Annotated in this window: 49 protein-coding genes (2 of these 49 running past the window's edge); 36 read left to right on the forward strand and 13 right to left on the reverse strand. The window is 71.4% G+C overall.

Going from position 1 to position 57,288, the window contains the following annotated elements; all coding sequences use genetic code 11:
- A protein-coding gene (locus ACIGXX_RS34080) for an aspartate/glutamate racemase family protein (RefSeq protein WP_351157682.1) crosses the window boundary here: on the reverse strand, positions 1-693 show its 5' portion. It extends 93 nt beyond the left edge of the window; the window shows 693 of its 786 coding nt (coding positions 1-693); its start codon is at positions 691-693; the stop codon falls past the left edge of the window.
- 58 nt (positions 694-751) lie between these two features.
- Between ACIGXX_RS34080 and ACIGXX_RS34085 the strand changes: the two genes are divergently transcribed.
- Positions 752-1,927 carry a glycosyltransferase gene (locus tag ACIGXX_RS34085; protein ID WP_351157685.1) on the forward strand — a complete coding sequence of 392 codons (1,176 nt, stop codon included), beginning with the start codon at positions 752-754 and terminating at the stop codon, positions 1,925-1,927.
- A 16-nt stretch (positions 1,928-1,943) separates the two neighbouring features.
- On the opposite strand, the gene ACIGXX_RS34090 is transcribed toward ACIGXX_RS34085, so the two are convergent.
- On the reverse strand, positions 1,944-3,251 hold the full coding sequence (locus ACIGXX_RS34090; protein WP_366463299.1) for a TerD family protein: 1,308 nt from the start codon (positions 3,249-3,251) through the stop codon (positions 1,944-1,946).
- A 305-nt stretch (positions 3,252-3,556) separates the two neighbouring features.
- Here ACIGXX_RS34090 and ACIGXX_RS34095 point away from each other — a divergent pair, with 305 nt between their 5' ends.
- The 4 genes from ACIGXX_RS34095 (at position 3,557) to ACIGXX_RS34110 (ending at position 8,198) form a co-directional block, all read left to right on the forward strand.
- Positions 3,557-3,985, forward strand: a complete 429-nt coding sequence (locus ACIGXX_RS34095; RefSeq protein WP_351157691.1) for a DUF6643 family protein — start codon at positions 3,557-3,559, stop codon at positions 3,983-3,985.
- A gap of 46 nt (positions 3,986-4,031) precedes the next feature.
- Complete coding sequence (locus ACIGXX_RS34100) at positions 4,032-4,856, forward strand: MOSC domain-containing protein (RefSeq protein ID WP_399981531.1); 825 nt, start codon at positions 4,032-4,034, stop codon at positions 4,854-4,856.
- 142 nt (positions 4,857-4,998) lie between these two features.
- Positions 4,999-5,604 (forward strand): hypothetical protein, encoded by a 606-nt coding sequence (locus ACIGXX_RS34105; RefSeq protein ID WP_399981534.1) that lies wholly within the window; start codon positions 4,999-5,001, stop codon positions 5,602-5,604.
- Positions 5,605-5,780: 176 nt separating this feature from the next.
- On the forward strand, positions 5,781-8,198 hold the full coding sequence (locus tag ACIGXX_RS34110) for a right-handed parallel beta-helix repeat-containing protein (RefSeq protein ID WP_351157698.1): 2,418 nt from the start codon (positions 5,781-5,783) through the stop codon (positions 8,196-8,198).
- On the opposite strand, the gene ACIGXX_RS34115 is transcribed toward ACIGXX_RS34110, so the two are convergent.
- Positions 8,158-10,533: a hypothetical protein gene (locus tag ACIGXX_RS34115; RefSeq protein WP_399981537.1), complete on the reverse strand. Its 2,376-nt coding sequence runs from the start codon at positions 10,531-10,533 to the stop codon at positions 8,158-8,160. The genes ACIGXX_RS34110 and ACIGXX_RS34115 overlap by 41 nt on opposite strands.
- 207 nt (positions 10,534-10,740) lie before the next feature.
- Here ACIGXX_RS34115 and ACIGXX_RS34120 point away from each other — a divergent pair, with 207 nt between their 5' ends.
- Positions 10,741-11,643, forward strand: coding sequence for a DeoR/GlpR family DNA-binding transcription regulator (locus ACIGXX_RS34120; RefSeq protein WP_351157700.1), 903 nt, complete (start codon positions 10,741-10,743; stop codon positions 11,641-11,643).
- A 63-nt stretch (positions 11,644-11,706) separates the two neighbouring features.
- Positions 11,707-12,186, forward strand: a complete 480-nt coding sequence (locus ACIGXX_RS34125; protein WP_399981541.1) for an SRPBCC family protein — start codon at positions 11,707-11,709, stop codon at positions 12,184-12,186.
- Between the two features lie 24 nt (positions 12,187-12,210).
- On the opposite strand, the gene ACIGXX_RS34130 is transcribed toward ACIGXX_RS34125, so the two are convergent.
- A complete protein-coding gene (locus ACIGXX_RS34130; protein ID WP_351158034.1) occupies positions 12,211-13,305 on the reverse strand; it encodes a PLP-dependent cysteine synthase family protein in 1,095 nt (364 codons plus the stop codon).
- 330 nt (positions 13,306-13,635) lie between these two features.
- On the opposite strand from ACIGXX_RS34130, the gene ACIGXX_RS34135 reads away from it, so the two are divergent.
- Both ACIGXX_RS34135 and ACIGXX_RS34140 read left to right on the forward strand, forming a co-directional pair.
- Positions 13,636-13,965: a hypothetical protein gene (locus tag ACIGXX_RS34135; protein WP_351157705.1), complete on the forward strand. Its 330-nt coding sequence runs from the start codon at positions 13,636-13,638 to the stop codon at positions 13,963-13,965.
- Between the two features lie 202 nt (positions 13,966-14,167).
- Positions 14,168-14,707: an ATP-binding protein gene (locus ACIGXX_RS34140; protein WP_399981545.1), complete on the forward strand. Its 540-nt coding sequence runs from the start codon at positions 14,168-14,170 to the stop codon at positions 14,705-14,707.
- Positions 14,708-14,745: 38 nt separating this feature from the next.
- Here ACIGXX_RS34140 and ACIGXX_RS34145 read toward each other — a convergent pair whose 3' ends face one another.
- Genes ACIGXX_RS34145 through ACIGXX_RS34155 form a run of 3 tightly spaced genes read right to left on the reverse strand, consistent with a single transcriptional unit; the run spans position 14,746 to position 18,457 of the window.
- Positions 14,746-17,307, reverse strand: coding sequence for an ABC transporter permease (locus ACIGXX_RS34145; RefSeq protein WP_399981709.1), 2,562 nt, complete (start codon positions 17,305-17,307; stop codon positions 14,746-14,748).
- A 5-nt stretch (positions 17,308-17,312) separates the two neighbouring features.
- On the reverse strand, positions 17,313-18,158 hold the full coding sequence (locus tag ACIGXX_RS34150; RefSeq protein ID WP_399981548.1) for an ABC transporter ATP-binding protein: 846 nt from the start codon (positions 18,156-18,158) through the stop codon (positions 17,313-17,315).
- Positions 18,155-18,457, reverse strand: a complete 303-nt coding sequence (locus ACIGXX_RS34155; protein ID WP_351157712.1) for an SHOCT domain-containing protein — start codon at positions 18,455-18,457, stop codon at positions 18,155-18,157. The genes ACIGXX_RS34150 and ACIGXX_RS34155 overlap by 4 nt, the downstream gene beginning before the upstream one ends.
- 382 nt (positions 18,458-18,839) lie before the next feature.
- Here ACIGXX_RS34155 and ACIGXX_RS34160 point away from each other — a divergent pair, with 382 nt between their 5' ends.
- From ACIGXX_RS34160 to ACIGXX_RS34175, 4 genes are all read left to right on the forward strand, one after another.
- Positions 18,840-19,415: a TetR/AcrR family transcriptional regulator gene (locus ACIGXX_RS34160; protein ID WP_361472220.1), complete on the forward strand. Its 576-nt coding sequence runs from the start codon at positions 18,840-18,842 to the stop codon at positions 19,413-19,415.
- Between the two features lie 65 nt (positions 19,416-19,480).
- Positions 19,481-19,900, forward strand: a complete 420-nt coding sequence (locus ACIGXX_RS34165) for a cupin domain-containing protein (RefSeq protein ID WP_361472217.1) — start codon at positions 19,481-19,483, stop codon at positions 19,898-19,900.
- Between the two features lie 22 nt (positions 19,901-19,922).
- Positions 19,923-20,525, forward strand: a complete 603-nt coding sequence (locus tag ACIGXX_RS34170; protein ID WP_399981553.1) for a DUF4865 family protein — start codon at positions 19,923-19,925, stop codon at positions 20,523-20,525.
- Positions 20,522-21,433, forward strand: a complete 912-nt coding sequence (locus ACIGXX_RS34175) for a phosphotriesterase (protein WP_399981556.1) — start codon at positions 20,522-20,524, stop codon at positions 21,431-21,433. The genes ACIGXX_RS34170 and ACIGXX_RS34175 overlap by 4 nt, the downstream gene beginning before the upstream one ends.
- A gap of 134 nt (positions 21,434-21,567) precedes the next feature.
- Here ACIGXX_RS34175 and ACIGXX_RS34180 read toward each other — a convergent pair whose 3' ends face one another.
- A complete protein-coding gene (locus ACIGXX_RS34180; RefSeq protein ID WP_399981560.1) occupies positions 21,568-21,876 on the reverse strand; it encodes a hypothetical protein in 309 nt (102 codons plus the stop codon).
- Between the two features lie 148 nt (positions 21,877-22,024).
- On the opposite strand from ACIGXX_RS34180, the gene ACIGXX_RS34185 reads away from it, so the two are divergent.
- Both ACIGXX_RS34185 and ACIGXX_RS34190 read left to right on the forward strand, forming a co-directional pair.
- Complete coding sequence (locus ACIGXX_RS34185) at positions 22,025-22,687, forward strand: TetR/AcrR family transcriptional regulator (protein ID WP_351157726.1); 663 nt, start codon at positions 22,025-22,027, stop codon at positions 22,685-22,687.
- Between the two features lie 199 nt (positions 22,688-22,886).
- The gene (locus tag ACIGXX_RS34190) at positions 22,887-24,101 is read left to right on the forward strand and encodes an MFS transporter (protein WP_399981564.1); all 1,215 of its coding nucleotides are present in this window, start codon (positions 22,887-22,889) and stop codon (positions 24,099-24,101) included.
- Here the strand turns inward: ACIGXX_RS34190 and ACIGXX_RS34195 are convergent.
- The gene (locus ACIGXX_RS34195) at positions 24,098-25,330 is read right to left on the reverse strand and encodes an ROK family protein (protein WP_351157730.1); all 1,233 of its coding nucleotides are present in this window, start codon (positions 25,328-25,330) and stop codon (positions 24,098-24,100) included. The two genes, ACIGXX_RS34190 and ACIGXX_RS34195, sit on opposite strands and share 4 nt — an antisense overlap.
- 176 nt (positions 25,331-25,506) lie before the next feature.
- Between ACIGXX_RS34195 and ACIGXX_RS34200 the strand changes: the two genes are divergently transcribed.
- Positions 25,507-26,697: an MFS transporter gene (locus ACIGXX_RS34200; protein WP_399981569.1), complete on the forward strand. Its 1,191-nt coding sequence runs from the start codon at positions 25,507-25,509 to the stop codon at positions 26,695-26,697.
- A 301-nt stretch (positions 26,698-26,998) separates the two neighbouring features.
- On the opposite strand, the gene ACIGXX_RS34205 is transcribed toward ACIGXX_RS34200, so the two are convergent.
- From ACIGXX_RS34205 to ACIGXX_RS34215, 3 genes are all read right to left on the reverse strand, one after another.
- A complete protein-coding gene (locus tag ACIGXX_RS34205; protein ID WP_351157735.1) occupies positions 26,999-27,277 on the reverse strand; it encodes a hypothetical protein in 279 nt (92 codons plus the stop codon).
- 279 nt (positions 27,278-27,556) lie between these two features.
- Complete coding sequence (locus ACIGXX_RS34210; protein WP_351157737.1) at positions 27,557-27,934, reverse strand: MerR family transcriptional regulator; 378 nt, start codon at positions 27,932-27,934, stop codon at positions 27,557-27,559.
- A gap of 22 nt (positions 27,935-27,956) precedes the next feature.
- Positions 27,957-28,976: an NADP-dependent oxidoreductase gene (locus ACIGXX_RS34215; protein ID WP_361472197.1), complete on the reverse strand. Its 1,020-nt coding sequence runs from the start codon at positions 28,974-28,976 to the stop codon at positions 27,957-27,959.
- 385 nt (positions 28,977-29,361) lie between these two features.
- Here ACIGXX_RS34215 and ACIGXX_RS34220 point away from each other — a divergent pair, with 385 nt between their 5' ends.
- Positions 29,362-30,594: a lipase gene (locus ACIGXX_RS34220; RefSeq protein WP_351157742.1), complete on the forward strand. Its 1,233-nt coding sequence runs from the start codon at positions 29,362-29,364 to the stop codon at positions 30,592-30,594.
- Positions 30,595-30,757: 163 nt separating this feature from the next.
- Here ACIGXX_RS34220 and ACIGXX_RS34225 read toward each other — a convergent pair whose 3' ends face one another.
- Positions 30,758-31,624 (reverse strand): phosphotransferase, encoded by an 867-nt coding sequence (locus ACIGXX_RS34225; protein ID WP_383826289.1) that lies wholly within the window; start codon positions 31,622-31,624, stop codon positions 30,758-30,760.
- 913 nt (positions 31,625-32,537) lie between these two features.
- Between ACIGXX_RS34225 and ACIGXX_RS34230 the strand changes: the two genes are divergently transcribed.
- The 19 genes from ACIGXX_RS34230 to ACIGXX_RS34320 form a co-directional block, all read left to right on the forward strand.
- Positions 32,538-34,016, forward strand: a complete 1,479-nt coding sequence (locus ACIGXX_RS34230; protein ID WP_351157743.1) for a sugar transferase — start codon at positions 32,538-32,540, stop codon at positions 34,014-34,016.
- Positions 34,017-34,089: 73 nt separating this feature from the next.
- Complete coding sequence (locus ACIGXX_RS34235) at positions 34,090-35,406, forward strand: nucleotide sugar dehydrogenase (RefSeq protein WP_351157746.1); 1,317 nt, start codon at positions 34,090-34,092, stop codon at positions 35,404-35,406.
- Complete coding sequence (locus ACIGXX_RS34240; protein ID WP_399981576.1) at positions 35,396-36,670, forward strand: glycosyltransferase family 4 protein; 1,275 nt, start codon at positions 35,396-35,398, stop codon at positions 36,668-36,670. Before ACIGXX_RS34235 ends, ACIGXX_RS34240 begins: the two co-directional genes overlap by 11 nt.
- On the forward strand, positions 36,667-38,037 hold the full coding sequence (locus ACIGXX_RS34245) for a Wzz/FepE/Etk N-terminal domain-containing protein (RefSeq protein WP_399981579.1): 1,371 nt from the start codon (positions 36,667-36,669) through the stop codon (positions 38,035-38,037). Before ACIGXX_RS34240 ends, ACIGXX_RS34245 begins: the two co-directional genes overlap by 4 nt.
- The gene (locus ACIGXX_RS34250; protein WP_383826168.1) at positions 38,034-39,539 is read left to right on the forward strand and encodes a Wzz/FepE/Etk N-terminal domain-containing protein; all 1,506 of its coding nucleotides are present in this window, start codon (positions 38,034-38,036) and stop codon (positions 39,537-39,539) included. The genes ACIGXX_RS34245 and ACIGXX_RS34250 overlap by 4 nt, the downstream gene beginning before the upstream one ends.
- 3 nt (positions 39,540-39,542) lie before the next feature.
- Positions 39,543-41,468: an asparagine synthase (glutamine-hydrolyzing) gene (asnB, locus tag ACIGXX_RS34255; RefSeq protein ID WP_399981584.1), complete on the forward strand. Its 1,926-nt coding sequence runs from the start codon at positions 39,543-39,545 to the stop codon at positions 41,466-41,468.
- 26 nt (positions 41,469-41,494) lie between these two features.
- On the forward strand, positions 41,495-43,696 hold the full coding sequence (locus tag ACIGXX_RS34260; RefSeq protein ID WP_351157759.1) for a bi-domain-containing oxidoreductase: 2,202 nt from the start codon (positions 41,495-41,497) through the stop codon (positions 43,694-43,696).
- Positions 43,693-45,651 (forward strand): alginate lyase family protein, encoded by a 1,959-nt coding sequence (locus tag ACIGXX_RS34265; RefSeq protein ID WP_399981588.1) that lies wholly within the window; start codon positions 43,693-43,695, stop codon positions 45,649-45,651. The genes ACIGXX_RS34260 and ACIGXX_RS34265 overlap by 4 nt, the downstream gene beginning before the upstream one ends.
- 8 nt (positions 45,652-45,659) lie before the next feature.
- Positions 45,660-47,198: a right-handed parallel beta-helix repeat-containing protein gene (locus ACIGXX_RS34270; RefSeq protein WP_383826177.1), complete on the forward strand. Its 1,539-nt coding sequence runs from the start codon at positions 45,660-45,662 to the stop codon at positions 47,196-47,198.
- Position 47,199: 1 nt separating this feature from the next.
- Positions 47,200-48,459: an O-antigen ligase domain-containing protein gene (locus tag ACIGXX_RS34275; protein ID WP_351157766.1), complete on the forward strand. Its 1,260-nt coding sequence runs from the start codon at positions 47,200-47,202 to the stop codon at positions 48,457-48,459.
- Between the two features lie 2 nt (positions 48,460-48,461).
- Complete coding sequence (locus ACIGXX_RS34280) at positions 48,462-49,703, forward strand: glycosyltransferase (protein WP_351157769.1); 1,242 nt, start codon at positions 48,462-48,464, stop codon at positions 49,701-49,703.
- On the forward strand, positions 49,700-50,935 hold the full coding sequence (locus ACIGXX_RS34285; protein WP_399981594.1) for a class I SAM-dependent methyltransferase: 1,236 nt from the start codon (positions 49,700-49,702) through the stop codon (positions 50,933-50,935). Before ACIGXX_RS34280 ends, ACIGXX_RS34285 begins: the two co-directional genes overlap by 4 nt.
- A complete protein-coding gene (locus tag ACIGXX_RS34290; RefSeq protein WP_361471163.1) occupies positions 50,932-51,726 on the forward strand; it encodes a sugar phosphate nucleotidyltransferase in 795 nt (264 codons plus the stop codon). Before ACIGXX_RS34285 ends, ACIGXX_RS34290 begins: the two co-directional genes overlap by 4 nt.
- Positions 51,723-52,403, forward strand: a complete 681-nt coding sequence (locus ACIGXX_RS34295) for a PIG-L deacetylase family protein (protein WP_399981599.1) — start codon at positions 51,723-51,725, stop codon at positions 52,401-52,403. Before ACIGXX_RS34290 ends, ACIGXX_RS34295 begins: the two co-directional genes overlap by 4 nt.
- A 3-nt stretch (positions 52,404-52,406) precedes the next feature.
- Positions 52,407-53,432, forward strand: coding sequence for an SDR family oxidoreductase (locus ACIGXX_RS34300; RefSeq protein ID WP_351157780.1), 1,026 nt, complete (start codon positions 52,407-52,409; stop codon positions 53,430-53,432).
- Positions 53,429-54,703, forward strand: a complete 1,275-nt coding sequence (locus tag ACIGXX_RS34305) for a DUF4910 domain-containing protein (RefSeq protein WP_399981604.1) — start codon at positions 53,429-53,431, stop codon at positions 54,701-54,703. The genes ACIGXX_RS34300 and ACIGXX_RS34305 overlap by 4 nt, the downstream gene beginning before the upstream one ends.
- A gap of 5 nt (positions 54,704-54,708) precedes the next feature.
- Positions 54,709-55,983: a hypothetical protein gene (locus ACIGXX_RS34310; protein WP_366463012.1), complete on the forward strand. Its 1,275-nt coding sequence runs from the start codon at positions 54,709-54,711 to the stop codon at positions 55,981-55,983.
- Positions 55,980-56,927, forward strand: coding sequence for a glycosyltransferase family 2 protein (locus ACIGXX_RS34315; RefSeq protein ID WP_383826191.1), 948 nt, complete (start codon positions 55,980-55,982; stop codon positions 56,925-56,927). Before ACIGXX_RS34310 ends, ACIGXX_RS34315 begins: the two co-directional genes overlap by 4 nt.
- Positions 56,924-57,288 carry the 5' end (the start) of a polysaccharide pyruvyl transferase family protein gene (locus ACIGXX_RS34320; protein ID WP_399981609.1) on the forward strand. It continues 898 nt past the right edge of the window, so 365 of the gene's 1,263 nt are visible here — the first part of the coding sequence; the start codon lies at positions 56,924-56,926; its stop codon lies off the right edge, out of view. The genes ACIGXX_RS34315 and ACIGXX_RS34320 overlap by 4 nt, the downstream gene beginning before the upstream one ends.

Below are 57,288 nucleotides of genomic sequence, written 5' to 3' on the forward strand. Positions count from 1 at the left end.
CGTCAGGCCGCCCCGGGTCCCGGTGTCCGGGCCGGGAAGCTCTCCTGTCCTGCGCAGCGCCTGGGCGGCAACCGCTCCGGCGGAGCCGTGCAGGACCAGGGGCGGCAGGCCGGGCTGCTGGAGGGCCGCGCGGATGCGCTCGCCGACCAGCTCGTAATGGGTGCAGCCCAGGACGACGGCCGTTACATCACGCGGGGTCAGGGCCGCGGCGGCGGCGACCGCCTTGTCGATGGCCGCCTCGTCGGCGTGCTGCACGGCGTCCGCGAGGCCTGGGCAGGGCACCTCGGTGACGGCGACACCGCCGGCGAACTCCTCGATGAGGCCGCGCTGGTAGGGGCTTCCGGTGGTGGCGGGGGTGGCCCAGATGGCGATGGGTCCGCCGCCCGCCGCGGCCGGCTTGATCGCCGGTACGGTCCCGATGACGGGCAGATCCGGCTCGAACCGGGCGCGCAGTGCGGGCAGCGCGGACACGGACGAGGTGTTGCAGGCGACGATCAGCGCCTGGGGGTGGTGCGCGGCGGCCGCCTCCGCGATGGCCAGCGAGCGCTGCGTGACGTCCTCGGCGGAGCGCGGTCCCCAGGGCAGTCCGTCGGGGTCCGAGGAGAGGACGAGATCGGCGTCCGGCCGCAGACGGCGTACCGCCACCGCGGCGGGAAGCAGGCCGATACCGGAGTCAATGAGCGCGATCTTCACCCGGTCACCATAGTCGATGGGCCTGCGACGCCCGGTGGCCTGGGGCAGACTTCGTCGGATGAGCGCCGTTGTGTGGACCGCCGCCGCATCGCTTGCCGCCTGGCTGTGGCTGCTGTTGGGCCAGGGCTTCTTCTGGCGCACGGACCTGCGGCTGCCTGCGCGCCGCGAACCGGACACCTGGCCCTCGGTGTGCGTCGTCGTCCCCGCGCGTGACGAGGCCGCCGTACTGCCCGAGAGCCTGCCCTCGCTGCTCGCCCAGGACTATCCGGGGCAGGCCGAGATCTTCCTTGTCGACGACGGGAGTTCGGACGGCACCGGCGCGCTGGCCCGCGCGCTGGCCGACCGGCACGGCGGCCTGCCGCTGACCGTCGGGTCACCGGGTGAGCCGCCGCCGGGCTGGACCGGCAAGCTCTGGGCCGTGCGGCACGGCATCGGCCTGGCACGCGCGCGTGCGCCTCGATATCTCCTCCTGACCGACGCGGACATCGCCCATGAGCCGGACAGCCTGCGGGAGTTGGTCGCGGCGGCGGAGACGGCCGGATTCGACCTCGTCTCGCAGATGGCGCGGCTGCGTGTGGCGAGCATGTGGGAGCGGCTGGTCGTCCCGGCGTTCGTGTACTTCTTCGCGCAGCTGTATCCCTTCCGCTGGATCGCCGAGAAGGGCTCGCGCACGGCCGCCGCCGCGGGCGGCTGTGTCCTGGTGAGCACGGTGGCCGCCGAGCGCGCGGGCATCCCCGACTCCATCCGGCACGCGGTGATCGACGACGTGACGCTGGCCAGGGCGGTGAAGCGCTCGGGCGGCCGGATCTGGCTGGGGCTCGCGGAGCGCGTGGACAGCGTGCGCCCCTACCCCGGGCTCGGCGACCTGTGGCGGATGGTCTCGCGCAGCGCCTATGCCCAGCTGCGGCACAACCCGCTGGTCCTGCTCGGTACGGTCCTGGGGCTCGCCCTGATCTATCTGGTGCCGCCGGTCGCGCTCTTCGCCGGCCTGGCCGCCGGCCGCACGGGGCTCGCCCTGCTCGGTGGGATCGCGTGGCTCGTGATGACGGGGACGTACATCCCGATGCTGCGCTACTACCGGCAGACGCTCTGGCTCGCTCCCCTGCTGCCGTTCACCGCGTTCCTCTACCTCCTGATGACGGTGGATTCGGCGGTGCAGCACTACCGGGGGCGCGGAGCCGCGTGGAAGGGGCGGACCTACGCCCGCCCCGATCCCACTCCCGACCGGCACTGATCACCGGCGAAGGCGGCTACTTCCTGCCGGGCGTCCAGTTCATGCCCCAGCCGTACGCGTAGTCGATGGTGCGCTGCGGGCTCACGCCGCGCTCGGGCACCAGGTAGCGGGCCTCGCGCTGGACGAAGAGGTCGCCGTTGTTGTTCGTGAGCAGCGCGAGCGCGCACACGGTCGAGGGCACCGTGCACTCGTCGAGCGAGAAGTCGATGGAGGCGCCGTGCTGCGGCTGCAGGGTCACGGTGGCGTTCAGGTCGGCGAAGCTGCGCGCGCCTTCGTAGATCGTCACGAAGATGACGATGCGCTTGAAGTCCTTGATGTGGTTGAGGTTGACCGTGAGGTTCTCGCCGCTGGCCACGGCGCCGGTGCGGTCGTCGCCGTCGAGCAGCAGGTACGGCGGCTGGTCCAGCGCTCCGAAGGCGTTGCCGAGCGCCTGGACGACGCCCTTGCGGCCGTCGGCCAGTTCGTAGAGGGCGCACAGGTCCAGGTCGAGGTCCGCGTGCATCGCCACGGCCCGGCCGAGCTTGCTGGCCCAGCCCTTGAACTGCTTGCGCACCTCCCAGTTGAGGTTCACGCGCATTGCGCCCGATGTGCCGCCCTGCTTCTTCAGCGAGACGGACGGCGCGTCCTTGGTGAGCGTGACCTTGGTCAGGCGCACGGGCTGGGCGGCGGCGGGCGCGGCTGCGGGCACCTGGGCGGGCGGCGGCGGGGCCTGGACGGGGGCCGCGGGGGTCACCGGGGCCGCGGGAGGCCGCACGGCGGCCGGGGCGGGCTGCGGCGCCTGCTGCGGCTCGTCCACCGAGATCCCGTAGTCCGTGGCCAGGCCCTCGAGTCCGCTGCTGTAGCCCTGCCCGACGGCGCGGAACTTCCAGGCGCCCTGGCGGCGGTAGAGCTCGCCGAGGACGAACGCCGTCTCCACGGTCGCGTCCTCGCTGTCGTAGCGGGCGATCTCGGCACCGCTGGCCGCGTCGACGACGCGGATGAACAGACCGGGGATCTGTCCGAAAGTGCCGCCGTCGGTCGATGCGGCGAGCACCACGGTCTCGATGGCGGGCTCCACGCGCGCGAAGTCCACCACGAGCGCGTCGATCACCCGCCCGCCCTCGGTCTTCTTGCCCTCGTGGCGCACTCCGCCCGAGGAGTGGACCGCCTGGTTGTAGAAGACGAAGTCGTCGTCCGAGCGGACCTTCCCGGAAGCGGCGAGCAGCAGCGCCGACGCGTCGGCGTCCGGTGCCCCGGTTCCTGAAGTCCACCCCAACTCGACGCGCACGGCAGGTGCCGGCACAGGAACATTCGATCCCTTAGGCATTGTCATGTCCGCCCCCATCGCAAGTCACATCGTACGTCGCCACGTCCGGCCAGGCCGCCGTCCCGTTCATGACCAACCTATTACCCGGACCCCGGGCAGGCCCATGTCCACCGCCGACACCCTGTCGCACGGCCTTCCCGTCAACCGTGCGTCAACCGCCGGTAACCCGTACGGAGCTTGGCTTTTACACGATCCCTACGCCCGAGTGCGACCGATTTTTCCTAAGTTCGCTCGCATTGGGGATGCGGAGTCACTACCGACACGTAAAACAACCCTCTTATCGGTCTCCCCAACCAGCACATCAAGGGCTTAACTTATGTGTCATGACCTCCCCCCGCTCCACCTATGGCGGCGGTTACTATTCCGCGCCGTCCTTCCCGGACACTCCGATCTACGACTCCCTTGTCGCCGAGCGGGGTACTCCTCAGATCGCCCCGATCCGGGTCCCCTCCGCGTACGACACGGGCAGTCACCTGCCCGCGCTCCCGGTAGCAGCCCTGCCCGCTCTGCCGGCGGCCCCGTCCCACCACAACCCCGCGTACGGCTACACCCAGCAGCCCGCGCCGCTGCAACAGGCGCCCGCGCCGTACATCCCGCAGCAGCCTTCGGCGCCGCGCGGATACCCGGGCCCGCAGCAACAGCAACAGCGTCCCCCGGCCGGAACGGGCTACGAGGCCATGCGCCCCGCGGCACCCCGCCCCGCCCCGGCGACGTACGAGGACCCGTACAACCGCCCCTACCGCGGCTACTGATTCGCCCGCATGCGCCCCTGTCAGTGGCTGCTGGCAGGATGACCGCATGCCGAATCCAGCGCTGCACTCGATCCACTACTACCCGCTCAAGGCGGTCGGGGGACACGCTCCGCGTGAGGCCGTCGTCGAGCCCTGGGGACTCGCGGGTGACCGGCGGTGGATGCTGGTGGACAGCGATGGACGGATCATCACGCAACGGCCGCATCCGAGGCTGGCGTTGGCCGCCGCCGAGCTCCTGCCCGGCGGCGGCATACGCACGTCCGCGCCCGGCCGGGAGCCGCTGACGGTCGCCGTGCCGCCCTCCGGCGAGACCGTCACGGTGGAGATCTGGAAGGACAAGGTCGAGGCGGTGCCCGCCGACGCGGCGGCGCACGCCTGGTTCAGCGCCTACCTGGAGACCGACGTCCGGCTCGTCCACCTCGACGACCCCGCGACCCGGCGCCCCATCGACCCCGCGTACGCCGAGGACGGCGAGACCGTCTCCTTCGCCGACGGCTATCCGCTGCTGCTGACCACGCTCTCCTCCCTGGACGCCCTGAACTCGCTCATCGCGCAGGGCGACCACTCCGACGAGGGGCCGCTGCCCATGAACCGTTTCCGGCCGAATGTGGTCGTGGACGGCACCGCGCCCTGGGCCGAGGACGAATGGTCGCGCGTCGCGATCGGCGACGTCACCTTCCGGGTCGCCAAGAAGTGCGGCCGCTGCGTCGTGACCACCACCGACCAGCGCAGCGCGGAGCGCGGCAAGGAGCCGCTGCGCACGCTCGCCAGGCACCGCCGCTTCGGCGACCAGCTGGTCTTCGGCCAGAATCTGGTGCCGGAGTCGACCGGTTCGGTGCGGATCGGCGACCCGTTCACCGTCCTCGATTGAAGGTCTTCGGGGTGGGGAACTCGAAGGCGGGGCACGGTCGTTGAGCGTGGACGAGAAGGGTGATTTCCCTCTCTCTTCTTCCCGTCGACGCGTGGGCCGTGCCGTTCGTGGTTAAGACGGACGCGGAAGGGGGTGCAGGACTGTGCGAGCACTCGTCGGGCTCTGGCGCTGGCGGCACAATCCGCTGCGCCGCAAGACCGACCTCGTCGAGGCCTGGGTGGCCTGCGCGGCCGTGCTGCTCATCGCCGTCGCCGCCCCGCTGGCCGGTTTCGCTGTCGGCAATCTCTCGCGGGACGCCTTGTTGCAGTCGGTGCGGGAGCAGCGCGAGGTGCGGCACGAAGTGACCGGCACGGTGGTCAAGAAGGTCTCCAGGCCCCCCGTCGACCCCGATCCCGAGACGGCGTCCGCTCGCGACCGGCACAGCCGCGTGCTCGCCGAATGGACGGCGCCCGACGGCACGGCGCACTCCGGCACGGTCCTCGCCGACCTCCGCTCCCCCGACCCGGGCGACCGCTTCCGGCTCTGGACCGATGTGCGGGGCCAGGTGGTCGGCCGCCCGCTGGACGGCGCGACCGCGAGCACGCATGCGGCGCTCGCCGGATTCGGCGCCGCGGCGGCGGTCGCCGGACTGGTCGAGGGGGCCAGGCGGCTCGTCGTCTGGCGCATCGTCCAGCGGCGCTACGACCGCTGGGACCAGGCCTGGGACAAGGCCGGACCGGACTGGGGACGCACCGGCACCGGCTCCTGAGGGAGCAATGCCGGCGTCCGAGGCCGGTGAGAGACCGGCGATGACCAGGTGAGAGCCTGGCGATCGGGTCAACTCGCCCTCGCCGCGCGCGCTACGGTGGACCGGCCGAACTCTTCGGCACCTTGCGCGAGGGTCGTGAGGTCCCGCGTACGACAAGGTGGGGGCAGAGCAACTCCATGGCACAGGGCACGGTCCAGGTGACGCACACCGGCACCTCGCGATGGCGGCGCCGCACGGGTGAGTACGCATCGCTCGCTGCCGCCTTGGAGGCCGCGAGCGACGGCGACGTCCTCACCATCGCCCCCGGCACCTACCGCGAGAACCTCGTCGTCCAGCGGGCGGTGACGCTGCGCGGCCCCGAGGGCTCACCCGGCTCCGTGCGCATCGCGCCCTCGGACGGGGTGCCGCTCACCGTCCGGTCCTCCGCCGTGGTGCAGGACCTCCATGTCGAGGGGCAGGACTCGGCGGCGCCCGCGCTGCTCGTCGAGGACGGCGCGCCCGAACTCATCGACGTACGCGTGGTGACGCGGTCCGCGAGCGGCATCGAGGTGCGCGGCGGCGCGCGCCCGACGGTGCGGCGCTGCACGGTCGACAACCCCGGCGGCATCGGCATCGCCGTGCTCGACGGCGGGGGCGGTGTCTTCGAGGAGTGCGAGGTCGTGTCGGCCGGGCAGTCGGGCGTCGCCGTGCGCGGCGGCGCGCATCCGCGTCTGGAGCGCTGCCGGGTGCATCACGCGTCCGGCGCGGGGCTCTCGGTGACCGGTGAGCACTCGGGGCTCGAGGCGATCGGCTGCGAGGTGTACGAGGTCAAGGGCTCGGGCGTGCAGATCACCGGGCGTGCGGTGGCGCATCTGACGGACTGCGACGTGCACCGCACGACCTCGGACGGCGTCACGCTCGACACGGACGCGGTGCTCACGCTCGCCGACTGCCGCATCCACGACATCCCGGAGAACGCGATCGACCTGCGGTCCCGCTCGGTGCTCACCCTGACGCGGTCCACCGTGCGGCAGTTCGGGCGCAACGGCCTTTCGGTGTGGGACCCGGGCACGCGCGTGGACGCCAATCAGTGCGAGATCCACGACAGCACGGGCGACTACCCCGCGGTGTGGGTCAGCGACGGGGCGACGGTCGTCCTGGAGTCCTGCCGGGTGCACGACGTGCCGGACGCGCTGTTCGTCCTGGACCGCGGCTCGCGCGCCGACGTCGTCGACAGCGATCTCTCCCAGGTGCGCAACACGGCGGTGTCCGTGAGCGACGGCGCGACGGCCCAGCTGGACGACTGCCGCATCCGCGAGGCGGCCACCGGCGCGTGGTTCCGCGACCACGGCAGCGGCGGCACCCTGGCCAACTGCACGGTCGACGGCGTGCAGACGGGCGTCATCGTCACCAAGGGCGCCGACCCCACCATCGAGCGCTGCACGGTCACTTCGCCCGCGGAGGCGGGCTTCTACGTCTCGGCGGGCGGCCGGGGCAGCCTGCACGGCTGCCGGGTGACCGACAGCGGCGGCTACGGCTTCCACGTCATCGACGGATGCCGTACGACGCTGAAGAAGTGCCGTACGGAGCGGTGCGCGCGCGGCGGCTTCGAGTTCGCCGAGGACGGGCCGCTCGTCGAGGACTGCACCAGCGACGAGAGCGGCGGCGTGCGGACCGCGGCGTCCGCGGCGCCGGAGTCCGCCCCACAGACGGCCACGCAGTCCGTGGGGCTGCTCGGCACGGTCCCCGGGCAGCGCCCCACGGACCCGGCGGCCGAGAAGAGCACGGCCCCCGCGGCGCCGTCCCGCTCGTCGAAGGACGTGCTCGGCGAGCTCGACAAGCTGGTCGGCCTGGACAGCGTCAAGCGCGAGGTGCGCGCCCTCACCGACATGATCGAGGTCGGTCGGCGCAGGCAGCTGGCGGGGCTCAAGGCCGCATCCGCGCGCCGCCATCTGGTGTTCACCGGCTCCCCCGGCACCGGAAAGACGACCGTGGCGCGGCTCTACGGCGAGATCCTGGCCTCGCTCGGCGTCCTGCAGAGCGGGCACCTGGTCGAGGTGTCGCGCGTCGACCTGGTGGGCGAGCACATCGGGTCGACGGCGATCCGCACCCAGGAGGCGTTCGACCGGGCGCGCGGCGGTGTGCTGTTCATCGACGAGGCGTACGCCCTCTCGCCCGAGGACTCCGGGCGCGACTTCGGCCGGGAGGCCATCGACACGCTGGTGAAGCTGATGGAGGACCACCGCGAGGCGGTGGTGGTGATCGTCGCGGGCTACACGGCGGAGATGAAGCGTTTCCTTTCCGTCAACCCCGGGGTGGCCTCGCGCTTCTCACGCACCATCACCTTCGGCGACTACGCCCCCGAGGAGCTGCTGCACATCGTCGAGCAGCAGGCCGAGGAGCACGAGTACCGCCTGGACACCGGGACGGGCGAGGCCCTCCTGAAGTACTTCACGGCACTTCCGAAGGGCCCCGCGTTCGGCAACGGCCGCACCGCGCGCCAGACGTTCGAGGCGATGGTGGAGCGGCACGCGGGGCGCGTGGCCCAGTTCGCCGAGCCGAGCACGGACGATCTCACCCTGCTGTATCCGGAGGATCTGCCGGAGCTGCCGTGACCGTTGCAACGGGCTCCGGCGGCTCGGCGGCCTGCGGCCGCGGGGCGGGCACGGCGGGCTTGAGCCGGGCGAGCAGCCGGGCGCGCTCCTCGGCGAAGGCCGGGTCGGCCTGGTAGTCCCCGTGGCCCAGGATCGGCGCGGGCAGCGGGTGTTCGTGCGTGCGTCCGTAGACCAGGGGGTCCCTGAGGGCGTCGCGGTCCACCTGCGGTCCGTCGCCGTCGGGCAGGACGCGCACGGGACCGCCGATCGGGTCGGTGGTGCGGTGCAGGTTGCGCCAGCAGTCGACCTCGCGGTGCAGCGAGCTGAGGGCGGCCGGGCCGAAGTGGGCGGGGAACCAGCGGCCGTAGAGGCGCTCCAGGGGTGAGCCGTAGGTGAGCAGGGCGACCCGCTTGCGGACGGAGGGCCACAGTTGCCAGGCGGCCGCGGCGGCCAGGACGCTGCCCTGCGAGTGGCCGGAGATGACGAGCCTGCCGCCGGTGGCGCGCGTCGCGCGGGTCCAGGTGTGCATGCGCCAGGTGAGGTCGGGGACGGCGCGCTCGGCGTAGCAGGGCGGCGCGAAGGGGTGGGCGGCGCGGGGCCAGAACGTGCCGACGTCCCACAGGATGCCGATGGTGCGCCGTGCGGACGCGTCGCGGTAGGCGCGCCGGCCCCAGGTCACGAACAGTATGAAGCCGAAGCCGATCAGCCAGGAGCCGAGCGCCTGGGAGGTCTCGGCGGCTCCTTCGAAGAAGAGGGGCAGTCCTTGCGCGGCCTTGCTGGGCACCTCCTCGCTCGCCCAGGCGCCGGCGAGCGCCCCCGCTCCGAGCAGCAGCGTCACCGCCGAGGTGATGCCCACCAGGAGCGGGGCGCGGTCGGTGAGGGCGGCACGCGCGCGCGTGCCCGCGATGCGGCGGCTGCGGGCCGCGTCCTCCGGCTCGCCCGGGTACTCGCCGGGGATGGTCGCCCGGTCGCGGCGTGCCCGCCGCCAGGTGCGCACGCCCAGCCAGCCGCAGAGCGCCGCGACGACCACGAGGAGGGGCGGGATCACGGAAGCCTGCCAGGTCAGCAGCACCGGCGGGCCGTCGATGGTACCGCCGGAGCCGGGCTCCCCCGCGCCGTCGAGCCAGTCGGCCACGCGCTGGGCGCCGCCGCCGGACATCACGCCGCCCAGCGCGCAGGCCAGCATGGCGACGGCGGGTCCCGCGAAGCCCCGCAGGGCGGTGCGGGGGTCGGGAGCCGTGCGGTAGAGCGCGCGGGCGACCACCGCGAGGGCGATGACCAGGAGACCCTGGACCAGGACGATGCCGCCGAAGGTCAGGTTGCCCGGCAGCCTGCCTTCGGAGGTCCAGCCGGGGCGTGACCACCCGGCGTACAGGAGGGTCAGGACGAGCAGGGTGAGCGCGGCCAGGGGCAGTCGGCGGATCAGTTTCTCGTCGAGGTGGAAGTCGAGCTTGTTCTCGCTGCGGCCCCTGCGCCAGACCACCAGGACGATGAAGGCCCCGCCCAGGACGAGCGTCACCTCCAGGAGCCAGCCGAGGGCGTCGAGCACTGCGGGTCCGCCGGGGCGCCGGTCGTGGCGCGCGGCCGACGTGCCGACCGCGGCGGCCACCGTGAGGAAGCCCGCGGCCGTGTGCGCGGCGCGCAGCCGGGCCACCAGGCGGCGCCCGTACCAGAAGCCGGGCCTGCCGAGGGCAGTGCGCCCGGCCTCCTCCTCCGGGTCGGACTGGTGGGGCAGCGGTGTCTGGGACTCGTACGCGCTCCAGGTGCGCTGGGACAGGTACCAGAGCAGCCCGGTGAGCGCGGCGGGCACCAGGGCGGCGAGCGCGAGGCGGCGTCCCGGCTGGCTCCACCAGCCGCCGTGCCCGGAGGCGTCGGGTGCCAGGAAGCCGAGCCAGGAGCGTTCGGCGGCGCACTCGGGGGTGCCCGCGCACTGCCAGGCCGTCAGGTCGATGGCGACCTCGCAGGCTGCGGCGACGAGCAGGACGGTGAGGGTGAGTCCGGTCAGCCGCACCAGCAGGCCGTACGTACGGACCGTCTTCTTCCTGCGGCGCGAGGTGGGGCGCATCCAGTGCGCGAGGTTGACCACCATGAAGGGCAGCAGCAGGAGCCACAGCGCCCGCGAGCCGTTTCCCGAGGTCAGGTTGCACCAGACGTACGCCTCGGGGACCGGCTTGCCGCGGTAGTCGTCCGGGCGCTTCTCGGCGTCGGCGTCCTCGGTGCGGCGGAAGACCGCCGCCGTCTCGTCGCCGGAGACGCGGACGGTCCGCGGATCGCCCAGCATCTCCTCGGGTGTCGTGCCCCCCACTCCGTGGACGAGGAGTTCGAGAGCCGTCTCTTCTCTGTGATCAGCTGCCACCGTGCCGCTTCCCCCGAATGTGCGCTTGGTCAGGCAGACAGGATCTCCGCTCAGGGCCCCGTCCACACCTCCCGTCACGTAATCTCCCCGTTCCGAGGGTGTGCACGGTCTCGGGCGGTGGGCCGTCTGTCGGTGGCGCATGCGAGGATGAGGCAGCGCATTTGACGGGTGTGACGGGTGTGACGAGGCAGAAGGGCCGGGACGGTCGTGAGTGAGAATCAGAACCTCCTCGCGGAGCAGCGCCGTGCCTTGATCCTCGACGAGGTGCGCCGCCGGGGCGGGGTCCGGGTCAACGAACTGACCCGCAAGCTGGGTGTGTCGGACATGACCGTCCGCCGCGATCTCGATGCCCTCGCCCGCCAGGGTGTCCTGGAGAAGGTGCACGGCGGCGCCGTGCCGGTGGTCGAGGCGAGCACGCACGAGCCGGGCTTCGAGGCCAAGTCGGGCCTGGAGCTGAACGCCAAGGAGGACATCGCGCGCACCGCGGCCTCCCTGGTGGCGCCGGGCACAGCCATCGCGCTCTCCGGCGGCACGACGACGTACGCACTGGCCCACCATCTCCTGGACGTGCCGGACCTGACGGTGGTGACGAACTCGGTGCGGGTGGCGGATGTGTTCCACTCCGCGCAGCGCACCTCCGGCCAGCGTCAGGGCGCGGCCACCGTGGTCCTCACGGGCGGCGTGCGCACCCCCTCGGACTCGCTGGTGGGTCCGGTGGCCGACCAGGCGATCGGCGCGCTCCACTTCGACGTGCTCTTCCTGGGAGTGCACGGCATATCGGCGGAGGCCGGCCTGTCCACGCCCAATCTCGCGGAGGCGGAGACCAACCGGCGTCTGGTGCAGTCGGCGCGGCGGGTCATCGTGGTCGCCGACCACACCAAGTGGGGCACGGTGGGCCTCAGTTCGTTCGCCACCCTGGAGCAGGTCGACACGCTCGTGACGGATGCCGGGCTGCCCGCGGAGGCGCGGGTGGAGATCTCCGAGCATCTGCGGCGCCTGGTGGTCACGGGCGAGTCCGGGGAGCCGGGGGTCGACGGGCAGGGTGAGGGCGGCGAGGGTGCCGAGAGCGGCGGCCGGGCGGAGAACGCCGGGAGCACCGCAGACATCTGACGGTCCGACAGCTATGGTGACGGTGGCCGGTCAACCACCCGATTCCGCTGGGGGCTGAGTTCGATGGCACGCCGACTGAGGCCCGTGGGGCTCGAGTTCGTCGAGTCCGCTCCGTTGCGTCTGGTCTTCGCCCGCGAGGTGAGCGCGTCCCCGGAGGCGGTGTACCGCGCCCTGGCCGACGACACGGCCGGCTGGCCCGAGTGGTTCACCGCGGTCACGCTGTGCCGCCCCACCGACGGCGGCAAGGGCCGCGAGGTGCGGCTCAAGGGCGGCACGCGCTTCCGGGAGACGATCATGGCGGCCGACCCGGCGCAGCGGTACGCCTACCGCGCCGACGAGACGAACGCCCCGGGCCTGCGCGCCCTCCTCGAGGAGTGGCGGCTGACCCCGGCCGGGACCGGCACCCGCCTGCAGTGGACGTTCGCCGCGGACGGCGCCGCCCCCTTCCGCTTCACCCTCAGGCTCGGCAGGGCGGGCATGGGCCGGGCCTTCCGCGACGCCGTCACGTCCCTGGACCGGCGTCTGACCGCGGCCAACGCCTGAGCCCCGGGCCGGGGGCGGGGCCGCCTAGGTCCAGGTGCCGTTGGCGAGCAGCGACTTGATGGCAGTCTCGTACGGCGTGATGTCCAGGCCCTGCTCGGCCAGCCACGCGTCCGAGTAGTACTTGTCCAGATAGCGGTCGCCCGGGTCGCACAGGAGCGTGACGACGCTGCCGGTGCGGCCCGCGGCCACCATCTCGGCGACGATCTTCAAGGAGCTCCAGAGCCCGGTGCCCGTGGAGCCGCCCGCCTTGCGGCCGATCGCCTGCTCCAGGGCCCGCACGGCGGCGACGCTGGCCGCGTCCGGCACCTTCATCATGCGGTCGATCGCGCCGGGCACGAAGCTCGGCTCCATCCGGGGCCTGCCGATGCCCTCGATGCGCGAGCCGCAGTCGCTGGTGGCGTCCGGGTCGTGGTGGGTCCAGCCGTCGAAGAAACAGGAGTTCTCGGGGTCGGCGACACAGAGCCGGGTGTCGTGCTGCATGTAGTGGACGTAGCGGGCGATGGTCGCCGATGTGCCGCCGGTGCCCGCCGTGGCGACGATCCACGCCGGCTCCGGATAGCGCTCCAACTTCATCTGCTGGTAGATCGATTCGGCGATGTTGTTGTTGCCTCGCCAGTCCGTGGCCCGTTCCGCGTAGGTGAACTGGTCCATGTAGTGGCCGCCGGTCTCGACGGCGAGGGCGGCCGACTCGGCGTACATCGTGCGCGAGTCGTCCACGAAGTGGCACTGGCCGCCGTGGAACTCGATCAGACGGCACTTCTCGGCGCTGGTCGTGCGGGGCATCACCGCGATGAACGGCACCCCGATCAGCTTCGCGAAGTACGCCTCGGAGACGGCTGTCGACCCGCTGGAGGCCTCGATGACCGGCCGTCCTGGCCGGATCCAGCCGTTGCACAGGCCGTAGAGGAAGAGCGAGCGGGCCAGACGGTGCTTGAGGCTGCCGGTCGGATGGGTCGACTCGTCCTTGAGATACAGGTCGATGCCCCACTGCTCCGGCAGCGGGAAGCGCAGCAGGTGCGTGTCGGCCGAACGGTTGGCATCCGCCTGCACCTTGCGTACGGCTTCTTTGAGCCACGCGCGGTACTCCGCGTCGCTGCGGTCCACGTCGAGCGTGGTCATCGGCTCATCGGCTTGATCCTGCTGTGTGGTGCTCACCGCGCGGCTCCTTGGCGTCAACCTGGCCGCGCTCCGAGCGGGCCGGACGCCTCGATCATAGGCACCTTCCGCACGCTTCTCACCTGCATAAACACACCTTTGAGCACCTCAAAGGCACACCTGGCGCAGTCGACTGACACAGCGGCACGGCACACTGGAGAGGTGACGTCGTCCACTTATGACCACGTCTTCATACGCACTGGTGCTCGACGCCGGGTGCGTGCAGACTGCACCGCACGGGACGGCGGTCTCGTACCGAACGACCCACCGAATCGCTCAAGGGGGCGGAACGTCATGGCGGAGCCGGATTTCACGGCTACAGGCGTGCGTATCGGACGACGGCTGCGCTCCCTCACCCGGGCGGGTCAAATCCGTATCACCGACGGCCGGTTCGAGCTGCTGACCAGTTATGGCCGGGAGATCGACAGCGCACCGGTCCAGACGGTGCGGGCCGGAAAGCCGTGGTTCTCCGCCGACGACCGGGCCCTCGCCGAACTGAACGGCACGCGCTACCGCCTCACGCTCGCCGATCACGATCCGGCGCCCGGCAAGGCAGGACCGCCGACGGTACGCAAGTTCATCGACGCGGTGAGCAGGGCCAAAGGCCGCAGGGCACGCGCCTGAGGAGCCCGTCGCGCTCCCGGCGCCAGGGTGCGAGTTGCACGCCCGCACCCCCTGAGTCACTCTGGTGTCACATCACTCTGGGTTCACCGGCGATGACGCTGCGAACCAGCCCGCCGGCCGCGAACAGCAGCCGGCAGACCCCGCGGCCGCTGCTGGATCCGAACGTCGCCTTCTTCCGGACGCAATTCGGGGAGTCGCAGCCGTGATCAGCCAGCCAAGCAGGTATTGCACGGTGGAGCTTCAGGCTCTGCCGTCGCGGATCGGCCAGGTCCGCAGAATCGTATCCGCGCAGTTGCGCTACTGGCATCTCGATCCGTTGATAGACCAGGCCGCGCTCGGTGTGACCGAGCTCCTGACCAACGTGCACCGGCATGCACAGCCGGACAAGGTGTGCACCGTGGAGATCGAGCTGCTGCTCGACCGTCTCACGGTCTCCGTGCACGACCACGACCCGCGCCTTCCCGAGGTGCACGACGCGGAACCGTTCGAGACCTGCGGACGCGGGCTCGCCATGGTCGCCGCGGTCAGCGAGAGCTGGGGGGTACGCCCCCACGGTGACACGGGCAAGGTCGTCTGGTTCACCCTCCCGGCCCCTACGTCCGCCGTAGCACTGCCGCCCAGGTATCCGGCGTACGGCGCGGCCACGGCCGGCCCCTTCGCCGACCTGGGTGCCGGGCCGCGGTCCCTCGCCGACGGGCACACGCCCGGTCATGCTCCCGCCCGGTCGGCCGTTGTCGGCTGACCGGGCGGTGACACGCTCCGCCGCGCGGGCGTCCTACGTCACTCGGTGGCGATGGCACGCAGCACGTCCAGGCGTGCGGCCCGCCGTGCCGGACGCAGACCCGCGAGGGCTCCCGCCGCCAGGCCCACCAGGACGACCACCGCCCATTGCACCGGCGGCACCGCGAACGCGAAGGCACTGCTCGTCGCGCCGTCCGAGGCCTTGACGAGCACCCAGCCGAGGAAGCCGCCGAGCGCCAGGCCACCGGCCGTGCCGAAGGCGGCGACGAGGACGGACTCCCAGCGGACCATGGCCCGCAGTTGCGCCCTGGTCTGCCCCACGGCACGCAACAGGCCCAGCTCACGGGTCCGTTCGTGGACGGCGAGGGTCAGCGTGTTGGCGATGCCGAGCAGGGCGATCAGGACGGCGAGCGCCAGCAGGGCGTAGACCAGGGTGAGCATCATGTCGATGCCGCCCGCCGCGGACTGCGCGTACTCGCCACGGGTCTGCACATCCGGATTGCCGTACTCCTGGGCGGTCTCGGAGACCGCGGCCTTGCCGTCGTCCGCGCTCACGCCGTCCTTGAACGTGACGGACACGAGGCTGTCGGCGTCCTGCATGCGGTGCGGCGCCCAGGCCTCGCGGGTGATGACGTAGTCCCCCGCGAGTTCCGACCGGCCGAACAGCGCGCGCACGGTGAAGGTCTCCTTCTTGCCGTCGGCGAAGGCCAGTTCGGTCGTGGAGCCGACCTTCAGGTCCTGCTTCTCGGCCTCCTCGCGGGTGATCGCGATGCCGTTGGTGCCCAGGCCGTCGAGTGATCCGTCGACCTTCCCGAGGTCGAAGGACTTGGCGAAGGGGCCCGGGTCGGTGACGGTCAGGGCGCGCCCCTCCCCGTCGACCTCTGCCGCGCCCTTGCCCAGGCCGACCGCGGTGGCGACCTCGGGCCGCTCGGCGAGCGCGGGGGCCAGCTTGGGACTCAGGCCGCTGCCGCCCGCGCCGAAGCCGGGGGTGCTGATGGCCAGGTCGCCGGCGAAGGAGCGGTTCACCGTCTGGTCCATGGTCGCCTTCAGCGAGGCGCCGAAGACCGTGAAGAGCGAGACGACGGCGACCCCGATCATCAGGGCGCTCGCGGTGGCGGCGGTCCGCTTGGGGCTGCGCAGGGCGTTGCGCCGGGCGAGCCCGCCCGTGACGCCGCGCAGCCGGTCAAGGGGCCCGCCGAGAATACGTACCGCCCGCGAGGACGCGACGGGTCCCAGCACCACGAACGCGGCGAGCGCGAGGACCGCCCCGGCCCCCGCCAGCCACACGGACGGGCTGACCAGGACACCGGTCAGCGAGAGAGCGACGGCGGCGAGTACGAGGACCGCGCCTGCGACGGCACGCCCTCGCGAGGCCCCCGAGTGGTCGACCGCGGTCTCGCGCAGCGCGGCCAGGGGTGCGGTGCGCCCGGCGCGGACGGCGGGCAGCAGGGCGGAGCCCAGGCAGACCACGATGCCGACGGCCAGCGGCAGCAGCATCGACAGGGCACTGATCACCAAGTCGCCCTCGGGGAAAGGGAATCCGATGGCCGGGAACAGCGCCTGGAGCCCGGCCGCCACCCCGATGCCGCCCGCGAGGCCCACGGCGGACGCCGCCACGGCGACCACGCTCGCCTCGGCCAGGGTGGCGGCGGTGACCTGCCGGCGCGAGGCGCCCAGGGCGCGCAGCAGGGCGTTCTCACGGGTGCGCTGGGCGACGACGATCGCGAAGGTGTTGTGGATGCTGAAGGTCGCCACGAGCAGGGCGATGCCGGAGAAGACGAGCAGGAAACTCGTGAAGAGCGAGAGGAACTGACCGGAGATGTTGTCGGTGTTCTCCGCCGCCGACGCTTCTCCGGTGATGGCCTCAACTCCCTTGGGCAGTACGGGACCCAGCGCGTCGACGAGTTCCTGCTCGCTCACGCCGGGCCCGGCCCGCACCTGGATGGTCGCGGCCTCGCCGGGCTTGGGCGTCAGGTACTTCTCCGCATCGGCCTGCGTCATGCCGGTGAAGGTGGTCTGCGCCATGCCGTCCTCGCCGCCGAACGTCGCCAGGCCCACGACGGTCACCTGGACGGGGTCGGGGGTGCGCAGCGTGGTCGTGTCGCCGATCTTCAGGTCGCCGGATTCGGCGGCGCCCCGGTTGACGACGACCTCGCCGGACCTGGCGGGGGCGCGGCCTTCGGCCAGCTGGTAGGCGTTCAGCTCCTTGTCGTCGATCCAGTTGCCCGCGAGGGTGGGCGGGCCTTCGCCGCCGATGGGCTCCTTGTCCTTGCCCAGGAGCTGGCCCGCGCCCTGGATGGCGGGCGCGGCGGCGGCGACGCCGTCGGTCTGCTCGATCTTCTCGACGAGCGAGGTCTTGACCGGCTTCCGGGTGCCCTGGCTGTCGTCGGGGGTGGTGATGGTGTCGGCGCCGCGGACGACGGCGTCGGTGCCGCTCGTCGCGTTGCCGAACATCGTGTCGAAGCTGCCGCGGAGGGTGTCGCCCATGACGAGCGTGCCCGCCAGGAAGGCGACACCGAGCATGACCGCGAGGAACGTACCCGCGAAGCGCCGCTTGTGGCCGCGCAGCGAGGAGAGGCTGATGCGCGCGGACGCGCTCAGGGAACTCATGACGGTGCTCCCTTGGTGCCGGGTGTGGCCGATTTGGTGTCGGGCGCGGCCGCGTCGGTACCGGGCGCGGCCTTCGTGTCGAAGGCCTTGAGCCGGTCGAGGACCTTGTCGGCGGTCGGGTCCGCCATCCGGTCCACGAGACGGCCGTCGGCCAGGAAGACGACCTCGTCGGCGTGGGCGGCGGCCACCGGGTCGTGGGTGACCATGACGACGGTGCGGTCCATCTGCCGCACCGCGCGGCCCAGGAGGCGCAGGACCTCCTCGCCGGAGCGGGAGTCGAGGTTGCCGGTCGGCTCGTCGGCGAAGACGACGTCGGGCCGGCCCGCGAACGCCCGTGCCACGGCGACCCGTTGCTGCTGTCCGCCGGAGAGTTCGGCGGGCCGGTGGTGGAGCCGGTCGCGCAGCCCCACCACGTCGATGAGGGCGTCGGTCCACTCCGCCGACTCGGCGTCGCCGCGCTTGCCTGCGAGGTCCATCGGGAGCGTGATGTTCTCGGCGACGGTCAGCGTCGGCACCAGGTTGAAGGCCTGGAAGACGAAGCCGATGCGGTCACGGCGCAGCAGCGTCAGGCGCCGGTCGTCGAGCGCGCCCAGCTCGGTGTCGCCGATGTGGGCGGACCCCGAGGTGAGGGTGTCGAGGCCCGCGGCGCAGTGCATCAGGGTGGACTTGCCCGAGCCCGACGGGCCCATGATCGCGGTGAAGCGTCCGGCCGGAAAGCCGACGCTCACCCCGTCAAGGGCCCGTACGGCGGTGTCGCCACTGCCGTAGACCTTGACGGCCTCGGTGACACGGGCGGCGTCGATGGTGGCGGTGCCGCTTCGGTGTCCGGTCGCGGTGGTCATGCCGCACCGCCCTTGGAGGTGCGCCCGAACTCCTCGTTCAGGACGGAGAGACGCCGCCAGTACTCGTCCTCGTCGATCTCGCCGGCGGCGAAGCGCCGGCCGAGCACGGCGATGGGCGACTTCTCGTCGATGCGTACGGTGCCATCGGCGCCGCCGTCCCGCTGCCACGGTGCGCGGCGGCCCCGCCACACGGTGCGGCGCAGGAGTGTGATGCCGCCGATGACGACGGCCGCCCAGATGAGCGGGAAGAACAGGATCCACGGGCCGGGCCCGCCATCGAAGTGAGCCAGGGTGTTCATGGTGTCCATCTCCTCGGAAGCGATGTCTGCGATGCCTTGTGCGGCGTCGTGTGCGATGTAGCGAGGTGCGATGTAGCGAGGTGCGATGTATCGAGACTCGCGCTGCGAGGGGGTCCGAGTCGTCGTACGGCCAGCGGCCGTGCGTGTACCACCGCGGGAGTACGTGGGGGGGGCGGGGCTGCTTCCGGCGGGGGCGGGGAGAGCGGGTGTGTGGGTGGCCGCCTTTCGGGGAGGGTGGCCGGCGCTTCGGGCGGCTGGCGCTTCAGGTGGCTGGCGCGTCAGGTGGCTGTACCTACTGGTACGTACGGGATGCGCCAGGGGCAATCAGGCCTCCGCAGCCGCCACCTGGACCTCTGTACCTACTAGTATGTACAGTGCGTTCATGAGCACCCCGGAGCGTCTGATCGAGTCCACCCGCGAGCTGCTGTGGGAGCGCGGCTACGTCGGCACGAGCCCCAAGGCGATCCAGCAGCACTCGGGCGCCGGGCAGGGCAGCATGTACCACCACTTCGCCGGCGGTAAGCCCGACCTCGCGCTGGCCGCGATCCGGCGCACGGCCAAGGAGATGCGCGCCACGGCCGAGGGCGTCCTGGGCGGCACCGGCTCGGCGTACGAACGCATCGAGGCGTATCTGCTGCGCGAGCGCGACGTGTTGCGCGGCTGCCCGGTCGGGCGGCTGACGATGGACCCGGACGTCATCGCGAGCGACGAACTGCGCGCGCCCGTCACCGAGACGCTCGACTGGCTGCGGAACCGGATCACCGGGATCGTCGAAGAGGGCCAGGAGCGGGGCGAGTTCGCGGCCACGCTCGATGCGCGGGCGATCGCGGCGACGGTCGTCGCGACGGTCCAGGGCGGCTACGTGCTGGCTCGCGCCTCGGGGTCACCCGCGGCCTTCGACACCGGCGTACGAGGCTTGCTCGCCCTCCTGTTCACCGCCACCACCCCTTCCTCGTAAAGGACTCCACCGACCGTCCCTCGTAAGGGACTTGAAGAGCACAGACGTAAAGGACCTGAAGAGCCGTGCACATCACCCGCAACCGCCCCGACAGTCAGGCGGGCCCCGCCGAGAACTTCACCGGCACGGTGTGGCTGGACGAGATCGCCGCGCCACCGTCCCCCTCCCGGCTGCGCATGTTCAACGTCCGCTTCGCCCCCGGAGCGCACACCGCCTGGCACCGCCATCCGCACGGCCAGGTCCTGCACGTCCTGGAGGGCGAGGGGCTGGTGCAGCGCAAGGGCGGTGAGCCGGAGACGATCCGCGCGGGCGACACCGTGTGGATCGAGCCGGACGAATGGCACTGGCACGGCGCCGCGCCCCGCACCTTCATGACACATCTGGCGGTCGTCGAGGCAACGGACGACGGCACGACCACGCACTGGGACGCGCACGTGGGCGCGGACGAGTATCCGGCGACCGCGAACGCATACCCGGCAGCCTGATCCCGAGGAGAAGCGAACCACCATGCACGCGATGCAGTACGAGATCACGCTCCCGGCCGGCTACGACATGGGCATCATCCGCAACCGAGTGGCGACCAAAGGCCACTTGCTGGACGACTACCCGGGCCTCGGTGCCAAGGCGTACCTGATGCGTGAGCGCGGCGTCGACGACTCCCCCGTGAACCAGTACGCGCCCTTTTACCTCTGGAACACCCCCGAGGGCATGAACTCCTTCCTCTGGGGCCCCGGATTCCAGGGCATCGTCGACGACTTCGGGCGCCCGGAGGTGCAGCATTGGACTGGGCTCGCGTACGCGGAGGGGTCAGAGAGGGCGGAGGGGGCGATGACGAGTGCGTGCGCGAAGGCCGCGATACGGCGCCGCTCTCCTATCCCCGCGGGCACGCACCTGGGCGGCTTGGCGTCGGAACTGGCCGCTGAGACACTGCGGTTGGCCGACGAGCCAGGCTTGATCTACGCTACGGCGGCCATCGACCCGCGAACCTGGGAGATGCTGCGCTTCTCCGTCTGGGACCACGCATCACCCAAGGGACAGGGCGATGTGTTCCAGGTGCTGCATCTGTCGGCACCGGAACGGCACCTGCTCCCCGAGGGTCAGCAGTGGTGAACGCGGTCCGCACGGTCCTCGGAGACATCACCCCGGCGGAGCTCGGCATCTGCGACGCCCACGACCATCTTTTCCTGACGAGCCCTCAACTACCGGGCCAAGAGCTGGACTCAGTCGCGTCCGCCGCCCGGGAGCTCGCGGCTTACCGAGCAGCGGGCGGCGAGAGCCTGATCCAGTGGACTCCGCACGGGATGGGGCGCCGGGCGGGGGACCTGCCCGAGCTGTCAAGAACGTCCGGCGTACGAATCGTCGCGGCAACAGGCCTCCATCAATCACAGCACTACACGCCGGAGTCGCTGGCCCGCCTGCGCGCGGAAGGTCTCGCGGACGTCTTCCTGCGGGAGCTGACCCAGGGCATCGCCGACACCGGTGTACGGGCGGGGCTGATCAAAGTCGCGGGCGGCTTCCACGGCCTGGACGCGCACGCCCGCTGGACGATGGAAGCAGCGGCCGAGGCGCACCGCGGGACGGGCGCCCCCATCGCCGTCCACCTGGAGCTGGGCACGGGTGCACTGGACGTACTCGACCTGCTGTGCGGCGAGTTGGGCGTGCCGCCCGACCGCCTGATCCTCGGCCACCTGAACCGCTCCCCCGACCTCGCGATCCACCACCAGGCAGCCGCGGCCGGCGCGTACCTCGCCTTCGACGGCCCGTCCCGCGCCAACCACGCCACGGACTGGCGCATGCCGGAAGCCGTCCAGACCCTGACCGAGGCAGGCTTCGCCGATCAGCTGCTCCTGGGCGGCGACACGACAACGGCCGGGGCGCGCGCGGTGAACGGCGGTCCCGGGATGCCGTATCTGCTGCGCAGGGTGCGACCTGGGCTCGAACTCGCCGTGGGAGAAGTGGTTGTCGAGCGGATGCTGACCCGGAATCCGGGGCGGGCGTTCGCGGCGAAGTGGGCGTAGGGGGCGGCTACCCACGTCCCGCCGCGTGCACGGGCTTGATGACTCACGTCAGGCCGTGCTCACAGACTCTTCCGAGCCACGGACCGCAGACCACAGGCCCCACCCCAGACAGCTCGCGCGGAGGCTTGTGCTCCTCAGAGAAGGCTCTCGTCGCGAACGACCCAGCCTGCACCCAACTCCCGCCGCAGAGTCCCCAATGCGGCCTGCGCCTGCTGCTTGAAGAGCTGCTGCTCCTCATCGGACCACGGTGACGGATTCGGCGGATAGTCCCAGTCGATCGACGACTGGTACCACTTGGAGAGCCTGGCCAACTCGGCCCGTATCTCCGGACTGATCGGCAGCCGATCCAACTCGCAGGGGTAGCCATACGAACTGTCCATGTCCTCCGGCCACAACGGGGTGTCTACGCCGATCTCGAAGAAGAATCGCAGGTAGTGGATCATGCGGCATCCTCTCAGGGGCGGCAGACTCGGTGCGGACCCGCCCTATCGCCATCACCTCGGAGGTCGGCGTTACCAGTAAATCCAACTAAGGGGTAACCCCGCCTCCGCGTATTGCACTGCCCGTTCCAAAACAGGTAGCGTACCGACCATGGCCCGACCGCGAACCTTCGACGAGGAACGGGCCCTGGACGCGGCGATGCACGCCTTCTGGGCGAATGGTTACGAGGCCACCTCGACCCAGGACCTGTGCGACGCCACCGGCCTGGGCCGCAGCAGCATCTACAACACCTTCAGCAGCAAGCACGAGCTGTTCCAGCGAGCCCTGGCCCGCTACATCGACTCCATGACCTCCACCCAGATCAAGATCCTGGAGGACACCGAGCGCACGCCGATGGAGCGCCTTCGTGCCCTGCTCACCCGCATCGTCGACTCCGAGTTCGAGTGCCGCGCGAGCGGGGACGGAAGCGGGAACAGTGACGGCGACGGCAGCGAAGACGGGGGCAGGGGCGGAGGCGCGGACGGACACAGCATCGGTTGCCTGACCGTCAATACGACCGTGGAGCTCGCCGGGCGTGACCCCGAGGCCGCCGAGTTGCTTGCGCGCGACCTCTCGGTGCGACTTGCCGCCATCAGTGCCGTCGTCCGTGCGGGGCAGAGCGGCGGCGACATCAGCTCGACGCGGGACGCGGGCGACCTGGCCCGCTTCCTGAACGCCGTCATCGGCGGCATGCGGATCTCCGCCCAGGGTGGGGCCGATCGCGCCACCCTGACCGCGATCGGCGAGACGGCGCTGGACGCGTTGAACCACTGACCCGCGAACCCCACTGACCCACGGGCCCCACCGGCTCCACCGGCCCCGCAGCCCTGCCGATCCGCACGCTCAACACCTCACCCCAGCCCTTGCGCCCCACCGCACGCCCCCACGCCCGCGCACCCGCACGCCCTAGTTTTGCACCGCTCAGTACACAACCCGCCACCCCCTCACCACCCCACCCCCGACAGGAGCCCCCATGCCCCGCGCCGTCTACCTCCTGGCCCTCGGCATCTTCGCCATGGTGACCAGTGAGTTCGTGGTCGCCGGTCTGATGCCGCAGATGGCCGACGGACTCGACGCCACGATTCCGGAGATCGGCTACCTGATCACCGCCTTCGCCGCAGCGATGGCCTTCGGCGGGCCCTTCCTCACCGTCGCGTTGCTGAAGATGCGTCAGAAGTCGGCCCTGATGGTCCTGTTCGGCATCTTCCTGGCAGGCAACGTCCTCGCCGCCCTCGCCCCGGACTACCGCACCATGCTGGTGGCCCGCGTCATCACCGGCACCGCGTCGCAGGCCTTCTTCGGCGTCTCCATCTCCCTGTGCGCACAGCTCACCCGGCCCGAAGTGCGGGGCAGGGCCATCGCGGTGGCCCTCAACGGGCTGATGCTGGGCACGCTCCTCGGACTGCCGCTGTCCACCGTCATCGGCGAACACCTGGGCTGGCGGGCCGCGTTCTGGGCCATCACCGCACTGACCGTCCTCGCCGCGCTCGCCACCCTCATCGGGGTACCGCGCGTGGAGCGCGCCGACGACGGGGGCGGTGACCTGCGTCAGGAACTGGGCGCCTTCCGCAACCCCCGGCTCTGGCTGACCCTCACCACCAGCACCTTCGTCATCGGCGCCACGTTCTCCGCGTTCAGCTACCTCAACCCGATCCTCACCGAGATCACCGGCTTCTCCACCGGCACCGTCCCCTTGCTGCTCATCGCGTACGGAGCCGCCACCGTCATCGGCAACACCATCGTCGGCCGGTTCGCCGACAAGCACGCCGTCCCCGTCCTCCTCATCGGCCTGCTGCTGAATCTGGCCTTCCTCGCAGGGTTCGCCGTACTCGCCCAACTGAGCGTCCCCGCAGTGGCGTTGATGATGGGAATCGGACTGGTCGGCGTCACGATGAACCCGGCCCTGATGACCCGCGTCCAGCGCACGGGCAACGCCCGGCCGCTGGTCAACACCGTCCACACCTCGTTCATCACCCTCGGCATCATCATCGCGACGTCCGTCGGCGGACCCGCCATCGATACGTTCGGGCTGCGGGCGCCGCTCTGGATCGGCGCCGCACTCGCCGCGCTCGGCCTCGTCACGCTGCTGCCCGACCTGAAGCGACTGCGCGAGGGCCGAACCAGCCATGCAACAAGGGAAGTCGAGGCACAGGACACTCCCTCCCCGAAGGAGTCCGCCCGCGTCTAGCCCAGCGCCCCGAGGGGGTCGTCGAGCACCGGCTGCCAGGCCAGCTCGGCGGCCCCCACCAGGCTGTTGTGGTCCAGCGTGCAGGCCAGGATCGGTACGCCGCCGCTGCGCCCCCACAGGCTCCGGTCGGCGACGACGGCGCGCAGCCGCTCGGGGTCGGCCTCCAGGAGCGCGCGGTGCAGGCCGCCCAGGATGATGCGGTCCGGGTTGAGGATGTTCACCAGGCCCGCGAGCCCCAGGCCGAGGCGGTCGATCAACTCCTCCGTGGCCGCACGGACCGCAGGGTCGCCGCCCGCGTCACGGAGCACGTCGCGGGCCTGCTGCAGCAACCCTTCGGGGCCGGGCTCGCGGCCGGCCGCGGTGAGGAAGGCCAGCGGGTCCGTCTCGACGTCCAGGCAGCCCCGGCTGCCGCAGTGGCAGGGGCGGCCCTCGGGGTTGACGGTGAGATGGCCGACCTCGAGCGCGAGGCCCGAACTGCCCGTGTGCAGACGCCCGTCGAGGACGAGCGCGCCGCCGACCCCCCGGTGCCCGGTCGCGACGCACAGCAGGTCGCGCGCTCCGCGTCCGGCTCCGTGCCGGTGCTCGGCGAGCGCGGCGAGGTTGACGTCGTTGGCGGCGAACGCGGGCCCCGTGATGCCCGCTTCCCGTACGCAATCGGCGAAGATCTGGCGGACCTGCGAGCCGGCGGGCCACGCCAGGTGCAGCGGGTTGAGGGCGGTGCCCTCCGGCTCGGCGACGGCGGACGGCACCGCGAGGCCCGCGCCCACGCAGCGCCTTCCGGTCTCCCGCAGCAGCTGCGCGCCCGCGTCGATGACCGAGCCGAGAACCTGCGCCGGGTCGGCGTCGATCGTCTCGCAGCCGGGCGCGGTGGCGACGATCCGGCCGCCCAGCCCGACGAGCGCGGCCCGGAATCCGTCGGAGTGCACCTGCGCGGCAAGCGCCACCGGCCCGTCTTCGGCGATGGAAAGGCCGTGCGAAGGGCGGCCCTGGGAACCCGCGGGCGCACTGGGCCGCGCGTCGATCCTGATCAGGCCGAGCGCCTCCAGCTCGGCGGCGACGGCGCCCGCCGTGGCTCGGGTGACACCGAGTTCGGCGGTGAGCACGGCACGGGTCGGGGCGCGTCCGGTGTGGACGAGCTCAAGGGCGGGACCGAGCGCGCCGCGCCCGCGCTCCAGGCGCGTACGCGTGGACAGATCCGCCTCGGTGCGGGGGGCAGCCTTGCCGTTCATGAGGGCGAGTCTCCCATGATCCGTACGTCGCCCCGCCGTTCGCTCGCCATCCGCTCGTGCACCGCTCTTTCCCTGCCCTTCCCCTGCCGCCCCACGAGAACCGTCCGCTCACCGGTGACCGTCGCCTCACAGGAACTGTCTTGTACGCCACGGGTGCGCACCCCTACTCTGCTTTTGTGCCGCTACTAAACAAAACCACGTCCGCAGCGTCGCGGGCCACTCCCCCGAGCCTTTCCCGGCTCCGTGTCGCGCTCACCGTCTTCTTCGCGCTCGACGGCTTCATCTTCGCCGGATGGGTCGTCCGCATCCCCGCCATCAAGGACCAGACCGGCGCATCGGCGAGCGACCTCGGACTCGCACTGCTCGGCGTCTCGGCGGGGGCCGTCATCACCATGACGCTCACCGGACGGCTCTGCCGCCGCTTCGGCAGCCACCCGGTGACCGTGGCCTGCGGGGTCCTGCTGCCCCTGAGCATCGCGCTGCCCCCGCTGACGCACTCGGCACTGTCGCTCGGGCTCGTGCTGCTGGTGTTCGGGGCCGCGTACGGCGGGATCAACGTGGCGATGAACAGCGCCGCCGTGGACCTGGTGGCCGCCCTGCGGCGCCCGATCATGCCCAGCTTCCACGCCGCGTTCAGCCTGGGCGGCATGGTCGGCGCCGGACTCGGCGGACTGATAGCGGGCTCCCTCTCCCCCACCCGCCACCTGCTCGGCCTCACCGTCATCGGCCTGATCGTCACCGCCGTCGCAGGCCGCACCCTCCTGCGCCTCGAACCCCCGGCGCCCGCGGACACCCGGCCGGACACGGACGGCACCCCGCGCCGCCTCGACACCCGCACCCGCCGCCTGGTGATCGTCTTCGGCCTCATCGCCCTCTGCACCGCCTTCGGCGAAGGCGCGCTCGCCGACTGGGGCGCCCTCCACCTCGAACAGGACCTCAACGCCCACCCCGGCCTCGCAGCCGCCGGCTACTCCTGCTTCGCCCTCGCCATGACCATCGGCCGCCTCAGCGGAACCACCCTCCTCGAACGCCTAGGCCAGACCCCCATACTCGTCGCCGGCGGCACCACAGCAGCCATCGGCATGCTCCTCGGCGCACTCGCCCCCACGCTCTGGCTGGCCCTCCTCGGCTTCGCCGTCACCGGCCTCGGCCTCGCCAACATCTTCCCCGTAGCCGTCGAACGCGCAGGCGCCCTCGCAGGCCCCAGCGGCGTCGCCACCGCCTCCACCCTCGGCTACGGCGGCATGCTCCTCGGACCACCCGCCATCGGCTTCATGGCCGACTGGCTCACCCTCCCCAAAGCCCTCACCAGCGTCGCCGTACTCGCCGGCCTCGCCGCGCTGATCGGCTACACCACCCGCCGCTGACGCTGCCGCAAAGCGGGCGTCCACGGACGCAGGGTCTCGCCTCAGCCGGCTCGTTGAGGTGCGCCTTCAGACTCCAGACGTGCACGGTGAGGACGCCGAGTGGGTGTCCGTGGCCCGGCAGGTGCCGGACTAGGCGTCGAACCGCTTCTTGCCGACCTTCTCCGCGACCGTGGTCAGGTACTTCGCCTGCGCATCGGTGGCGTCGGGGGCGGTCCACCCTGTGAACTGCGGCCTGGCGGCCCATGGTCGTCGGTGCCGTCGTCCACCCTCGCACGGACCGGGTACGGCTCCGCTGCGGGGACTACAAACCACGCAGCGCCTCATAGAGATCGTCGTAGATGCTCCAGCAGATGACGCTGCCGTCGTCGTTCAGGCTGCCCATGTACCAGTCGTCGTCATCGAGGACCTTCACTATGCAGAGTTCACCGAACCCGAGGACGAGCGTGGGGTGAAGAAGGTCGTCAGCGGCGTCGTAATACACGACCCTTCGATCTGGGCTGAGCACCTCGGCTCGGATATCCCCGGAGACGTCCCGAATTCGTTGAAGCGTCCATCCGTCCGGCGGCTGGTGGGTTTCCATGTGGCCGATCGTCCCATGGCGAATAGCGCAGTCGGATGGCCGGGAAGCGCGGAGGTTGTCTGCGGAGTGGACACGCTGCGACATGCCCGATCGACGTTCACTGGCACAAACAGGCTGCGGGGTTGATGGGTGTTCGCCGTGAAGGCATCCCTCGGCAGTGAGTCCGAGAGGGGTTCACGGCCCGCGGCAGAGAGAGGGGGACGGCCAGGCGCCGGATGATGCGTGGATCGACCAAGCCGTGGATGTCGGCCCCCAGACCGGGCCAGTACGAGGAGGCCTTCAGCCGAAGCCGAAACGGTCGGCCATCCGGGAGGCCAGTTTCGCGCGAAGACGTGTCAGCCGCTCGATACGCTCGTCGAGTTCCGCGAGCCGCCGCATGCCCACCTCCCCGATCTCACAGTGCTCCGCTTCACCTTCATGATCATGACCGTCGGCGGCGAGCGCGCCCTCCAGCACGTGGGCGAAGCTTCTGACGTCCGCGATGGTGAGGCCCGCCTCCAGCAGTTCGCGTACGGTTCGCAGCCGCCGGACGTCCTGGGCTCCGTACTCCCGGTGACCGGACGGCGCACGCCCGGGCATGAGCAGGCCCTGCTGCTCGTAGTAGCGCAGCGCCCTCGGTGTGAGGCCAGCCGCCGCTGCCGCGTCGCCGATCCGCATGCACAGCCTTCCTGATCCGAGGTCAGAGCTTGACCAGGACAGCACCGACGTGCCGACCCTCTAGAAGCTCGCAGAGTGCCTGTGGGGCCCGGTCGATGCCCAGCAGGCTTGCGTGCGGGACGGTCAGGGTTCCGTCCCGGAGCCCTCGGCCGAACTCATCCTGCCACTGCGGGAGCGCGTCCAGATGGTCGGCCCCCGCGATCCCTCGCAGAGTGATCCCCCGCGAGACGAGGTCGAATGTGTCGATCTCGGTGAGGGTTCCGGCTCCCCCCGCCATCTGCCCCGACAGGCCTCCCACCAGGGCTATTCTCGCCTCCCTGCGGGCCAGCGCCACCGAGGCGCGCAGCTGCTCGCCGCCCACGTTGTCGAAGACCGCGTCGAGACCTTCCGGCGCGGCTTCGCGCAGTTGTTCCTCAACGGTGCCTTCGCCTTCCGTGCGCAATACGACGGCGTCGTAACCCAGTTCCTTCATCAGGTACGCGCCCTTGCGCCGTGTACTCGTACTGCCGATGAGCCGTCCGGCGCCGCGCAGTCGCGCGAACTGGCCCGCCAGCGAGCCGACACCGCCCGCCGCGCCGCTCACGAATACCGTGTCTCCCGGCCGTACGTGAGCCGCCCGTACCACTCCGAGCCAGGCGATGAATCCCTGGGAGAGATGCGCGGTCGGGTCGGGCAGCACGTCGAGGTCCAGGAGCTGTGCGTCCTCCGGGGGCAGCGCGGCGTACTCGCGCCAGCCCAGTCCGTGTTCGACGAGGTCGCCGGGGCGCAGGCCGGAGCCCGGCGGCGCGGTGACCACCTCGGCGACGGCCGGTCCCCACAGGACCGCGCCGGGAACGTATCCGGGCATCGGCAGCTCGACGTCGCCCCGCATGAGGGTGCGCATCACGGCGGTGACACTCATGAGACGGTTGCGTACGAGCAGTTGGCCAGGGGCGGGGGTGGGGACCGGCACCTCGACCACCTCGAAGTGCGCGGGGGTGAGGGTCCCTTGAGGCCGGACGGACAGACGTACCTCGCGGTGGGTGGCGCTGTTGTGACTCATGCCGCGCACGGTAGAACTTGACGTGCACGTCAAGCGCAAGCGGGCGCAGTGCAGGGGACGCGGAGAACAGCCTGGGCAGCACCTGCGAGGCGTTACACACCCGGCCCAGTTCCTCCCGGCTGCGCTGCCGGGGCCGGACACCTCGCCGTGAGCGGGACAGGTTTCGGCGTCGGCCACCGGGCCGCAAAGGCGGATGGCACAACCGGTTACAAGTGGACGGCTTCGGCGGCCGACACGGCGGGCAGGCGGCGGTCCCTGCCCTGGCGCAGGCAGACTCCGGTGCGGCTGGGCCCCCACTCACTCCGGGGGGCCGCACCAGTGCGCCCAGAGATCGCAGAGGAGAGGGTCAACTCAACAGCTACTGAGTCGACTTGAGGAGAATTTCATGCCCAGCCGCCGACGACTCACCACAGCAGTGGCCTGCGCCGTCATGCTTATCGGCTCCGCGGCCGCAGCCACGGGCGCGATCGCAGCACCGGCCCGAACCGCCGTCACGCACCCCCAGCACCAGAGCGGCCGCGGCGCCCTGCTCCACGCCCAGCACCTCTACACCCTGAAGACCCGCGAAGCCGTCGCTGCCGAGCTGACAAAGTCGGGGTTCGACGCCTCGCAGGCGCGGCACGGGGTGGATGCCTACCGCCTCACCTACCGGACGATCGACCCGCAGGGGCGCCCGACCACGGCCAGCGGCCTGCTCGTCCTGCCGCGCGGCCGTGAAGGCCGTCTGCGTGCCGTGTCCTTCGCGCATGGAACCGGCAGCCATCGCAGCGACACGCCCTCGATGCAGCGCGGCACATTCCTGACCGGCCCGCCCGTCACCTACGCCTCGGCCGGGTTCGCCGCCGTGGCGCCCGATTATCTCGGCATGGGTTCGGGGCCGGGCCTGCACCCCTGGATGCACGTCCCGTCCGAGGCGACCGCCTCCCTGGACCTGCTCCGGGCGGTCCGCGCCTTCCACCCTCTCGATCGCAAGGTCCTGGCCACCGGCTTCTCGCAGGGAGCCTCCGCCGCCCTCGGGCTCGGCCGGGCTCTACAGGCGGGCGAGGACCGGTACTTCAGGCTCGGCGCGCTCGCGCCCATCAGCGGTGCATACGACTTCGGCGGAGCCGAGCTCCCGGCACTGCTCGCGGGGGACCTGGACCAGAAGTCGAGCGTGATCTACGCGGCGTACACGTTGGTCGCCTTCAACCGCGTGCACCGCGTGTACGACCATCCCGGTGAGGTTTTCGAGGACCCCTCCGTCGAGGCGCTCTTCGACGGTGAGCACACCGGACGCCAGCTCTTCGAGGGCACACCGGACTCGCTGGACGACCTGCTCACTCCGTACGGCCTGGACCTGTTGGCCCGGCCCCGGGGCGGCCTCGCGGATGCGTTGCGGGAGACGGACAGCGTGTGCCGCGACTGGGCGCCCCGGGTGCCGGTCCGGCTGTACATGGCGGGCGGCGATGAACAGGCGACCACCGCCAATACGGCGCACTGCGCACAGTCCCTGCGGGGCAATGGGGTCGAGGCGAAGGTGGTGGACCTGGGGGCGGTCGACTACGAAGGATCGCGGCATCTGGGGTCGAACGTGCAAGGTACGGCGGACGTGCTGCGCTGGTTCCTGCGACTGGCGTAGGGAATTGCGCCGGTGGTCGATCCGGTCGTGGATGGTCGGCTGAGCTCCGGCTCTGCACCGGTGCCCTGGCTCAGCGCGGCAGCGAGGCCGGCGCGCATGGGGTTGCAACTGCGACCGTCTCGTCGCTAGGTTCCTTGCCGCTCTCCCGTGGCCTCCGGCGTTTCTACGGGCCGCCCGCTCGCTTGTTCATCGTGTCGAGTGTCGGCCAAGGAGCGCCGTCGTGCAGTGCGCGCAGGAGTTCCTCTCCGAAGCGCCTCCCGTTCGGGAACTGGTCGCCACGCTCCCAACGCCACGCGGCGACCATCGCGAGGACGAGCTGCCGGCACTCGTCCAGCAGGCCTTGGTCGACGTTCGGGTAGTGGTCGCGGACCGCCTCGGGGACATGGGCGAGGTCGAACTCGACCGGTCCGCGGCAGCACGTCTCAAGGTCGATGAACAACGGGCCCTGCGTCGTGCTGAGCACATTGCCCGGATGCGGCTCGCCGTGGAGCAGCTGCTCCACGGCGCCGCGGTCGTCGATGGCTCGTCGCAGGCCTGCCAGTCTGCCGCTGAGGAACACGCGGTCCGCGGCGGCGAGCTCCGGCGAGCGATCCGGGTCGGCGACAACTTCTTCCGCCTCCGTGATCCGGTCCGTGAACCGCGGGCTCGGCACATCGACTTTGCGCATGCCGGTGTGCAGCTGCTCCAGCGCCTTGGCGTAGTCGGCTGGTGAGGTGTGCGGGGTCACGGGCTCGTAGTAGGTCCACAGCGTCACCGCGAAGCCATCGCGCGTGTACACACGCGGCTCCACCCGAGGCTCCAAGGGACACATCGGGCATCCGGCCTCGGCGAGCCGCTGCGCGAGCTCGACCTCGAACTGTGCGACCTCTTGCCCCACGGGGGCGACCCGGGCAAAGACCTCGCACGGCGTCAGCCGCAGTGCCAGTTTGTTCGAGTTGTGGAGAACGATCGCGTCGTCGGCCGGCAGGTCGAGCGATGCGGCGACCGAAGTCGCGGCCGCGATCGCACGCGTGACGTCGGTCATCTCCACCCTGGAATCTTGGCACAGATGAGCGAGAGCGGTGCCGAGCGGCGTGGCCAGGTGGCAACCGTCGCGGCTCGGCACAGCTCGCTTCTCGATCCTGTCCGCGAGGGTCGCGGTCGGGTCCTTGTGCAGCGAGCGGAACCGGTGTCCACATGAGGCAGTGTGTCCACATGTCGGCGCTGCGGTACGCGAGTTGGCCGTGTCGGTCCGCCCTTCAACCACCTCCCGTGGCAGCTGGGCAACAAATCTGGCCATGCGTCCCCGCCGCCCAACATCTCGCCTACGCAGGGCTGTTGGACCATGGGTCCAGACCGCTGGCAGACGTTCGCAGGGCCTGTATTCGGCCCACTTTCCGGTTCCGGGAAGCCTCGGGGCCGGCTGTGTCGGGCGGCCTGGAGAACTCCCGTCGTCACAGGTCACAGGGCATGTGTTCTTCGGCAGGGACACCCGCGTGCAGTCACCGATCAGAGGGTCCAGTTACAAAGCTTGAGCACAAAATGCACACAGCCCCTCTACATACCGATTCCGATGGTCTAAATTGACCGTGCTTCAGCTGTTCGGGCACGAAGCGACCAGTAATGATCTTTAGGTCCGGCGCGACATATGGCCAGTGGTCGCGTCCCCGGCAGCGGTCGTGGGGGTGGTCATTTCTTGGGGACCGGAAGGACGTTGGGCGCGGGGAGCGCCCGAGGTCGCGACGGGTTCCGAGGCACCTCGTGGGCGGAGCCGGGTGGTCTAGTCCGGTGCCGCTGGGGTGAGTTGACCACGTAACAGTGCAATGGCCTGGATGGCGTGCACGGGAGGCTGGGGGCCTCTCAAGGGGAGGAACAGCGCGGCGCGGGGGGCGGGGGCGTCTCCCGGGGGAGAGGGACAGTGCTGGGCGATCACGCCCAACCACTGGTGACCTGTGGGGGGTTCTGTGCAGCAGGGGGAATTAGCGAGCCCGTTTCCGTCGGCGAGCGGGCGTCTGACGAACGGGGCAATCAGAGGGCCCGCTGTCGACTGGGAGCAGCGGTACCGACGTACCGTGATCACCAGCGATACCTTGACCACCGCCTTCGTAGTGGCGTCGATCGGCCTCTTCTTCGGGGCCCGGGACGCCGCCAACTGGCATGAGAAGTGGGGCATTCTCGCGTTCGGCACCGAGCTCCTCGTACTGGGAGCGCTCGCGGTCAGCCGGGCGTGGGCGCCGGACGTGCTCGGCCAGGGCGCGGAGGAATTCCGCCGGCTCGGACGTTCGCTGTTCGCGGCGGTCGTCGTCCTCGCGCTCGGCGGCATCGCCCTCACCTCGCGCAACATCAAACTCTGGATCTTCGTCGCGGTCCCCGCCATCGCGCTCGTCACCATGACCGCGCGGTATCTGCTCCGCCTCTGGCTGCACAAACAGCGGAAAGAGGGGCAGTGCCTGCGACCGGTGCTCGCTGCCGGGAGCGTGGCCACCGTGCATGACCTGATCACCCGAGCGCGCAAGTTCCCGCACCTCGGCTGGCGGGTGGAGGCGGTGTGCACGACGGACGGTCTCGGCCTCGACGGTGACCAGCTGGACGGTGTGCCGGTCGTCGGCCGACTGGAAGACGTCGCCAATCACGTCCGGCGCGACGGCTACCGTGTCGTCGCGGTCACACCGGACCCGCACTGGTCGCCTGACCGGCTCCAGCGGCTGGCCTGGAACCTCGAGGGCAGCGAGGCCGAGATGGTCGTGGCCCCCGTCCTGATGGAGGTGGCGGGACCGCGGCTGCATGTCGACGCGGTGCTCGGAATCCCGCTGCTGCGGGTCAGCATGCCGACCTTCACCGGGGGCCGCCGGGTGGTCAAAGGGGTCGTCGACCGATTGGGCGCGGCGATCCTGCTGATGGTGTTCGCGCCGCTGATGGTGCTCGTCGGGCTGCTGGTGCTGATGGACAGCCGGGGCGGTGCGGTGTACCGCCAGCGCAGAGTCGGCAAGGACGGCCGCGAGTTCACCATCTTCAAGTTCCGCACCATGGTCGTCGGGGCCGACCGGGCACGGGCCGCGCTGGCCGACCGCAACGAAGGTGCCGGTCTGTTGTTCAAGCTGCGCCGGGATCCGAGGGTGACCCGGGTGGGAGCAGTGCTGCGCCGGTACTCGCTCGACGAGCTCCCGCAGCTGTTCAACGTACTCGCCGGATCGATGTCGCTCGTCGGCCCGAGGCCTCCGCTGCCGGAGGAGTCCGCGGCGTACGGCCCCGACATCCGGCGGCGGCTCCTGGTCAAGCCAGGCCTCACCGGCCTGTGGCAGATCAGCGGGCGCAGCGACCTGCCGTGGGAGGAGGCGGTCCGCCTCGACCTGCGGTACGTGGAGGACTGGTCGCTCGCCCTGGACACAGTGATCTTGTGGAAGACCCTGCGCGCGGTGTTCTACGGGCAGGGGGCCTACTGATGCGCGGCAATCGCCGTCCGGTCGGCACGTGGACCGCAGGCCGAAAGGGCCTGCCTGGGGGGAAGAGCGGGTCATGAGAGTCAGCGTTTTCGGGCTCGGCTACGTGGGCTGTGTGTCAGCCGCGTGCCTGGCCAGCATGGGGCACGAGGTCATCGGCGTCGACGTGAACCAGGTGAAGGTAGACCTGGTCAACGACGGCAAGGCCCCGGTGGTCGAGGAGAGGATCGGCGAGCTCATCGCCGATGTCGTACGGACCGGGGCGTTACGCGCCACCGGTGACGTACGCGAGGCGATCATGGGCAGCGAGGTGTCGCTGATCTGCGTGGGCACCCCGTCGGAGCCCAACGGCAGCCTGTGCACCACGTACTTGGAGCGGGTCACCGAGCAGATCGGCGCCGCACTGGCCGAGCGGGGCGGGCGGCAGACCGTCGTGTTCCGCAGCACCATGCTCCCGGGCACCTGCCTGAACCTGCTGGTGCCGATCCTGGAGAAGCATGTCGGCGGCACCGCCGGGGTGGACTTCGGGGTCGCGGTCAATCCGGAGTTCCTGCGCGAGGGCACGAGCGTGCGGGACTTCTTCGACCCGCCCAAGACCGTCATCGGCGAGTTCGACCCGGCGAGCGGCGACGCGGTGGCGGCGCTGTACGACGGCTTGCCCGGCGAGGTGTTCCGGGTGCCGCTCCCGACGGCCGAGGCCATCAAGTACGCGGACAACGCGTTCCACGGCCTCAAGATCGGCTTCGCGAACGAGCTGGGCGCGGTGTGCCAGGCGCTCGGGGTGGACTCGCACCAGGTGATCGACGTGTTCCTTGCCGACCGCAAGCTGAACATCAGCCCCGCCTATCTGCGTCCCGGCTTCGCCTTCGGCGGCTCCTGCCTGCCCAAGGACCTGCGCAGCCTGGTCCACGCGGCGCAGCGGGCGGACGTCTCGGTGCCCATCCTGTCGCACGTGCTGCCCTCCAACTCCGACCATCTGCAGCGTGCGGTGGAGCTGGTCGAGCGCACCGGCAAGCGCCGGGTTGGCCTGTTCGGGCTGTCCTTCAAACCCGGCACCGACGATCTGCGCGAGAGCCCGCTCGTCGAGCTGGCGGAGAGACTCTTCGGCAAGGGGTACGACCTCAAGATCTACGACGCCAACGTGAGCATGTCCCGACTGCTCGGTGCGAACCGCGAGTACATCGAGACCCGGCTGCCGCACCTGGCGCAGCTGCTCGCGAACTCCGTCGACGAGGTGCTCGAACACTCCGAGGTGTGCCTGATCGGCACCAAGGATCCGGCCGTGCTTTCGGCACTGCCCCATGGCGAGGGCCCGGTGCTCGTCGACCTCATCCACCTTCCCGACGCCGACGCGCGGCGGGCCGAACCTGGGTACGTGGGCCTTGCTTGGTAACACATCGTTCGATGGAACAACCGGCGGCGACGGGACCAACCGGCGCGCGCTGATCTTGGTGGAAAACCTGTCGGTGCCCTTCGACCGGCGGGTGTGGCAAGAGTGCACGACGCTGCGCGACGCGGGCTGGACGGTGCACGTCATCTGCCCCCAGGGCACCAAGCGGGACACGGAGCCGGAGGCGGTGATCGACGGGGTGCGGATCCACCGCTACCCGTTGCGCGCCGCCACCGGCGGTCCTTCCGGCTACCTGCGGGAGTACGGATCGGCGTTGTGGCACACGGTCCGGCTCGCCCGGAAGGTCGGACCGGTCCACGTGGTCCACGCCTGCAACCCGCCCGACCTGCTGTTCCTGCCCGCGCTGTGGATGAAGCGGCGCGGCGCGCGGTTCGTCTTCGACCAGCACGACCTGGTGCCCGAGCTGTACCTCTCCCGGTTCGACCGCGGCAAGGATCTGCTCTACCGCGCCGTGTGCGCGCTGGAGCGGCGGACCTACCGGGCCGCGGACATCGTGCTCGCCACGAACGAGAGCTACCGGGACGTCGCGGTGCGCCGTGGCGGGCGGCGGCCGGAGGACGTCTTCGTGGTGCGCAGCGCGCCCCAGACCGACCGGTTCCAACCGGTGGACTCCGAGCCGGAGTTGAAGCGCGGCAAGCCTCATCTGCTGTGCTACCTCGGCGTCATGGGCCCTCAGGATGGCGTCGACTACGCCTTGCGGGCCCTGGCGAAGCTGCGCGACGATCTCGGGCGGACCGACTGGCACGCGGTGTTCGTCGGCTCCGGTGACGCCTTCGAGGCGATGGTGGAGCTGTCCCGGAAACTCGGGCTCGGTGAGCAGGTGCAGTTCACCGGGCGCATTCCGGACACCGACCTGGTGCGCTACCTGTCCACCGCGGACGTGTGCCTCTCCCCCGACCCGCGCAATCCGCTCAACGACGTGTCGACCATGAACAAGGTCCTGGAGTACATGGCCATGGGCCGGCCGATCGTCTCGTTCGACCTCCGGGAGGCGCGCGTCTCCGCCGGTGACGCCGCCGTGTACGCGCCCGCCAACGACGAGGGCGAATTCGCCAAGCTCATCGCGCTGCTGCTCGACGATCCGAAGGAGCGGGCCCGGATGGGCGAGATCGGCCAGGAGCGGATCACCGGTGAGCTCTCCTGGCGGAACTCGCAGGTGTCGCTGCTCGCCGCCTACGCCGCCGCCTGCCGTGTCCGCACTTCGAAGCGCGGCCCGGCCCGGATCGGGAGGAGGCCGGGCCGTTGAGCGACGACACGATACGCCTGGTCACCATCGGGCGGATTCTCCGTCGGCGACGGCGGCTGCTGGCCGTCCTCGTCGTGGTGGGCGCGCTCGTCGGCTACGGCACGTCGATGCTGTTCCCGCCGAGATACACGACGTCGACATCGGTCCTCCTGGCAGGGCAGTGGGAGGAGCGCGAGCTGCTGACCCAGGCGGAGATCGCGGCCAGTTCGGCCGTGGTCGACCGCGCGGCAGGCACGCTCGACTGGTCCGGCGTCAGCGACAGCGAGCTGCGGGACCAGGTGAGCGCCACGGCCGCCGACGGGAACATCATCAAGATCTCGGGTACGGCCGAGACCCCGGGGCGCGCGCAGCGGCTCTCCGACGAGGTGGCCCAGCAGTTCGTCACCTTCGCGTCGCGGATCGCGGGTGACACCACCGAGGAGCCGGAGACGGCGACGGGGCCCGAAGCGCTGCGGAAGAAGGTAGCGGAGACCAACCGCCGCATCACCGACCTGGCCAACGCGGCCGATCCGGGGCAGACCGTGGAGAGCGTACAGGCCCGTACCGAGCTGGAGAAGCTGCGCACCGCGCTGCAGGAGGCCATGCAGAAGCTGGAGGAGGCCGACCCGGCGTCCAACAAGGCCGGCATGGTCGTCATGGGGCCCGCGGCCCGGCCGACCGGCGAGGCACCGCCGACGAGGCTGCAACTCACCGTCGGCGGGGCGCTGTTGTTCCTGCTGGTCGCGGTCATCGGGCATCTCGCCGCCGCGCGGATGAGCCGTCGGCTGCGCACCGAGGCTGAGATCGCCGCGGCGCTGGGTTCGCCGCTGCTCGGCACCGTCGACGTGCCCGGCGAGCGGTCCGCGCAACGGCCCAGAGGCCCTGGCCCGTGGGCCAGGGTCCGCTGGCTGCTCGGCGCCGACACCCGGTGGGACATACCGACCCCGCAGGTGTCCGGCGACGAGGCCGCCAGGCAGATCCGCTACCGGCGGCTGTGCGCGCGCCTCCGGACCCACCTGCCCGCGCCCCGGCGCCTGTTGGTCGTCGTACCGGAGGGTGACGAGATCGCCCGCCGGGCCGCCGGGCAGCTGGTGGCCGAGGCCAAGAACGATCCGCTGCTGCGGGTGGTGGACGTCTCGGTGTCCCAGCCGATGGTGCCCGACCGCGACACCGAGTCCGGTGCCCTGGTCGTGCTCAGCGCGGGCAGCTGGACCGCGGTGGAGCTCGGCGGCATCGCCGAGGCGTGTGCGGACGGCCGGCACGAGGTCGTCGGCGTCGTCGTCGCCGGCACCGTACGGGACGGGTCGACGCGGTCGGCCGGCCATCGTGCGGACGATGCCACGCCGGCGCTCGCGGTGCGCGGCCACGCGACGGGAGGTTCGGTGTGACGACGAGTACGCCGACGGAATCGTCGGCATCCGCCCCGCTGCTGAATGTGCAGGGTCTTGTGGTGGCGGTGCGCAGACGTCGCCGCCTCTGGTGCTCGCTTGCCCTCCTGGGGCTGCTGGTCGGCGCGGCGGTGGCGGTCCTGCGGCCGCCGGCGCCCGCCGCGGTGGTCAAGGTCCTGGTCGCGCACAAGGAGGACCAGCCGAACGACACCGGGACGCTGATCCGCACCGACGTAGAGCTGCTGGGGACCACGCGGATCGCCGACCGGGCCCTGCGGTCCCTCAAGTCCTCCGAACTCCCGGAAGACTTCATGCAGGACTACCGAGGGACCGGCTTGACCAACAACCTGCTGCAGATCGATGTGACAGGGGAGAGCGACGCGGACGCGGTGGCCCGCGCCAAGGCGCTGGCGGACGCGTTCGTCGCCGACCACGTGCGGCGGATGCAGGAAGCCGCCAAGGCCGAGGCCAAGGCCCTGCGCGACCAGCGGGACCGGATGCGGGGCGAACTCGCCCAGGTCAACGAGGAGATCGGCGGCAGGTCGCCGGAGAGCGACCCGAAGGCGTCGGCGAGCATCGAGTCGCTCTTCGCCCGCAGGGCCGAACTGACCTCGCGGATCGCCGACTTCGACCAGCGCGCCGAGGAGGCCCGCATGGGCACGCCCCGGCTCGTCGCCGGGACGCAGATCGTGGACGCACCGCGCGCGGTGCAGCACTCCTTGCCCAAGACCGCTGTCACCAACGCCGCGATCGGGCTCGTCCTGGGGCTCGTCCTCGGGCTCGCGGTGGCCGCGGTCGGCACGGTGGTGGCGGACCGCCCCGTGCTGCGCCGGGACATCGCGGCGAACCTGGGCGCCTCGGTCATCGCCGAGCTGCGCCGCGCGCCCCACCGGCGGGCCGGGCCGTGGCGGCGCCGACGGACCCGGGAGGAGCGGGCACGGCTGACCGCGACCCTGGCCCGCACCGTGCGCGGCTCCGCGGAACCGGTGTCCCTGCTCGAACTGGGCTGTGCGCGCGGCACGAGCGTGATCGCCCTGGACCTCGCGAGGGCCCTGGCCGCGGAGGGGCCGGTGCTCGTCGTCGACGGGCTGCCGCGCCCGCGGCTCGCGGGGCGCGGCCAGGAGCCGGGAGACCCGGCCGTGGTCAGCTTCGAGCAGGCGGCGGCCGTGCCGCATCAGGAGCGCCGGATCGGCGTGGGCTCGGTGGCGCCCGGCGCGGCGTGGACCGACCTGCAGTACCTCGGCACCCAGACCGTGCTCGTCGTGCGGGCCGGGCACGGCAGCGCCGCCTGGCTGCACACCGTGGCGCGGCAGCTCGCGGACCTGCTCATTCCGGTGATCGGTGTGGTGCTGATCGACCCCGATCCGCGGGACCGCACGGACGGCACCCTGTGGGACGGGCTGCACACCGCGCTGCGCGGTCGGCAGAACGGGACGGGCCAGCCGCGGACGGAGCGGCCGTCATGGGCACGAGTCCCGGACATCGACCAGGAAGCGCGGTAGAACATGTGTGGCATCGCAGGCACGTACCGATGGCCGGACGGGAAGGTCGTGGCGGACCGGCTCACCGATACCCTCGCTCACCGCGGTCCGGACGGGGCGGGACGCTACAGCCACTCCGTCGGTGACGGCGACGTACAACTGGGGCACCGGCGGCTGGCCATCATCGACCTGTCCGAGACCGGCGCCCAGCCGATGGTCTCGGACGGCCTCGCCCTGACGTACAACGGCGAGCTGTACAACGCGCCCGAGCTGCGCGCCGAGTTGGCGGCCTCCGGGGTGCGCTTCCGCGGTACCTCCGACACCGAGGTGCTGCTCGAGGCCTGGCGGCGCTGGGGCACCGACTGCCTGCCCCGGCTGCGCGGCATGTTCGCGCTCGGGATCTTCGACGAGCGCACCGGTGACCTGGTGCTCGCCAGAGACCAGCTGGGCATCAAGCCGCTGTTCGTGCTCCGGCGCGGCGGGGGCCTGGTGTTCGCCTCCGAGCTCAAGGCGCTGGCCGCCGCCACCGGCGGGTCGCTTCAGGTGGACGAAGCGGCGCTGGTGGCCTCGCTGCTGTACTACTGGGTGCCGGACTCGCGCTGCGCGCTGCGCGAGGCCGAGAAGCTGCCGCCGGGCAGCTGGCTTCGAATCCGGCCCGACGGCCAGGTGCAGCGCGGCAGTTACTGGAATCTGCGGGACGTCGCCGCCGAGGGCCAGGAGCGGGCCCGCGGCGGCGAGCTGCCGGACGTGGCCGCCATCGTCGAGGAGTCGACCCGGCGCCACCTGATGTCCGACGTACCCGTGGCGACGTTCCTCTCCGGCGGTCTCGACTCCAGCTATCTGACCGCGCTCGCGGCCCGCGACCGGCCCGGGCTCTCCGCTTACACGATCGGGTTCCGTGCCGAGGACGCAAAGTTCGAGGCGATGCCCGACGACCTGCGCTATGCCCGGCAGGTGGCCGAGCAGTTCGGCGTCGACCTGCACGAGATCGAGATCGCGCCCAACGTGCTCGACCTGCTGCCGCAGATGACGCACCACCTGGACGAGCCGATCGGCGACCCCGCCGCCATCAACACGTTCCTGATCTGCGAGGCCGCCCGCGAGGCGGGGGTCAAGGTGATGCTCTCGGGGATGGGCGCCGACGAGCTGTTCGCCGGGTACCGCAAGCACCTGGCCAACCTGATCGCGCTGCGCTACCAGCGTGTCCCGCGGCCCCTGCGGCGCGGTCTGTCCCGGGCCGTGGGCCGGCTGCCGGTCGCCACGGCCCGTAGGGGCTACCGGTCGGTGCGCTTCGCCAAGCGGTTCCTGTCTTTCGCCGATCTGCCGGAGGAGACCGCGTTCCGGCGCAGCTACACCATGTACGACCAGGACGAGCTGCTCGCCCTGATCAATCCGGACCTGGCCCCGATGGTCGACGACGTACTGACCGAGCACGCGGACATCTACCAGGACAACGACCTCGACGACTTCGTCAACCGCATGTGCCTGGGCGATGCCCGGATGTTCCTGCCGGGCCTGAACCTCGCCTACACGGACCGCTCCAGCATGGCCGCGTCGACCGAGGTGCGGGTGCCCTACGTGGACGTCGAGGTGGTCAAGGCGGCGTTCGCCGTGCCCGGCGATCGCAAGATCGTCGGACGGCAGGGCAAGGCCGTCCTCAAGGAGGCGGCCACCTCGATCCTGCCCAAGGAGATCGTGTACCGGCCCAAGGGCCTGTTCAGCGCCCCGCTGCGCGCCTGGATGAGCCGGGATCTGGCACCGCTGGTGCGCGAGGTGGTCAACGACGGTGTGCTCGTCAGCTCCGGCTTCCTGCGCCGCGACGCGCTGGCGCGCATGGTCGCCGAGGACGCCGCCGGGCAGCGGGACTTCTCCAAGCATCTGTGGCATGTGCTGACCCTCGAGTACTGGTATCGCGGCGCGACCTCTGGGTCCGGCCGGAGCACTCGGTAAACGGCTTAGGAATCAGAGGAGTTCGAGTGAAGCAAGTTGTGCAGAACTACAAGAGCGGCGAGCTGGCGGTGCTCGACGTGCCGGTACCGGGGTGCAAGCCGGGCGGTGTGCTCGTGCGTACCGCCTACTCGCTGATCTCCACCGGGACCGAGCTCATGAAGGTGTCCGAGGCCGGCATGTCGATGCTGGGCAAGGCCCGCTCCCGGCCCGACCAGGTGGCCAAGGTCGTGCAGAGCGTGGCCACCAACGGGGTGCCGGCCACCTACCGCAAGGTGATGGGCAAGCTCGACTCCTACACTCCGCTCGGCTACTCGCTGTGCGGGGTGGTCGAGCAGGTCGGCGCCGGGATCGACGACGTGAAGGTCGGCGACGTCGTGGCGTGCGCCGGCAATGAGCATGCGCTGCACGCCGAGTTGAACTGGGTGCCGAAGAACCTCTACGTCCCGGTGCCGGACGGCCTCGCGCCCCGGCACGCGGCCTTCGGCACCGTCGGGTCGATCGCGATGCAGGGCGTCCGGCAAGGCGAGCCGCAGCTCGGCGAGGTGGCGCTGGTCATCGGCCTCGGGCTGATCGGGCAGTTGGTGGTGCAGCTCCTGGCCGCTTCGGGAGTACGTGTCGTGGGGGCCGACCCCGACCCGGCGCGCTGCGAACTGGCCGAGCGGCTGGGCGCGGTGGCCTGTGGCGATCCCGCCTCCTCGGCGGTGGAGGCGTCCGTCGCCGAACTCACCGACGGACACGGCGTGGACCAGGTGTACTTGGCCGCCGGTGGCGGCAGCAACCAGCCCGTCGAGCTGGCCGCCCGGCTCTGCCGGGACCGCGGCCGGGTCGTCGACATCGGCAAGTGCCGCCTGGACCTGCCGTGGAACGCGTACTACGAGAAGGAGCTGGACGTCCGCTTCTCGCGCAGTTACGGCCCCGGGCGCTACGACCCGGAGTACGAGCTCGAAGGGCGCGACTACCCGATCGGCTACGTGCGCTGGACCGAGCGCCGCAACCTGGCCTGCTTCCTCGACCTGGTCGCCCGCGGCCGCGTCGACGTGGAGCCCCTGGTCTCCCACGTCGCCGACTTCGATGACGCCGTCGAGACGTACCAGAGCCTGAAGGACGGCGACCTGAAGGCCGTGGCGGTGCTGTTCCGCTACCCCGATCACGTCGAGGAAGCGGAGGAAGGGGAAGCGCAGTCCCCGGCGGTGGCCGTGCCCGCGGTGCAGGTGCGGCCGAGTGCGGCTCGGGCCGTCACAGGGCCCGTGCGCCTTGCGTTCGTCGGCGCGGGCAACTACGCGACGTCGATGCTGCTGCCGCACCTGACCGGGCGCGACGGCGTCGAGCTGTCCACGGTCGTCACCACGACGGCGCTCTCCGCGGCCAACGCGAAGCGGAAGTTCGGCTTCGCCGAGGCGACCACCGATCTCGACGCCGTGCTCGACGACAAGTCCATCGACGCGGTGTTCGTGGTCACCCGGCACAGCTCGCACGCCGAACTGACCCGCAGGGCGCTGCTCGCCGGCAAGACGGTGTTCGTGGAGAAGCCGTTGGCGCTCACCGAGGACGAGCTTGCGGGCGTGCTCGCGGCGGTGGAGGAGTCCGGCAACGACCGGCTCCAGGTGGGCTTCAACCGCCGGTTCGCGCCGCTGCTCCAGGAGGCCAAGGGACGCTTCGGCGCCCGCACCGGTCCGGCGAGCCTGCGCTACCTGGTCAACGCGGGCCGGCTCCAGCACGGCAGCTGGTACCTGCAGCAGGGCACCGAGGGCTCGCGGTTCGCCGGTGAGGGCGGGCACTTCATCGACACGGCGAGCTGGCTGCTCGGGGCCGAACCGGTCTCGGTGTACGCGGTCGCCACGTCCGGCAACGAGGACCTTCAGGTCGTGCTGCGCTACCCGGACGGGTCCACCGCCACCATCAGCTACGTCACCACCGGCGCGGCAGGCTTCCCCAAGGAGACGGTGGACCTGATCGCGGACGGCAAGGTGCTGCGGCTCGACGACTTCGTCCGTGCCTCGGTGTTCGCGGACGGCGGGGTCGGCCGCAAGCGCTGGGTCAGCTCGCGGCTGCCCAAGGCCCGGGACAAGGGGCAGAACGCCGAGCTGGCCGCGTTCATCAAGGCCGTGCGCACGGGCGGGCCGATGCCGGTGCCGCTGGAGTCGCTCGTCGCCACCACGGCGGCCACCCTCGCCGTGCAGACCGGCCTGGCCGGCGGCGCGCCGGTGACGTTGGCGAGGGCGCGATGACGTTGAGCGCGGGATGGTACCTGCGGCGATTATCCCGGATGGGGCCGCGGGAGGTCGGCGGCCGGGTGGGCGACGCGGTGCGCAGGCGGCGGTGGCGCTCGGCGCCGCCGGACTGCCCGGACGTGACCGACGCCCGGTTCAGTGCGGTGCTGCCCGCCGGGACGGCGGCCGCGGTGCCGCCGGACGCCGCGAAGCGTCTCGTCGCCGAGGCGGACCGGCTGATGGCCGGGCACGCCGAGTTCTTCGGGGTGGTCCGCGACGACCTGGTGAACCCGGACTGGTGGTACGACCCGAAGACCGGGCGGCGGGCTCCGTGGGGCTACGCCTTCGACGTGCCGTACCGCAACGAGGAGGCGGTCGGCGACATCAAGCAGATCTGGGAGCCGTCCCGGCACCAGTACCTGACGGTGCTCGCCGCCGCCTACGCGATCACCGGGAACGAGCGGTACGCCGAGCGCGTGGCCGAGCACCTGCGGCTGTGGTGGGCGGCCAACGCGCCGCTGCGCGGCGTGCATTGGATCAGCGGCATCGAGCTGGGAATCCGGCTGCTCTCCTGGGTGTGGATCCGCCGGCTGCTCGACGGCTGGCCGGGCGCCGCCGATCTCTTCGAGGACAACCCGGTGGCGCGGAACCAGATCTGGCACCACCAGCGCTGGCTGGCCGCCTTCCCCAGCCGGGGGTCATCGGCGAACAACCACGTCATCGCCGAGGCCGCCGGGCAGTTCGCCGCGGCCTGCGCGTTCGGCTGGTTCCCCTCGTCGGCGCGTTGGCGAGCCGACGCGCTGCGGTCCCTTGAGCGGCATCTGCGCGCCAACACCTTCGGCTCGGGCCTCAACCGCGAGCTGGCCACCGAGTACCACGGCCTCGTGCTCGAGCTCGGCCTGGCCGCGCTGGCCGAGGCGGATGCCTCCGGCGTGCCGGTCCCCCCGTCGGTGCGCCTGGTGCTGCTGCGGATGACCGACGCGCTCGCGGCCGTGGTGGACGGGCGGCTGCGGCCGCCGCGCCAGGGGGACGCGGACGACGGGCACGGACTGATCGTGGACGGCGCGGGCACCGACCGCTGGGGCTCGCTCCTCGCCACCGGGGACGCCGTGTTCGGACGGCTCGCCTGGTGGCCGGAGGTGACCGGCACCGATGTGCGCACCCCGCTCCTTGCCGCGCTCATCAAGCCGTACGCGCAAAGGGGAACGGGACCGGCCGTGTCCCGCCCGGCCGACCGCCCGGCGCACTTCGCCGATGCGGGCATGACCATCCTGCGCGGTCCGGACGGGATCTGGTGCCGCTGCGACGGCGGTCCGCACGGGTTCCTGTCCATCGCCGCGCACGCCCACGCGGACGCGCTGTCGGTGGAGGTCCGGCACGACGGGGTCGACGTACTCGCCGACCCGGGGACGTTCTGCTACCACGGGCAGCCCGAGTGGCGGCAGTACTTCCGCTCGACGCTCGGCCACAACACGCTGGAGCTGGACGGCGCCGACCAGTCCGTCTCCGGCGGCCCGTTCCTGTGGACCGGGCACGCCCGCAGCCGCGTCCTGGTCACGGAAACCTCAGGTGAGGACGTGGCCCGCTGGTGCGCCGAGCACGACGGCTACCAGCGCTCGGTGCACCGCCGCCGGGTGGAACTGGTCTCCTCCGCCAAGGAGTTGCGGGTGATCGACGAGGTGCACGGCCCGCGCCGGGCCGTGCGCCTGGCGTTCCACCTCGGCCCGGCGATCGCCGTCGACCTGGTGGGGAACTGGGCCGTGCTCACCTGGGCCCGGGACGGCGAGGACCGCTCGGCGGTGCTCGACCTGCCCGGACAGCTGGACTGGCGGGCGCATCGCGGCGAGAGCGACCCGCCCCTCGGCTGGTACTCCCCCGGCTTCGGACGCAAGGAACCCGCCACCACGCTGATCGGCACGGGCTTCGCCGACGGCGCAAAGGGGTTCACCACCGTACTCAGGTTCTGCGACTAGGGGGCCGCGTGGGGATCAAGTGGCGGCAGTGGGCGTGGCCGGCGGCACCGGTGGCGCTGGCCCTGCTGGCGACGACCGGCTGTACGAGCTCGTCGGACGACCAAGCGAAGCCGACCGACGCACCTGCCGCGTCCGGCGCGCCGTCCACGTCCGTGGCCCGGGTGTGCGCCAAGCCCGCGGCCGGTCCCGCGAAGGCGCCCAAGGGCGCGGTGAAGGTCGACCCCGCGGTGGTCGGTGACCTGGCCGCGAAGACCAAGAGCAGCCCGCCGGACACCACGTTCTGGCTCGGCCCGGGCAAGCACCGGCTCGATCGGAACCGCTACGCCCAGGTCATCCCCAAGAAGGGGAACCGCTACCTCGGCGCGCCGGGCGCGGTGCTCGACGGCCGGAAGAAGAACCAGTACGCGTTCGGCGGCAGGGCCGACGACGTGACCATCCGCCACCTGACCGTGCAGCGGTTCGTGGCACCGCCGGACGAGGGTGTGGTCAACCACGATTCGGCCGACGGGTGGGTGATCGAGCACGCGACGGTCCAGAACAACTCCGGTGCCGGGCTGATGGCCGGGGCCCGCCAGCAGGTGCGCGCCAACTGCCTGCGCGACAACGGTCAGTACGGCATGAACGCGTACAAGGCCTCCGGCCGCATCAGCGGCCTGGTGGTCGAGGGCAACGAGATCGTGGGCAACAACACCGACGACTGGGAGCGGCGGCGCAAGGGCTGCGGCTGCACCGGAGGCATCAAGTTCTGGGCCGTCGACGGCGCCGACGTGCGCGGCAACTGGGTGCACGACAACCGCGGAACGGGGTTGTGGGCGGACACCAACAACAACGACTTCCGCATCGAGAACAACGTGCTCGAGGCCAACGACGGTGCCGCGCTGATCTACGAGACCAGCTACAACGCGGTCATCCGGAAGAACACGATCCGGCGCAACAACTGGGTCGAGGGCCGCCGGTACGCCGACCGCGGCGACAACTTCCCCTTCGCGACCATCTATCTGTCCGAGTCCGGCGGCGAACCACGGGTCCGGGCCCGCACGGACAAGATCGAGGTCTACCGGAACGTCCTGGAGAACAACTGGTCCGGGATCACCCTGTGGGAGAACGCCGACCGGTTCTGCAACAGCCCGGCCAACACCTCGTCCGGTGACTGCACGCTGCTGGTGAAGAACACCGACCGCTGCGCGCGGCCGAAGATCACCGACGCACCGCTCTACGACGACTGCCGGTGGAAGACCCAGCGGGTGGACATCCACCACAACCGCTTCCTCCTGGACACCTCCGTCGTCAAGTGCACGGTGCAGTGCGGCCGCATGGCGGTGCTCGCCAACTACGGCACCTACCCGGACTGGTCGCCGTACAAGGGCGAACGGGTCTCCGAGGCGATCACCCGCAAGCAGCACAACCGCTGGCACGACAACGTCTACCGCGGACCGTGGAGCTTCATCGCCCACGACCCGAGCGGAAAGCTCGACTTCGCGCAGTGGCAGAGCACGCCGTACAAGCAGGACGCGGGCAGCACCTTCCGCGCGCGGGACGGTGGTTGAGATGAGTACACAGCACACGGAGCACATGAACCACAAGGACCACACGTCGAAGATCGTCGGGACGGTCTGGGGGCTGCTGATCCTCAACACCCTTGGCTCCGCCGGGGCGAAGACCATCGTCCCGCTGCCCCGCTCCCTCATCCAGATGGTCACCATGGGCGCGCTGGTCGCCGCGTTCGCGCTGGCGCTCGCGGTCAATCTGCGGCTGCACATCCGGGCCAGTGCCTTCGTGTTCCTGCTCACCCTGCTGCTCGTGCCGAGCGTGATCGCCAGCGTGGGCCTGGAGTCCGGGTTCGGGGCGCTGTTCCGCTGCGGGCGGCTCGCTCTCTTCGTCGCCACGCTGTGGCTGCTCAGCCGCTGGTGGGACGGCGGCGTGACGTTCGTGCGGCACCACATCCGGATGTACTTCGTGGTGCTGGGGTCGGTGGCCGCCGGCCTGGTCATCTCACCGGGAGCGGCCCTGCCCGAGCTCTACGGCGGGCGGCTCGTCGGCGCGCTGTGGCCGCTCACCCCGCCGCAGATCGGCCAGTACGCCGCGGTGATCATCGGGCTCACCGTGCTGCTCCTCCTGGGCCGCAGGACCGACAGGACCAGCGCGGCGGTGGTCATCGTGCCCTCCCTCGTCCTGCTCGCGCTGACCCATACCCGCACGGCCACGCTCGGCCTGCTCGTCGGTCTCGCGCTGGCGATCGGCTCGCTCATCCTGACCAGTGCCGCCGCCCGCCGGTTCTTCGCCTGGACGGTGCTGTGCGCCACCGTCGCCACGGTGGCCTTCAGCACCGCCGTGCAGGCGTGGTTCCTGCGCGGGCAGAGCCAGGAGAACTTCTCCAACCTCACCGGGCGGGCCAAGGTATGGGACGCCCTGCTCGCGGCCCCGCGCACGACATCGGAGCAGCTGTTCGGCATGGGGCTCGGCGACAAGTCGTTCGGCGGGCTTCCGATCGACAACAGCTGGCTGGCCGTCTACCACGAACAGGGTCTGACCGGCGCCGCCATCGTGGCGGCGATCATCATCGTGCTGGCCGGCGTCGCGCTGCTGCGGCCGCCGTCGCTGGCGAGGGCCTGCGCGATCTTCCTGATCAGCTACTGCGCGATCGCGTCGTACACCGAGGCAGGTCTCGGCGACGCCTCGCCGTATCTGCTGCATCTGGCCGTGGCCGCCTCGCTGCTCGCGGCACCCGCCGCGGTCACGCAGCTGCCGACGCCCCCGGCCCCGCGCCGCCGTGTACCGCGCTGGGCCCGCACATCGGAGGTGACTTGAGCATGCATGTCCTCGTGGTGCACAACCGCTACGCGTCGGCGCAGCCGAGCGGTGAGAACAAGGTCGTCGACCAGGAGGCGGAGCTGCTGCGCGCGGCCGGCCACCGGGTGGAGGTGTTCGAGCGGCGCAGCGACGACATCGGTGCCCTGTCCCTGCTCGGCAAGGCCAAGGTGCCGCTGCTCGTGCCGTGGAACCCCGCGGTCCGCGCGGAGCTCGCCGCCCGCCTTCGCGCCTCGCGCCCGGACGTGGTGCACGTCCACAACGTCTTCCCGCTCCTGTCGCCCGCGGTGCTCGCCGCCTGCGCCGACGCCGGTGTGCCCGCCGTCGCCACGCTGCACAACTACAACCAGGTCTGCCCGCCCGGCACGCTCCAGCGCGACGGCCGCCCGTGCACCGAGTGCGTGGGCAGGTCGGCGCCGCTGCCCGCCGTCCGGCACGGCTGCTACCGCGGCTCGCGGCTCGCGACGGTGCCGCTCGCGGTCGGCCTGACGGTCAACCGGCGGCGGTGGTGGTCCGGCGTGGAGCGCTTCCTGTGCATCTCCGCGGCGCAGCGCGACATCCTGGTGCGCTCCGGCCTGCCGGCCGAGCGGCTGGTGGTGAAGCACAACTTCGTGCCGGAGCCGGACGCCTCCCGAGAGGGCGACGGCGAGCATCTGCTCTACCTCGGCCGGCTCGCGGAGGCCAAGGGCCTGCGGCTGCTCATGACCGCGTGGGACGAGATCACCGCACAGGGCGGTGTGGGCGTGCCGCTGGTGATCGCGGGGGCGGGGCCGCTTGAGCAGGAGGTGGCCGCCTGGGCGGCGGGCCGGGACGACGTGCGCTACGTCGGCCTGTACGACGCGGCGGAGTCCCGCAAGGCCGTGGCGCGTTCGGTCGCCGTGGTCGCGCCCTCGACGTGGCAGGAGACGTTCGGCCTGGTGGTCGTGGAGGCGATGGCGGCCGGGGTCCCGACCGTCGCCGCCGGACACGGCGCCTTCGTCGAACTCGTCGACGACGAGGTGACCGGGCTGCTGCACCGGCCGGGCGAGGCCGCCTCGCTCGCGTCCCGCATACGCCGGATCGCGGCCGATCCGGCCCGCAACCGGGAGATGGGCCAGGCGGCCCGGAGCCGTTACGAGCAGGGCTTCAGCCCGGCCGTCGGTCTTGAGCGCCTGGTGAAGGAGTACCGCACCGCGATCGCGGGTCGGTCAGCACTGGCTCGCGGCGGGGACACCCGCGCGGGCAGGGATGGGGGCAGTAGATGACACGATGCCGACTCTGCGGCTCGGCGACTCTGGCGAGCGTCGTCGACCTGGGGGCGACCCCGCCGTGTGAGAGCTTTCTCGCCGCGGACCAACTGGACACGCCGGAGCCGGCGTACCCGCTGCACCTGCGGGTGTGCACCGACTGCTGGCTGGCGCAGATCCCGCCGCTGATCACGCCGGAGGAGACGTTCAAGGAGTACGCGTACTTCTCGTCGTTCTCGACCTCCTGGGTGGAGCACGCGCGCACCTTCGTCGCCGACGCCGTACAGCGTCTTGCGCTCGGTCCCGACGCCTTCGTGGTCGAGGTCGCGAGCAACGACGGGTACCTGCTCAAGCACATGGTGGACCGGGGGATCCGCTGCCTGGGCATCGAGCCGTCGGTGAACGTCGGCGCCGCGGCACGGGAGGCGGGCGTGCCCACGCTCACGGAGTTCCTGAGCCCGGAGACCGGCGCGGCCGCCCGCGCCGAGCACGGCCCGGCCGACCTGGTCGTGGCCAACAACGTGTACGCGCACATCCCCGACGTCGTCGGCTTCACCCAGGGTCTTCGCGCCCTGGTCGCCGACGACGGCTGGGTCTCCATCGAGGTGCAGCACCTGCTGACCCTGATCGAGGAGAACCAGTACGACACGATCTACCACGAGCACTTCCAGTACTACACGGTCGCCTCCGCGGCCCGGGCGCTGGCGAGCGGCGGACTCGCCCTCGTGGACGTCGAGTTGCTGCCCACGCACGGCGGCTCCATCCGGCTGTGGGCCCGCCCCACCGAGGTGGCGGGCGAGCCGACCCAGCAGGTGGCCGACGTGCTGGACCGGGAGAAGGCCGCCGGGCTGCAGGAGCTGTCCGGGTACACCGAGTTCTCCGCCCGGGTGGCCAAGGTGCGCCGGGACCTCCTGCGGTTCCTCATCGATGCGGCCGAGCGCGGCGAGAGCGTCGTGGGCTACGGCGCCCCGGGCAAGGGCAACACCCTGCTCAACCACTGCGGCATCCGGCCCGACCTGCTCGCGTACACGGTCGACCGCAACCCCTACAAGCACGGCAGGTTCACCCCGGGCACCCGCATCCCGATCCTGCCGCCCGAGCGGATAGCCGCCGACAAGCCGGACTACGTCCTCGTCCTGCCGTGGAACCTGCGCGCCGAGCTGGTCGAGCAGCTGTCCTTCGTGCACGAGTGGGGCAGCCGCCTTGTCTTTCCCATCCCGGAACTCAGCATTGTCGAGGTCAAGTCATGAAGGTCGTCCTGTTCTGCGGCGGTTACGGACTGCGGATGCGCAGCGGAACCTCCGACGACATGCCCAAGCCGATGGCGATGGTCGGCCCGCGGCCGCTGATCTGGCATGTCATGCGCTACTACGCGTACTTCGGGCACACGGAGTTCATCCTGTGCCTGGGGTACGGGGCGCAGCACATCAAGGACTTCTTCCTCAACTACGAGGAGACGACGTCCAACGACTTCGTGCTGCGGGGCGGGCAGACCGAGCTGCTGTCCACCGACATAGCCGACTGGACGATCACGTTCGCGCAGACCGGCATCGAGTCGCCGATCGGTGAGCGGCTGCGCCGGGTGCGCCACCACCTGGACGGCGACGAGATGTTCCTCGCCAACTACGCCGACGTGCTCACCGACGCCCCGCTGCCGGAGATGATCGACCGGTTCTCCCGGCGTGACGCCGGGGCGTCGATGATGGTGGTGCCGCCCCAGTCCTCGTTCCACTGCGTGGACATGGGCGAGGACGGCCTGGTCGGGGGCATCACCCCGGTGAGCGAGCTGCCGATGTGGGAGAACGGCGGCTACTTCGTGCTCCGCCAGGAGGTCTTCGACCACATCCCGGAGAACGGGGACCTGGTCGCCGACGGCTGTGCCCAACTGGCCAAGCGGGGGCGCCTCGTGGCGCACCAGCACCGCGGCTTCTGGAAGCCGACCGACACCGTGAAGGAGCGCGCCGCGCTCGACGACGCCTACGCCCGGGGCGACCGCCCGTGGGCCGTGTGGGAGCGGGACGCCGCCGGAGCCCGGGCGTGATCCGGCTGGGGGCCGGACCCCTGGAACGGATCGTCGTGGTCGGCGCGCACTGCGACGACATCGCCATCGGCGCCGGCGGCAGCCTGCTGACGATGTGCCTGGCGCAGCCGGGCATGCGCGTCGACGCGCTGGTGCTCACCGGCGGTGGCAGCGAGCGGGAGCAGGAGGAGCAGGCCGCGCTCGCCGCGTTCTGCCCGGGCGCCGACCTGCGGCTGACCGTCCTCAAGCTGGCGGACGGCCGGCTGCCGGCGCAGTGGGAGGAGGCCAAGGCCGCCGTCGAGGAGCTGCGCGCGCAGACCGACCCTGATCTGGTGCTCGCGCCGCGCACCGATGACGCGCACCAGGATCACCGCGGCCTGGCGCGGCTGATGACCACCGCGTTCCGCGACCACCTCGTACTCGGCTACGAGATCGTCAAGTGGGACGGCGATCTCGGCCGTCCGCCCGCGTACCAGCCGCTGTCGCCGGAGATCGCCGAACGGAAGGTGCGGCTGCTGCAGGAGCACTACCCCTCGCAGCGCCACCGCCCCTGGTACGACCGCGAGGCCTTCCTCGGCCTCGCACGCATCCGCGGCATCGAATGCCACGCGCGCTACGCCGAGGCGTTCGCCGTCACCAAATTCACGCTCGACCTGGGCACTTCGAATGTCCTGGGCACTTCCAATGTGGGGGAATGAACCTTGCGCGTACTGCTGACCGGACACCAGGGCTACCTGGGCACCGTGATGGCCCCGGTCCTCACGGCCGCCGGGCACGAGGTCGTCGGTCTCGACTCCGGCCTGTTCGCCGACTGCGTCCTCGGCCCGCCGCCCGCGGACCCGCAGGGCCACCGGGTGGACCTGCGCGACGTCGCGGTCGACCACCTGACCGGGGTGGACGCCGTGATCCACCTGGCCGCGCTGTCCAACGACCCGCTGGGATCACTGGCGCCGGACCTCACCTACGACATCAACCACCACGCGTCGGTACGCCTGGCCCGGCTGGCCCGCGAGGCCGGAGTGCGGCGCTTCCTGTACGCGTCGACCTGCTCCGTCTACGGCGCCGCCGGCGGTGACGACCTGGTGACCGAGGACGCCCCGCTGCGCCCCGTGACGCCGTACGCGGAGTCCAAGGTGCGGGTGGAGGACGACCTGCACGCGCTGGCCGACGGCGACTTCAGCCCGGTGTTCATGCGCAACGCCACCGCGTTCGGCTTCTCGCCCCGGCTGCGTGCCGACATCGTGCTGAACAACCTGGTGGGCCACGCGCTCCTGTCCGGCGAGGTGTTGGTGCTCTCCGACGGCACCCCCTGGCGCCCGCTGGTGCACGCCGCCGACATCGCCCGGGCCTTCACGGCCGCGCTGACCGCGCCCCGAGAGGCGGTGCACGACCGGGCGTTCAACATCGGCAGCGAGGTCAACAACGTCACGGTCGCCGAGATCGCCGAGCAGGTCGCCGAGGCCGTGTCGGGGTCGAAGGTGAGGATCACCGGGGAGAACGGCGCCGACCCGCGCTCCTACCGGGTGGACTTCGCCCGGTTCCGCGCCGCGGTGCCCGGCTTCGACTGCGAGTGGACGGTCAAGCAGGGCGCGCTCGAACTCGCCGACGCCTACCGGACGTACGGGCTGACCCGCGAGGACTTCGAGCAGCGCTTCACCCGCCTCGCCGTGCTGCGCGCGGCGTCCGAGGCCGGCACCGTCGACGCCACCCTGCGAGGGCGCCGATGACCGCTGTCGGCGAGGAGATGCATGCTCTGGTGGAGCGGCTGTACCCGCTCTGCCGGAGCATCACCGGCGACGGTGTGCGCGCCACCCTGGACATCGTCAACGAGTACGTCCCCCTGGAGATGCACGAGGTGCCGACCGGGACGCAGGTGCTCGACTGGACGGTGCCGCAGGAGTGGAACATCCGGGACGCCTACATCGCCGATTCCGCCGGCAACCGGGTCGTCGACTTCGCCGCGTCCAGCCTGCACGTGCTGGGCTACAGCGTGCCGGTGTCGACGACCATGCCGCTGGCCGAGCTGCGTGAACACCTGCACACCCTGCCGGACCACCCGAGCTGGGTGCCCTACCGCACCAGCTACTACGAGCCGAAATGGGGATTCTGCCTGGCCCAGGAGACCCTGGACGCGCTGCCGGACGGCGACTACGAGGTGCGTGTCGACTCCACGCTCGCCGACGGCCACCTCACCTACGCCGAGCACGTCATCCCCGGCCAGGTCCCCGACGAGGTGATCGTCTCCTGCCATGTCTGCCACCCGTCGCTGGCCAACGACAACTTGGCCGGCATCGCGGTGGCGACGTTTTTGGCCCGCGCCCTGGCGCGGGAGACGCCGTACTACACCTACCGGTTCATCTACGCGCCCGGCACCATCGGGGCGATCACCTGGCTGGCCCGCAACGCGGAGCGGATCGAGCACGTCAAGCACGGCCTCGTGCTGGCCTGCGCGGGCGACTCCGGCCAGCTGACGTACAAGCAGAGCAGGCGCGCCGACGCGGAGATCGACCGGGTGATGCGGCACGTGCTCGCCGCATCCGAACGCCCGCACCGCGTCACCGAGTTCACTCCGTACGGCTACGACGAGCGGCAGTTCTGCTCCCCCGGGTTCAACCTCGGCGTGGGCTCGCTCAGCCGGACGCCGTACGCGGGCTACCCCGAGTACCACACCTCGGCGGACAACCCGGGCTTCGTCACCCCGGAGGCGATGGAGGACACGCTCGCCGTCTGCGGTGAGGCGTTCGCCGTGCTCGACCGCAACCGGCGCTACCTCAACCTCAGTCCCTACGGCGAACCACAGCTGGGACGACGGGGGTTGTACGAGTCGCTGGGCGGGCGCAGCGACGCGAAACAGGCCCAGATGGCGATGCTCTGGGTGCTCAGCCTCTCCGACGGCGAGCACAGTCTGCTCGACGTCGCCGAGCGGGCCGGGCTGCCGTTCGACACCGTCGCCACCGCGGCCGACGCCCTGCACGGCGCCGGACTGATCAAGGCGTGACGCCGATGACCGCCGAGGGGAAGAAGCGGACCGCCAAGCGGGCCATGGTCGGCCGGCTGTCCTGGGGCCTCGCCGACCAGGCGGCCTCCAGCATGACCAACTTCGCGGTGGGCATCTACGTGGCACGCTCGCTGGGCCTGGCCGCGTTCGGCGTGTTCAGCCTGGCCTGGCTGACCTACGGCGTGGTGCTCAACGTCGCCCGCGGTCTGGCCACCGACCCGCTCGTGGTGCGCTTCAGCGGCGTGCCGGCCGCGTCCTGGCGCACCGCGGCGACCCGGGCGTCGGGGGCGGCGCTCGCCGTCGGTGTCGTCCTCGGCGCGGCGTGTCTGCTGGTCGGGCTCGGCCTCGGCGGCCGGGTGGGGCCCGCGTTCGTCAGCCTCGGCGTCGTGCTGCCCGCGCTGCTGCTTCAGGACGCCTGGCGGTTCGCGTTCTTCGCCGCCGGCACCGGCCAGAAGGCGTTCGCCAACGACCTGGTGTGGGGCATCGCGCTCGTCCCGGCCATGGTCGTGGCGGCCCAGGTGGGCAGCGTGGCCGCCTTCGTGCTCGCCTGGGGCGCGTCCGCCGCGGTGGCCGCGGTGTACGGCTGCCTCCAGTCCGGCATCCGGCCCCGGCTGACCGAGGCGCGCGGATGGCTGCGCGAGCAGCGCGACCTCGGCTACCGCTATCTGGTCGAGAACGTCAGCGTCAGCGGCGCGAGCCAACTGCGGGCCTACGGGCTCGGCGTGATCGTCGGGGTCGGCGCGGTGGGCGCGGTCCGGGGCGCCGAGCTTTTGCTCGGCCCGTTCCTCGCGCTGTTGATGGGGTTGTCGCTGGTCACCGTCGCCGAGGCGGCCCGGGTGCTGCGCAAGGCCCCGCACCGCCTGGGCAGGTTCTGCCTCTTCCTCGGCGGCGGGCAGGCCGCCGCCGCGCTGCTGTGGGGCGCGGCGCTGCTCCTCATGCCGGACCGCGCCGGCGAGCTCGTGCTCGGCGACGTCTGGCACTCCGCGTCGGAGCTCATCGTGCCGGCCGCGCTCGGCGTCGCGGGCGCCGGTCTCGGTACCGGCGCGGCGGCCGGGCTTCGCGCGCTCGCCGCGGCCCGGCGCAGCCTGCGCTGCCAACTGTTCGCCTCCGCCTGCTACGTCGGCGGCGGACTCGGCGGAGCCGCCGTGGCCGGCACGGTCGGCTCGGCCTGGGGCGTCGCCGCCGCGACCGTCTGCGGCTCGGCCGTGTGGTGGCTACAGCTGCGGTCCGCCCTGCACGAGCGCCACCAGAACACCCTTCCCGAAGTGAGGACGTCATGACCGCCCAACCCCGGCTGAGCATCGGCCTGCCCGTGTACAACGGCGAGGAGTACCTCGCGGAGGCGCTCGACGCCCTGCTCGGCCAGACCTACGAGGACTTCGAACTGGTCATCTCCGACAACGCGTCGGCCGACGGGACCCAGGACATCTGCCGCCGGTACGCGGCGAAGGACTCACGCATCCGGTACATCCGGCTGACCCGCAACATCGGCGCCGCGCCCAATCACAACTACGTGTTCACCGAGTGCCGCGGCGAGCTGTTCAAGTGGGCCTCGCACGACGACCTGTACGCCCGGGACCTGCTGCGGCGCTGCGTGGACGCCCTGGACGAGCGGCCCCACGTCATCCTCGCGCACAGCGACCAGGCGGTCATCGACGAGGACGGCAAGGTGAAGGTCCCCTACGAGTACGGGCTCGCCACCGACTCGCCGCGCGCGCCCGAGCGCTTCCGCAGTCTGCTCTTCGAGCCCGGCGGCGACGACTTCTACGGGGTGATGCGGGCCGACGTGCTGCGCCGGGTGAAGCCGCACGACAGCTACCACCACGCGGACCGCACGTTCGTCGCCGAGATCACCCTGCACGGGCCCTTCCACCAGGTGCCGGAGCTGCTGTACTTCCGCCGCGACCACCCCACCCGCGCCGAGCGGGCGAACCCCTCCATGCGCTCCCGGTGCGTCAACCTGGACCCGCGCCGGGCGGGCCCGCTGCACCCGACGCCCCGGCTGCTCGCCGAGTACGTCGCGGGGTTCGCCTCGGCGATCCGGCGGGCGCCGTTGTCCTCCGCCGACCGGAGCGCGTGCTACCGCCACCTGGCCACCTGGATGACCAGCCGGGTCCGGCCGGGCTCCGGCGAGCGGGTCGAGGACCGCGCCCCGGTCGACGCGGCCCTGCATCCGGTCTCCGTCGACGCCCTCGTCGCCGGACGCGAGGGGAGGCAGGCATGACGTCCGGGGGCCGGACTCCGGTGCGCGTGGGGGTGTTCGGCCTGCTCGGCTCCGGCAACCTCGGCAACGACGGATCGCTGGAGGCCGTGCTCGGCCACCTCCGCGCCGAGCACCCGGAGGCGGCCGTGGACGCTCTGTGCGGCGGTCCCGAGGTCGTCACGGCCCGCTACCGGATTCCCGCGACGCGGCTGCACTGGTACCGCGGGGAGTACCGGACCGCGTCGCGGGCGGGCGCGATCGCGGGCAAGGGTCTGGGCAAACTCGTCGACGTCGTCCGCACCGCCGCCTGGGTGCGCCGGCACGACGTGGTGATCGTGCCGGGCATGGGCGTCCTGGAGGCGACGCTGCCGCTGCGGCCGTG

This window comes from Streptomyces sp. NPDC055243, assembly GCF_044544025.1.
Taxonomy (GTDB): Bacteria; Actinomycetota; Actinomycetes; order Streptomycetales; family Streptomycetaceae; genus Streptomyces.

What these genes read in the sequence shown, in the direction of transcription:
- ACIGXX_RS34085 (WP_351157685.1), top strand. Translation starts at nt 752, where the DNA reads ATGAGCGCCGTTGTGTGGACCGCCGCCGCATCGCTTGCCGCCTGGCTG.
- ACIGXX_RS34090 (WP_366463299.1), bottom strand. Translation starts at nt 3,251, where the DNA reads ATGGGGGCGGACATGACAATGCCTAAGGGATCGAATGTTCCTGTGCCG.
- ACIGXX_RS34095 (WP_351157691.1), top strand. Translation starts at nt 3,557, where the DNA reads ATGACCTCCCCCCGCTCCACCTATGGCGGCGGTTACTATTCCGCGCCG.
- ACIGXX_RS34100 (WP_399981531.1), top strand. Translation starts at nt 4,032, where the DNA reads ATGCCGAATCCAGCGCTGCACTCGATCCACTACTACCCGCTCAAGGCG.
- ACIGXX_RS34110 (WP_351157698.1), top strand. Translation starts at nt 5,781, where the DNA reads ATGGCACAGGGCACGGTCCAGGTGACGCACACCGGCACCTCGCGATGG.
- ACIGXX_RS34125 (WP_399981541.1), top strand. Translation starts at nt 11,707, where the DNA reads ATGGCACGCCGACTGAGGCCCGTGGGGCTCGAGTTCGTCGAGTCCGCT.
- ACIGXX_RS34130 (WP_351158034.1), bottom strand. Translation starts at nt 13,305, where the DNA reads ATGACCACGCTCGACGTGGACCGCAGCGACGCGGAGTACCGCGCGTGG.
- ACIGXX_RS34135 (WP_351157705.1), top strand. Translation starts at nt 13,636, where the DNA reads ATGGCGGAGCCGGATTTCACGGCTACAGGCGTGCGTATCGGACGACGG.
- ACIGXX_RS34150 (WP_399981548.1), bottom strand. Translation starts at nt 18,158, where the DNA reads ATGACCACCGCGACCGGACACCGAAGCGGCACCGCCACCATCGACGCC.
- ACIGXX_RS34155 (WP_351157712.1), bottom strand. Translation starts at nt 18,457, where the DNA reads ATGAACACCCTGGCTCACTTCGATGGCGGGCCCGGCCCGTGGATCCTG.
- ACIGXX_RS34160 (WP_361472220.1), top strand. Translation starts at nt 18,840, where the DNA reads ATGAGCACCCCGGAGCGTCTGATCGAGTCCACCCGCGAGCTGCTGTGG.
- ACIGXX_RS34170 (WP_399981553.1), top strand. Translation starts at nt 19,923, where the DNA reads ATGCACGCGATGCAGTACGAGATCACGCTCCCGGCCGGCTACGACATG.
- ACIGXX_RS34180 (WP_399981560.1), bottom strand. Translation starts at nt 21,876, where the DNA reads ATGATCCACTACCTGCGATTCTTCTTCGAGATCGGCGTAGACACCCCG.
- ACIGXX_RS34185 (WP_351157726.1), top strand. Translation starts at nt 22,025, where the DNA reads ATGGCCCGACCGCGAACCTTCGACGAGGAACGGGCCCTGGACGCGGCG.
- ACIGXX_RS34190 (WP_399981564.1), top strand. Translation starts at nt 22,887, where the DNA reads ATGCCCCGCGCCGTCTACCTCCTGGCCCTCGGCATCTTCGCCATGGTG.
- ACIGXX_RS34195 (WP_351157730.1), bottom strand. Translation starts at nt 25,330, where the DNA reads ATGAACGGCAAGGCTGCCCCCCGCACCGAGGCGGATCTGTCCACGCGT.
- ACIGXX_RS34205 (WP_351157735.1), bottom strand. Translation starts at nt 27,277, where the DNA reads ATGGAAACCCACCAGCCGCCGGACGGATGGACGCTTCAACGAATTCGG.
- ACIGXX_RS34210 (WP_351157737.1), bottom strand. Translation starts at nt 27,934, where the DNA reads ATGCGGATCGGCGACGCGGCAGCGGCGGCTGGCCTCACACCGAGGGCG.
- ACIGXX_RS34215 (WP_361472197.1), bottom strand. Translation starts at nt 28,976, where the DNA reads ATGAGTCACAACAGCGCCACCCACCGCGAGGTACGTCTGTCCGTCCGG.
- ACIGXX_RS34220 (WP_351157742.1), top strand. Translation starts at nt 29,362, where the DNA reads ATGCCCAGCCGCCGACGACTCACCACAGCAGTGGCCTGCGCCGTCATG.
- ACIGXX_RS34235 (WP_351157746.1), top strand. Translation starts at nt 34,090, where the DNA reads ATGAGAGTCAGCGTTTTCGGGCTCGGCTACGTGGGCTGTGTGTCAGCC.
- asnB (WP_399981584.1), top strand. Translation starts at nt 39,543, where the DNA reads ATGTGTGGCATCGCAGGCACGTACCGATGGCCGGACGGGAAGGTCGTG.
- ACIGXX_RS34265 (WP_399981588.1), top strand. Translation starts at nt 43,693, where the DNA reads ATGACGTTGAGCGCGGGATGGTACCTGCGGCGATTATCCCGGATGGGG.
- ACIGXX_RS34275 (WP_351157766.1), top strand. Translation starts at nt 47,200, where the DNA reads ATGAGTACACAGCACACGGAGCACATGAACCACAAGGACCACACGTCG.
- ACIGXX_RS34280 (WP_351157769.1), top strand. Translation starts at nt 48,462, where the DNA reads ATGCATGTCCTCGTGGTGCACAACCGCTACGCGTCGGCGCAGCCGAGC.
- ACIGXX_RS34285 (WP_399981594.1), top strand. Translation starts at nt 49,700, where the DNA reads ATGACACGATGCCGACTCTGCGGCTCGGCGACTCTGGCGAGCGTCGTC.
- ACIGXX_RS34290 (WP_361471163.1), top strand. Translation starts at nt 50,932, where the DNA reads ATGAAGGTCGTCCTGTTCTGCGGCGGTTACGGACTGCGGATGCGCAGC.
- ACIGXX_RS34305 (WP_399981604.1), top strand. Translation starts at nt 53,429, where the DNA reads ATGACCGCTGTCGGCGAGGAGATGCATGCTCTGGTGGAGCGGCTGTAC.
- ACIGXX_RS34310 (WP_366463012.1), top strand. Translation starts at nt 54,709, where the DNA reads ATGACCGCCGAGGGGAAGAAGCGGACCGCCAAGCGGGCCATGGTCGGC.
- ACIGXX_RS34315 (WP_383826191.1), top strand. Translation starts at nt 55,980, where the DNA reads ATGACCGCCCAACCCCGGCTGAGCATCGGCCTGCCCGTGTACAACGGC.